The following is a 53,783-nucleotide window of genomic DNA, read 5'->3' on the forward strand; positions in this document are numbered from 1 at the left end:
ATGTAAAAAGTGGCCCGTGACGGAAGTCACGCACACCCGGATGAGGAGCCACCCATGTCGCAGTTCGTCCGCGCCGGTGCCGCCCTGGCGGCGGCGACCGTCCTGATGACCGCCTGCACCGCCCGTGAGAGCCAAACCGCCGCGGGCGGCAGCGCGGGCCCCGCCGCGTCGGCCGCGGCGACGCGGTCGGCCGGACCTGGGTGCTCGCGCGAGCAGCTGGGCTACCCGAGGATCGACGTCAAGGACGCGGTCATCGGGTTCTCCCAGTCCGAGAAGGAGGCCAACCCGTTCCGCACCGCCGAGACGGCGTCCATCAGGGACGAGGCGGCCAAGCTCGGCGTGCCCGAGGACAAGCTGCTGGTCACCAACGCGCAGAGCGACCTGAACAAGCAGGTCGGCGACATCAAGTCGCTGCTGGACCGGGGCGCGCAGCTGCTGGTCGTCGCACCGCTGAACTCCGACGGCCTCCAGCCGGCGCTGGACGCGGCCAGGGCCAAGAAGGTCCCCGTCATCACGATCGACCGCAAGGTGAACTCCGAGCCCTGCGCCGACTACCTGACCTTCATCGGCTCGGACTTCGTCGAGCAGGGCAAGCGCGCGGCCGAGGCGATGGCGGAGGTGACCGGCGGCGCCGGCAAGGTCGCGATCCTGCTCGGCTCCTCCGGCAACAACGTCACCACCGACCGCACCAAGGGCTTCAAGGACAACCTGCCGGCGGGCCTGGAGGTCGTGGCCGAGCAGACCGGCGAGTTCGACCGCTCCAAGGGCCAGGCCGTGATGGAGCAGCTCATCCAGAGCAACCCCGACATCACCGCCGTCTACGCGGAGAACGACGAGATGGGCATCGGCGCGGTCACCGCGCTGCGCGCCGCGGGCAGGAACCCCGGCCAGGACGTCAAGATCGTCTCCGTGGACGGCACGCGCAACGCCGTGCAGCTCGTCGCCGACGGCGCCTACAACGCGGTGATCGAGTCCAACCCGCGCTTCGGCCCGCTGGCGTTCCAGACCCTCCAGGACTTCGCCGACGGCAAGGCCATCCCGGAGACCGTGATCATCTCCGACGACCAGTACGACGGGTCCAACGCCGCCGCCAAGCTCGGGAACGCGTACTGATGGTGCTGGAGGTCGTCGACGTCACCAAGGAGTTCACGGGCGTGCGCGCCCTGGACCGGGTGTCGTTCGAGCTGGAACCGGGGGAGGTGCACGCCCTGGTCGGCGAGAACGGCGCCGGCAAGTCCACCCTCATCAAGGTGCTCACGGGCGTGCACCGCCCCACCTCCGGCACGGTGCTGCACCGCGGCGAGGCCGTGGAGTTCGCCCGGCCCGCGGACGCGCAGCGGGCCGGGATCTCCACGATCTACCAGGAGGTCAACCTCGTCCCGCTCATGAGCGTGGCGGACAACCTGTTCCTCGGCCGCGAGCCGCGTCGCCGCGGGCTCGTCGACCGGAAGAGGGCGCACGCCGACGCGGCCGAGCTGCTGGCCGGCTACGGCATCCGCGCCGACGTCCGCCGTCCCCTCGGGACGCTGGGCGTCGGCGCGCAGCAGATGGTCGCGCTGGCGCGGGCGGTGGCCGCCGACGCGCACGTGGTGATCATGGACGAGCCGACGTCGTCGCTGGAGCCGCGCGAGGTCGAGACGCTGTTCTCGGTCGTCGAGCGGCTGCACGAGCGCGGCATCGCGATCGTCTACGTCAGCCACCGCCTGGACGAGCTGTACCGGATCTGCGACCGGGTGACCGTGCTGCGGGACGGCAGGCGCGTGCACACCGGACCGCTGGCCGACCTGTCGCGCCTGGAGCTGGTGTCGATGATGCTGGGCCGCAGCGTCGGCGACCTCCGCGAGCACGGCGCCACCGCGTTCGGCGAGGACCACCAGGCGGGCCGCGAACCCGTGCTGGAGGCGAGGGGCCTGTCCAGCGGGCAGCGGCTGCGCGACGTGTCGCTGTCGATCCGGCCCGGCGAGGTCGTCGGCCTGGCCGGGCTGCTCGGCTCGGGCCGCTCGGAGACCGCGCGGGCGATCGTCGGCGCGCTGCCGCTGGACTCCGGCACCGTCCTGGTGGGCGGCGTCGAGGTCGGCTCGGGCGTGCCGGGCGCGATGCGCGCGGGCGTCACCATGCTCGCGGAGGACCGCAAGGCCGAGGGCATCATCCCGAACCTGTCCGTGCGGGAGAACATCGTGCTCGCCGCCCTGCCTCGGCTGTCGCGCTTCGGCGTGGTCAGCCGCGCCAGGCAGGACCGGATCGTGAACACCTTCATCGAGCGCCTGCGCATCAAGGTGTCCGGCCCCGAGCAGAAGGTCGCCGAGCTGTCCGGCGGCAACCAGCAGAAGGTGCTGCTCGCCCGGTGGCTGTGCACGCGGCCCAAGGTGCTGCTGCTCGACGAGCCCACGCGCGGCATCGACGTGGGCGCCAAGGCGGAGGTGCAGGCCCTGGTCGACGAGCTGGCGCGGGAGGGCTTGGCGGTGCTGCTGATCTCCTCGGAGCTGGAGGAGCTGCTGGACGGCGCGGACCGGCTGCTGGTGCTCAAGGACGGCGCGGTCGTGGATGAGCTGGCCGGGGACCGGCTCACCCGGGACGACGTGCTCGCGGCGATCGCGGCGGATGAGTCGTGACCGCCCTCGCGCTCGACCGCCGGCGCGCCGCGCGGTGGCTCCAGGAGTACGGCGTGTACGTCGCCGTCGCGGCGCTGCTGCTGTTCAACGTCGCGTTCACGGCGAACTTCCTGTCCGTCGGCAACTTCCGCACCCAGCTGGTCCAGGCCGCGCCGGTGTGCATCGTCGCGCTGGGCATGGCCCTGGTCATCGGCACCGAGGGGGTGGACCTGTCGGTCGGCGCGGTGATGGCGCTGTCCGCCGCCCTCGTCCCGCTCTACCTCGGCTACGGCCCGCTGCCCGCGGTGGCGATCGCGCTGGCCGCCGGGCTCCTGGCGGGCGCGTTCAACGGCGTGCTCGTCGCCCACCTCGGCATCCAGCCGATCGTGGCGACGCTGGCGCTGCTCGTCGGCGGTCGCGGGCTCGCGCTGGTGATCGCCGACGGGCAGCTCGTGCAGGTCCACGACCCGACCTTCCTGTGGCTGGGCACCGGCGACGTGCTCGGCGTCCCCGTCAGCGTCCTGGCGGCGGGGGTGTTCGCCGCGGTCGTCGCCCTGCTGGTGAGTCGGACGACGTTCGGCAGGCAGGTCGTGGCGATCGGCGGCAACCGGGCGGCGAGCACCCTGGCCGGCCTGCCGGTGAAGCGCACGCTGGTCGGCGTGTACGCGATCTGCGCGGTGCTGGCGGCCGTGGCGGGCGTCCTGTCCACCGCGCGCCTGTCGGCGTCGGACCCGGCGGACGTCGGCCTGCTCATGGAGCTGTCCGCGATCACCGCCGTGGTGGTCGGCGGCACCCCGCTGACCGGCGGGCGCGTCCGCGTCCTGGGCACCGTGACGGGCGCGTTGCTCATGCAGCTCGTGGCGGCCACCCTGATCAAGCACGACCTGCCCTACTCGTCCGCGCAGATGGCGCAGGCCGCCATCATCGTCGGCGCGGTCTACGTGGCGCGTGAGCGGAGCAGCCGATGACCGTCGAGACCCGTGTGCGCCGGGCGTCCTGGGTGAGCGCGCTCCAGCGCCAGGGCGCCGCCGTGGCGCTGGTGCTGGTGGTGGTGGTCGCCTGGATCGGCTTCCCGCGGTTCGGCAGCCCGGACAACCTGCGCGACATCGCGTTGCAGAGCTCGTTCCTGGCGATCATCGCGCTGGGCATGACGTTCGTGATCATCACCGGCGGCATCGACCTGTCGGTGGGATCGGTGTACGCGCTGGGCGGCGTGCTCGCGGCCTACGGCTCGCAGTGGGGCTTCCTGGCCGCCCTGCTGCTGCCGCTGGTGGTGTGCGGGCTCATCGGCCTGGTCAACGGCCTGCTGGTGGCGCGGACGGGCATGGCGCCGTTCATCGTCACGCTCGCCACGCTGCTGTTCGCCCGCGGCCTGCTGCTGGCGATCACCTCCGAGGGCGCCACGACCTACCGGGTCGACGACGGCTCGCCGTTCCTGGAGCTGGGCCGGGGCACGGTCCTCGGGTTCGGCTACCCGGTGTTCGTCGCGCTCGCGCTGTGCGCGGCGGGCGGGGTCCTGCTCCGCCGCACCGCGTTCGGCCGGTCGGTGTTCGCCGTGGGCGGCGCGGAGCACTCCGCGCTGCTGATGGGCCTGCCGGTGGCCCGGACCAAGGTCCTGGTGTACGTGATGTCCGGCCTGCTGTCCGGCCTCGCGGGCGCGCTGACCGCCTCCTACCTCCAGTCCGGCGTCACGGTGATCGGCGTCGGCCTGGAACTCGACGCCATCGCCGCGGTCGTCATCGGCGGCACCCTGCTGACCGGCGGCATGGGCACGGTGCTGGGGACGGTGATCGGCGTGGCGCTGCGCACCGTGATCCAGAACGTCATCAACCAGGTCGGCACCCTCGACAGCAACTACCAATCCGTGGTCAGCGGCGCGTTCCTGCTGGTGGTGGTCGTGCTCCAGCGCTCGCTGGCCAAGTCGCCCGACCGAAGATGACCGCGCGGCGGACCCCGGTCCGCCGCGCGGGGCTCCCCGCTGTGCCCCCTGACCTGTTCCCCCGTCACCCGGAGCAGCCCATGATGACCGCTCTCCTGAAATCAGCCCTGGCCGCGCTGCTGGCCGGCGGCGCGCTCACGACACCCGCGCCGGCGGCGGCCGCCGCGCCCGACCTCCCGACCGCCGTGGCGGGCAACCCGTTCGTCGACGGCTGGTACGCCGACCCGGACGTCGCGGTGTACGGCGGCCGGTACTGGGTGTACCCGACGACGTCGAAGCGCTACGCCGAGCAGACCTACCTCGACGCGTTCTCCTCGACCGACCTGGTGCACTGGACCAAGCACCCGAACGTGCTCACCACGGCGGACGTGTCGTGGGCCGAGTACGCGGTGTGGGCGCCCGCGCCCGTCGCCCGCAACGGCCGGTACTACCTGTACTTCGCCGCCAACGACATCCAGGGCGACTCCCAGCTCGGCGGCATCGGCGTGGCCGTGGCCGACCGCCCCGAGGGCCCGTACCGCGACGCCATCGGCACACCGCTGATCCCGGCGTTCCACAACGGCGCGCAGCCCATCGACCAGGACGTCTTCATCGACGACGACGGCCAGGCGTACGTGTACTACGGCGGGTGGGGCCACGCGAACGTGGCGAAGCTCAACCCCGACATGGTCAGCCTGGGCGCGTTCGCCGACGGCAGCACGTTCAAGGAGATCACGCCGTCGGGCTACGTCGAGGGCGCGCAGATGTTCAAGCGGAACGGCCGGTACTACCTGATGTGGTCCGAGGGCGGTTGGACCGGCCCGGACTACTCGGTGTCCTACGCCATCGCCGACTCGCCGACCGGGCCGTTCGCCAAGCTGGACGAGGTGCTCGCGCAGGACCCCGCGGTCGCCCGCGGCTCGGGCCACAACTCGGTGCTCAACGTGCCGGGCACCGACACCTGGTACGTCGTGTACCACCGCCGGCCGCTCAGCGAGACCGACGGCAACCACCGCCAGCTCGCCTACGACCGGATGAACTTCAACGCCGACGGCACCATCCAGCGGGTCACCATGCGGGTCCAGGACAACTTCGCCGACGACAACACCTACGGCTGGCGGACCCACGGCGGCTCGTGGACGGCGTCGGGCGGGCGGTTGCAGGCGGGCGGCTCCGCCGGCGGCAAGGCGTTGCTGGACACCAACTCCCGCGACTTCACCCAGGACACCTCCGTGTCGATCGCCTCGGGCCGGGGCGACGCGGGCGTGGTGTTCCGGGCGACCAGGCCCGCGGTGGGCGTGGACGCCTACTCGGGCTACTACGCGGGCATCAGCCCGGCCGGCCGGGTCGTGCTGGGCCGCGCCGACAACTCCTGGACCCAGCTGGGCGCGGCGGCGCTGACCGTCCGCCCCGGCGCGACCCACCGGCTGCGGGTCACCGCGGTCGGCGCGTCGATCAAGGTCTACGTGGACGACATGACCACGCCGAGGATCAGCGTCACCGACACGACCTTCGCGTCCGGCGCGAACGGCGTGCGCGTGTTCAACACCGCGGCGGCCTTCGACGACGTCGTGGTGCGCCCCGCCGGCTGACCGCAGCCCCCCGCACCGCCGCCGCCGCACCGCCGCCGCCCGTGAAGCCCGCCCGTACCGCACCCGAAGGAGCCCCATGCGCAGTCTCGTCGCCTCGGCGGCGGCCGTGCTGGCACTGGCCGCCGGCCTCGCCGCCGCGCCCGTCGCCACCCCCGTCGCGTCCGCGGCCGTCGTGCCCAAGGCACCGCCGCTGACCACACCGTGGACCGGCCAGGTGTCCACGACCAACCCCCTGCCCGAGTACCCGCGCCCGCAGATGACCCGACCGGACTGGCAGTCGCTCAACGGCGAGTGGCAGTTCCTCAACCCGGCCACCGACGGCGCGGGCAACGTCAACCGGTACGCCGCGCCGCCGCTCGGCCAGACCCTGCCCGAGCGCATCCTGGTGCCCTACCCGGTGGAGTCGGCGCTGTCGGGCATCATGCGCAACGACAACCGCGACCTGATGTTCTACCGCCGCACCTTCACCGTCCCGCAGGCCTGGAGCGGCCGGCGCGTGCAACTGCACTTCGGCGCGGTCGACTACGAGGCCACCGTCTGGGTCAACGGCACGCAGGTCACCACCCACAAGGGCGGTTACGACCGGTTCGAGGTCGACATCACCCCGCAGCTCAACGGCGGCACGAACGAAATCGTCGTGCGCGTCTACGACCCGACCGACGGCCGCGGTGAGAAGCAGCCGGTCGGCAAGCAGGTCAACAACCCCAGCGGCATCTTCTACACGCCGTCGTCGGGCATCTGGCAGACCGTCTGGCTGGAACCCACGCCCACCTCGTCGGTCTACTCGGTCGACATCTACCCGAACCTGGCGAACAACACCGCCCGGGTCCGCGTCTTCACCCGCGGCGACGTCTCCGGGCACACCGTGCTGGCGGAGGCGATGGCCGGGTCCACCGTCGTCGGCACCGCGACGGGCGGCTTCACCGAGTTCTCCGTGCCCGTCCCGAACGCCCGCCGCTGGTCGCCCGACGACCCGTACCTCTACGACCTGCGGGTCTCGCTGCGCAACGCCTCCGGCGGCGTCGTGGACCGGGTCGTGGGCTACTTCGGCATGCGCGAGGTGGGCAAGAAGGTGCTCAACGGCGTCATGCGGCCCACGCTCAACGGCGAGTTCGTCTTCCAGGTCGGCACCCTGGACCAGGGCTTCTGGCCCGACGGCCTCTACACCGCGCCCACCGACGCGGCCCTCGCCTTCGACCTCCAGAAGCACAAGGACCTGGGCTTCAACATGGTGCGCAAGCACATCAAGGTCGAACCCGCCCGCTGGTACCACCACGCCGACCGGCTCGGCCTGCTGGTGTGGCAGGACGTCCCCTCCACGCCGACGTCCGACGCCAACCGGACCCCGGCGCAGATCGCGCAGTTCGAGACCGAGGCCCGCGAGATCGTCGACGAGCACCGGTTCTCCCCGGCGGTCGTCGCCTACGTGCCGTTCAACGAGGGCTGGGGCGAGTGGAACCTCGCCGACACCCGGCGCGTCACCACCGACCTGGAGAACCACGACCCCACCCGGCTGATGAACGCGCACAGCGGCTACAACTGCTGCGCCTCCAAGGGCGACCCCGGCACCGGCGACATGGTCGACTGGCACGCCTACACCGGACCGGACGCGCCGAACCCGTCGACGACCCGGTTCTCCGTGCTGGGCGAGTTCGGCGGCATCGGCCTGCGCAACCCCGGCCACGAGTACAGCCCCAACGGCCAGTTCTTCGCCTACGAGCAGGTCTTCAGCACCGCGCAGCTCAACGACCGCTACACCGGCATGGTCCGCGACGTGCGGCAGCTGATGACCACCAAGGGCCTCTCCGCCTCCGTCTACACCGAGATCACCGACCTGGAGGGCGAGTACAACGGCCTGTTCACCTACGACCGGCGCGTGCAGAAGGTCGACACCAACCAGGTGCGCGCCGCGCACACCGACCTGATCAACGCGTCGCGCAACCTCAACTCGCCGGTCGCCCTGACCCTCGGCCACGTCCGCTCGTTCCGCGTGACCACGACCGGCTACACGGACAGGTACCTGCGGCACTCGAACTCCGCGGCCCGCACGGACGTCATCACCGTCGCGAGCGCCGACGGGGCGCGCCAGGACGCGTCCTACCGGACGGTCGCCGGCCTGGCCGACCCGCGCTGCCACTCGTTCGAGTCGGTCAACTCCCCGGGCCGCTACCTGCGGCACGCCGACAGCCGGGTGCGGGTGGACGGCGACACCGGCGGCTCGTTCCGCGCGGACGCCACCTGGTGCGCCCGGCCCGGCCTGGCGGCGGGCGGCACGTCGTTCGAGGCGCTCAACCACGCCGGCGCCTACCTGCGGCACTACGCGGAGGGGGTGTACCTGGCGCGCAGCGGCGGCCCGAACCCGTGGGACACCGCGACCGGCTTCGCCGCCGACGCCACCTGGAACGCGGCCGACCCGGCGCTGTGGCGCAGCTCGGTGTCGCTGCCCACGGACGTGCGCCGGTCGCTCCAGGTCACCACGTGGGGCCACACCGACCGCTACCTGCGCCACGCCGACAGCCTCGCCTACACGGAGGTCGTCAACGCGGGCAGCAGCGCCCTGCTCAAGGCCGACGCGACCTACACCGTCCGGCGCGGGCTCGCCGACTCGTCCTGCTACTCGTTCGAGTCGGTGAACTTCCCCGGCCAGTTCCTCCGCCACACCTCGGGCCGGGTGCGCAACTCGCCCGACGACGGGACGGCGCTGCTCCGCGCGGACGCGACGTTCTGCGCCCGACCCGGCGTCGGCGGCACCGGCGTGACGTTGGAGTCGATCAACCTCCCCGGCTCCTTCCTGCGCCACTACGAGTCCCAGGTCTACATCGCCTCCGGCGGCGGCGCCGGCGCCGACCGACCGCAGACCCTCACCGCCGACAGCAGCTGGAACCTCGCGGCGCCCTGGGCGCCGTGACCGACCCGCCGGTCCCATCCGACCGGCCGCGCGGCCCCGCCGCGACCCCCGTGGTCGCGGCGGGGCCGTCGTCGATTCGCGGTGCGCCTCCGGGAAGGTTTTCCGGAGCTTCGTGGAACCGCAGTGCGGATAAGACCTTCAAATTTTCACCCGTAAGGGCGAGCGGGGATGTGCGAAGTGTCGCCGCAGTACTGCGGAAGTAATCCTCGCATTTCACGCGATCGTGAGGGCCCGGATAACCCGTTCCGCCCATTGCCCGATCGGATTGGCACACGCTAAGTTGGTTTTGCGCCCTGGTGGGGGTGATTCTGGTCCGGGGGGAATTGGAACGGCATTGTTCGGAATCGGCCGGAATGCGCGTCCGCGTCGTCGCGTGGGAGGTTCCTGTCCATGGATTTCGATGTCGTGCTCGGCATCGACTCGGCGAGTTTTTCGGCCGGCGTCGACCAGCTCAACAAAGATCCGAAATCGCACGACGAATTCTTCAAGGGGGAATACGAGGGCAACAACGCGCAGGGCACCTGGGAGGTCGTCGACCAGTCGCCCGCCTTCGAGTTCCGGCCGCCCACCGCCGACAAGTGGCAGGGGTCCATCGGCCCGGACGGCAGGCACCCGACCGGCGACCCGCCGACCGACAACGTCTTCCTCCTGTCGATCCCCAGCCTGCGGCTCGACGCCACGATCGGCGGCCAGGCGCTGCCCGAGGTGTCCCCGGCCGTCGAGTTCTACGCGCGGGCCGTGCTCGACTCCGGCACCGCGTCGCTGACGCCGCTGGCCATCTGGGCGGACGAGTCGCAGCTGTCGGCCGCGGAGAAGGCGATCGTCAACGGCATCGTGCTGCCCCAGGTGTTCCAGAAGCTCAGCACCGTCCTGAGCGGCCACGCCGTGCCGCCCCAGAAGATCACCTTCGGCGGCTCCACCCTCGAACTCACCCTCGCCGCCGTCCTCGTCACCGACTCGCACCTGGTCGTCGTGGCCACGGCCGACACCTCGACGGCCACGACCCTGCCCTCCGCGTGGCCGGACCAGCCGGTGTTCGCGATCGTCAACCACGACTTCGCCCAGCACCTGGCGGCGAGCGCGGCGGAGGCGCACAAGGGCGTGACGCTGCTCGACGAGCAGTCCTCGAACGCCGCGGCGTCGCTCTCGGCCAAGGCGGTCCTCAACAGCGTGGACGACATCGCGATCAACCAGGGCGACGCCACGTCGTGGTCGGCCGCCCTCGACGTGTCGTTCGACGTGTCGGCCTCCGTGCTCGGCGCCAAATGCGCCCTCAAGAAGTCCAGCGACAGCCTCTGAACCCGGCACCCAGGACGGTGAGCGCGATGCAGTACAAGGTGACCCTGACACCGCCGAAGCCGGTGTTGACCGTGACGGTGGCGGTGGCGCCCGACTCGGCCCAGAAGTTCTCCGCCAAGGTCACCGCCCTGGACCTGACCAAGGCGGACCTGCAACCCGACGGCAACCCCATCGACAAGGCCCTGGCGGCCGCGGCCAAACCACTCGTCCAGGCCCTGGTCGACAAGGTCCCGCCGATCATCGTCGACGCCGTGAAGGACAAGAGCGTCTCCTTCGACCTCGACCAGCCCATCGGCTACAAGGTCACCGCCGGGGACGTGCCGATCACCCTCACCGCGACCAACCTCGTCCTCGGCACCCACGAGGGCCACCTGCTGGTCACCGGTGGGATCGAGGTGGCCCCGTGACCGCGCCCGGCCCGCTGTCCGTGCCCACCCCGCCCGACTTGCCGCTGGCGCGCACGGTCGAGATGCCCGAGCACGTCGGCTACCCGTCGGGCGCGCTGTCCCTGCGGTTCGCGGAACTGACCGTCGAGGCGGAGGAGCCGCCGAGCGCCGTGCCGGTGTCGGACGGCGACCGCACGATCGTCGCGCTGCCGCCGCTGGTCGTGCGGGCGCGGTACGCGATCGACGCCAGGCCGGACCCCGTCGCGACCGTCGACGCCGGCGGCGACCTGTCGGTGCTGCCGGACCAGGCCACCGCGCCCCGGTCCGCGGACGAGCCGGACGCGCACCCGGAGTGGCTGGAGAACGCCCGGAACCAGCACATGGAGCTGGCGCAGACGAGCAACGGCCGCAGCCTGCTCAGCACCTACGACCAGCACAAGGACGTGTACGCGGAGCTGTTCGACCAGAGCCAGAGCACGTTCACCGACGACATCTGGACCGCCAACGGCGGCACGGCGCAGATGGCGGCCGACACCCACGAGGCCGTCGGCACGGGCGAGGGCGTGATCAACGACTCCGCGAAGACCTACCCGGACCCCTACAGCGGAGACCTGAACAGCTACAACGTCAACGCGTTCGTCCGGCAGAACGCCGTCGCCGTCTACACCCTCGCCCTCGATCCGGAGGACAACCCCACCCAGGGCAAGTACTACGACGCCGTCCAGGCCGTCTACGGCTTCGCGATCGCGGTGAACGACACCAGGAACGACAAGACCAGCACCACCCCGATGACCAGGGACGACGTCTACCAGGCGGTGGCCGACCACTCGGGCGAGGTGTCGGCCGAGGCCGTCCGCAGCCGGATGGCCGCGCTGCTGAACCCGTTCTCCGACGACGTCTGGGAGGGCTGGGACGACGACGAGCGCGACCTGATCCGGGAGTTCCACCGCCGGGCGCGGGCGGGCCGCGAGGCGCTGCGCGCCGCCGCCGTGCCGACCGCCCTGTTCGAGGGCGCGGGCAGCGGCCGGGTCGCCGGCGCGTCCGCCGTGACCGACGCCTCCGGCGCGGTGCGGGTCGAACTGCCGCACTTCGAGGTCGTCCTGGACGACACGGCGTGGACCGGCGCCGCCGCCGGCGTCGCGCGGGACCGGCTCAACGCGGCCGGGTTCCTCGCGGACCTGGTGCGCGACGCCGTCGCGGAACGGCTGCGCGCCGCGGTCGCCGAAGGGGACCCGACCCTGCTCGCGGACCCCGGGCGGTGACCGCCGCCGGGGCAGGTCCGCCGGTGACCGCCGCCGGGGAGGCGCCGCCGGTCACCGCGCTGCGGCCGGGTCCGCGGACCGACCCGGTCGCGGAGGCCTGGCGGACGCTGCTGCCCGCCGACCTCGACCGGTACCACGCGCTGCTCGACGAGGCGCTCGCGCCGCAGCGCGACTACCTCACCGACGCCGAACGCGCCCTCTACCAGGGCGGCAAGAAACTGCGCCCGCTGCTGCTGGCCCTGTCCGCGCACCTGGTGCACGGGCCGGGCGAGCTGCCGGACAAGGTCGCCCGCGGCGCGGTGTCGCTGGAGATGCTGCACGTCGCCACCCTCATCCACGACGACGTGGTGGACGAGTCCGCGGTCCGGCGCGGCGTGCCGTCGGTCAACTCCGCGCGCGGACCCGGCCAGGCGATCATCGTCGGGGACATGCAGTTCGTGCAGGCCGTGCGCGGGTTCGTGGAGTGCATCGACACCGAGCGCGACCTCGGCCTGGTGAAGTCCGTGCTGGACGTGGCCTACCGGATCTGCTGCGGCGAGCTGGACGAGCTGCGCGTCGACCCGTCGTGGAGCACCGAGGTGCTCCTGGAGCGCTACTGGCGCACGATCGACCGCAAGACCGCCGTGCTGTTCGCGCTCGCCTGCGAGTCCGGCGTCGCGCTGGTCGACGGCCGCACCCGGGACGTGCGGCGCATCGGCTACTACGGCCGCCGCGTCGGGCGCGCGTTCCAGGTCATGGACGACCTGTTCGACCTGACCCAGGACGAGTCGGCCTCCGGCAAGCCGCGCGGTGTCGACCTGGCGCGCCGCCGGTTGTCCCTGCCGATCGTGTACGCGATGGAGGAGTTGGGCGACGGGCACCGGCTGAGCCGGTTCCTGCGCGGCGGAGCGCCCGCACCCGACGACCTGACCCCGCTGGTGGACGACGTCCGCGCCACGGCGGGGTTCGCCCGCGCGTACGCCGACGCCCGCACGCAGGCGCTGGACGCGCTGGAGTACCTGCGCCCCTTCCCCCGCAACCCCTACCGCGACGCGCTGGAGCGGATCGCGCTGCACGTGGTCGACCGAGGCCGCTGACCGCCACACACCACCGGGAGCAGACCGTGGGCGAAGGCTTGTTCCGATTCGTGTTCAACACCCTCCAACCCAGGATGGCGCAGGCGGGCACCAGGTTCTACCTGCCCACCGTGCTCACCGACCTCACCGACGACGGCGGCGACAGGGTGCTGCCGCCGCACGCCGACCGGTGGCAGCTCGGGACCCTGACCGGCGACACCGGCACGAGCGTCACCGGCCTGCTCGTCTCCGGGTTCAACGCCACCTTCGGCCGCGAGATCAAGAAGGGTCAGATCGACCCGCCCGTCACGCTCGGGCAGTTCAAGGGCATCCCGACACCGGGGCAGGAGGAGCCGACCCTGGACGTCTCGGACGCCACCGTCGACGGCCTCCAGAACGCCCGCCTGGAGCCCGAGCTGACGGTGACCCGCGAGGGCGCCGGCTACCGCTCCCGGGTGACCATCGCGTTCGGGACCTTCCCGGACCTGCCGCAGGCGGTCACGCTCACCGGCACCTACCGCCTCGCCCAGTCCATCAGCATCGAGGACACCAAGACGAAGCAGGTCACGACCGAGCACCACACCGCGCCCTTCGACTGGCCCACCTTCGTGGCCGCCGGCTCCGGCACGTTCCAGGTGTCCGTCACCGACCTGTGGGCCGACGTCGACTGGACCCTCACCCTGGACGGCGAGGGGCAACCCGCCGTCGGGATCGACGCGCTGACCGTGCGCGGCGCGGCGGAGGACGGGCACCCGACCCTGACGCTCGACCAGCTCACCCCTGAGCCGAACAACCCCTACGCCGACCCGAGCATCTGGAAGAACGCCGCCACGGAGGCGTTCACCAGCGCCCAGGGGCAGGCCGAACTCGTCGCGCGCATCCAGGACACGCTCAACCAACCCGACAACCGCGACGACCTGGCCCGCGGGCTGACCACGAACCTCCGCTCGGTGCTGGACCGGACCGTCGGCACGGCCTCCGGGTCGGCCTCCGTGGACGACAACCTGTTCGACCGCTTCCGCGCCGCGGTCAACGACCCGGGCAGCGACTACTACCTGCCCGCCGCCGTCTTCGGGATCACCTCGCCGACGCTCGACCCGTACTCCCCGGACGAGATCGACTTCCAGGTGGACGTGCTGGGCACGCCGACCTCCGTCACCCTGACGGACAACCGGATGGTCGGCGCGGCCAACGCGCTGACCCCGGCCGGGAACCTGGCGTTCGACCCGGGCGTCACGGCCACCGCGCTGCTGTCGACCCTGCCGGACGGCACCGAGGTGGAGGTCCGCGACCCCGAGGGGCGGCAGGAGGACCGGACCCTGACCGCGCCGCTGACGCTGACCGGGACCGCGACCGTCACCATCAGCGACCAGGACCCCTTCGACGGGCCCTACACCGTCACGGTCTCCCACGCCTCGGTCGACATCACCCTCCCGACCAGCGGCGGCTCGCACAACGCCCTCGACACCCTGACCATCACGTGCACGGCCCTCGCCGTCAGCGCCGACACCGACGACATCACCGTCGACGCGGACATCGGTGACGGCTTCAAGCAGGTCATCAACGACCAGCTGAACCAGCCGGAGAACAAGCGGGAGGTGCTGGACCGGGTCAACGAGGAGATCGGCGACCGGGACTTCCTGACCCGGTTGGGCGCGACGATCACCACCAACGTCCGCGCGATGCTCACCGAGCGCCTGGACGGGTGAGCCGTGGCGACCTCGCTGGACGAGCTGGAGCGCGCCGTCGATGCCCTCGTCACCGGCAGCGGTCCCGGGCGCACCTTCGCGATGGCGCCCGACGCGCTGGGCTCGGAGGGCATCCGAGCCCTCGTCGCCGACTCGTTCCCGCTGACCGGCGGCGAGTGGGTGCTGACCGCCGTGGACGGGCCGGACCGGCGGGGCGACGCGGTCGTGCTGACCGGCACGTCCACGGCGCTGCTCGGCCTCGACGCGCCCCGCCTGGAGCTGACGTTCGACCTGGCGGACCAGGGGAGGGCCGCGCTGCTGGTCGTGCTGACCCCGGACGACTGGAACCCGGGCGTGTCCTTCCCGTCGTGGCGGCAGACCGCGCCGGCGCTGGTCGACCTGGTGTTCGACCGACCCCGGCTGGAGTGGTCGAGCACCGCCCGGCCGACCGCCGAGGCGGGGCTGAACCTGGTCGCGGACGAGGTGCTGAAACAGGGGTCGCTGGCCTCGCTCGCCACGTTCCGGGACCTGCGGCTGCTCGGCCCGCGCGGCCCGGTCGGCGGCGGTGACGCGCCGACCGCCCTGATCGCCACCCGGCCGCCCGCGGCGCTGTCGGTCGGCGGGCTCTCGCTGCCGCTGACGTTCACGGCGATCGCGGCGGCGGAACCCGGCCCGTGCCTGGGGTTCGACAGCGACATCGCCATCGGGCACGGCGTGCCGGACGTGCCGGTGTCGGCGCGCACCGGCGACCTGCGCGCCTACCTCGTCCTGGACGCCGACCTCACCGACCCGTCCCGGCACGCGCTGTCGGCGTTCACGGACTTCCTGCACGGGGCGCAGGTCGCCGACCTGGTCCGGGACGTGCTGACCGTGCCGGAGCTGATCGTGCTGCGCCACCTGAGCGCGGTCGCCGGGCTCGCACCGGCCCGGCTGGCGTCGGTCGCGCTCACCGTCGGCACCGGCCAGGCCCTGGAGATCATCCCCGGCCAGGTGTCCGTCCCGGACGTCGAACTCACCTTCACCGTCGAGGACCCGGCCGGGAGCAGGGACGTCTCGGCGCTGCTGGCCGGCACGTTCCGGTTCCTCGACGCCTACGACGTCGACGTCTCGGCCTACTACTCGGCGTCCAGCATCGCGTTCACCGGCGCGCTCGACCCGGACACCCCCGTGCCGCTGTCGGAGGTCGTGCGCGAGTTCCTGCCGAACTCGACCTGGCTGCCCGACCTCACCCTGAACCGGCTGGAGCTGTCGGCCGACCTGCGCAGCGGGCAGTACTCGTTCGGGCTCGCGGTGGCCGACGACTGGCCGGTGCCGGTCGGTGCGGCGACGTTCCACCTCACCGGGGCCTCGCTGGACCTCGCCTACCGGTCGAGCGCGGGTTTCGACGGCGCGATCACCGGGCAGGCCGCGCTCACCGGTCGCGGTGGCGAACCGGTCGCGACGTTCGCCGCGTCGCTCGCGGTGCGCTCGACCGGGTTCGAGCTGAAGGGCGAGGTGGCGGAGGTGTCGCTGACCGCGCTCGCCGCCGCGTTCGCCGACGCGGGCGTGCTCTCCACCTCCGGCCTGCCCGGGATCACCCTCGACCGGGCCGCCGTCGTCGTGCGGCAAGGCAAGGAGTCCGGGCGCGAGGCCCGCCTCACCGGCGCGGCGAGCTACGAGTTCTCGGCCACCGCCTCGATCGACGTCGCGCAGTTCGGGCAGGCCCACCTGGTGCTCGCGGCCCGTCGCGCCGGTGCCTCGGCGGTGCGGCTCGCCTACGCGGGCATCGCGGCGGACGGCACGGGCCAGGCCGGGTTCCTCGTGGGCGTCGTCGTCGCGCCCGACTGGAACCCGGGCTCGATCTGGTCCGACCTCGGCGGGGTGTTCGACCACCTGGCCGTCCGCGAAGCCTCGCTGCTGCTGTCCACCGACCGGTGGACCGAACCGCTCCCCGACCTGCCCGACCTGCCGTACCCGGTCGAGAAGGGCGTGACGTTCGCCGGCTCGCTGCTCCTCCAGGACGCGCTGGGCGACCTGGCGGAGGTGCTGCCGCAGGGCGTCGAACTCGACCTGGCCGCGCGCATCGACACCACCACCCCGCTCGACTCCGACCTCCGCGCCACCCTCCCGCACCCCGGCGCCATCGGGTCGGTCGAGTTCACCGCGCTCGTGGTGACCCTGGCGCCGAAGGCGTTCACCCTCGAAGCGGACGTGAAGTTCACCGTGCACGGCGAGACCCTCCACCTCGCCGGCCGGGGCGTGATCACCCTGGAGCCGCCGGCGCTCACCCTGTCCATCACCGTCGAGCACTGGAAGAACCCGTTCGGCATCGGCGGGCTCACCGTCGACGAGTTCGGCCTGAGCCTCGCCGTCGACTCCGCCGGCCTCACGATCGGCCTGCTCGGCAGGTTCCTCATCGGCGCCGGGCCGGACGCCTTCGCGCTCACCGTCGGCGGCGAGGTGACGGACTTCGAGGAACCCAGCGCGTTCGTGTTCAGCCTCGACCCGACGAGTCCCGCTGGGCTGACGCTGGCCCAGGTCGTCGGCCAGTTCACCGGGACGGACCTCGACGGCGTGCCGCTGCTCGGGGACATCACCATCCGCCGGCTGCACTGCTACGTGGTGGCCGACCCCAACGGCTGGACCGCGCCCGACCGGCACGTCTACCCCGAGGGCCTCGGGCTCGACGCGGACCTGACGTTCTTCGACTGGACGGTCGAGATCCACGCCGTGGTCGGGGCCAAGGGCATCGTCGCGTCCGGCTCGATCGTCCCGGCCGTGCGGTTCGGCGACCTGGTCGAGCTGTCCGACGCCACCGGCACGACCGGACCGCACGTCGACATCGACACCACGGTGATCGGGCAGCCCCACCGCACCTACTTCGACGCCTCCGGCCGGATCAAGCTCCTCGGCCTGACCGAGTCGTTCAGCGGTCACGCCGACCCCTCCGGCTTCACCTTCTCCTTCAGCACGAACCTGGTCGGCATCTTCCACACCGACGTGTCGGCCTCGCTGTCCACGGAGGACGGTTTCACCGGGAGCTTCAGCGGCTCCTACGAGTTCGACCTCACGCTCCAGGGCGATGTCACCGTGGCCGGGATCACGATCATCCCCAAGGGCGTCCACGTCGAGGGACCCGGCGCGAGCCTGTCGGTCTCGTGCGCGGTGTCGGACCGGGCGGCGAGCCTGACCGCCCGCCTCCACCTCACCTGGTCGGGTGTCGATCTCGGCGCGGACATGGACCTCGCGGTCTCCGCCGACGTGTTCACCGACCTGGGCCGGGCGATCGCCACGTGGATCTCCGGGCACGCGGCGGAGTTCTTCAAGGCCCTCCTCGACGACGTGGAGAAGTGGTTCGAGCTGCTCCTGAAGGGCGTCCTCTGGGTCGGGCAGAGCGCGGTCGAGGTCGTCGAGGTGCTCTTCACGCACTTCGGCCGATCGGTGGTCGACGTCGCGGAGGACCTGCTCAAGCTCGGCAAGCACAGCGTCGAGGCCATGGCGCAGGCCCTCGTCGACGTCTGCGGCATCACGATGGCCGAAGCGCTGAAGCTGCTGGAGAAGAACTGCGCCATCACCAAGGCGGCCAACGCCCTCTGAGGGGAGAAAACACATGAGCGACGTCGCCTTCGGGCTCTCGTCCGGCACTCTCGACGACATCGCCACCGCGATCTACGAGCGGCAGTACCCGGACCACTTCAAGGACCGCGCCTCGTTCTCGGAGGACGGCACGGACTACACCCTGGACTGGGACGTCTCGCAGGCCCCGACGTTCGACCTGTCGTCCGACGACGGCAGCACGTTCCACGTCGACCTGCCGCGGATGGACCTCACCCTGACCGTCGACGGGACACCGGCCGACGACACCGCCTCCGTGCGGATCGCCGCCACCGTCGACGCGTCCGGTTCCGACCTCGTCGCCACGCCGCTGAGCGCGACCGTCTCGACCGGGCGGCGGTTCGACGACTGGGTCTACAACGACAAGGTGGTGCCGATCGCGCTGGAGGTCGGGCGGCAGCTGCTGGCCGGCATCCCGCTGCCGGTGCCGGACGTCGAGGGGATCTCGCTCACCCAGCCGGTCGTCTGGGTGGGCGACGACCACCTGGTGCTCACCGCCGACGTCGAGGGGGAGTCGCCGGGCCGGGACCCCGACCGGTGGCCCGACGAGCCGGTCTTCGCCGTCCTCGGCCCCAACGCGGTGCGGGCGGCCACCGACGTCGCGACCGGGGCCCTCGACGGCCAGAGCGACAGCCCGCACGACGAGACGAACATCGGCGTCGGCACCGCGTACTACAAGGCGACCGTCACCGTGGACGACGTCCGGGGCGACGGCTGGGTGTCCGACGACCTCACCACCGACGTCACGGCCTCGGTGTCCGGCAGCGGGTCCGCCGGGATCGAGTGGATCATCGGCGGGTCGACCGACGGCTTCTTCGACCTGTCGCTGGACCCGGACCCGGTCGCCACCGTGCGGCTGGCCCTGGACGACGCCGTGCTGTCCGCGAGCACCGCCGCCGTGGGCGGTTTCGAGCTGGTGCTCACCCCGACGGACGGCGACCTCGTCAGCGAGGTGCTGTCGTGGATCGTGGACGCGCTGTCGGGGTTCATCAGCCCGTACGTCAGCGGTGCCCTGGAAGGGATCTCCTTCGAGGTCTACCGGGTGCCCACCCTGCACGTGGACCTCGACGGCGTGGACTTCGACGCGATGCCGGTGGACCTGGACCTGTCGGCGGACGACGGCACGATCACCGTCCGCGGCCGACTGGACATCACCGGCTGACCGCTCACCCGGCCTGTTCGGGGCCGTCGACCCGCCACTTGTTCTTGTACGTGCCGGGCATCGGCCCCGTCCACGGGGTGGCGCGGTAGGTCTCCCGGCCGAACTTGAACTCGAAGTGCTCCACCGGGACGAGCGCGTAGCCGTCGTCGGTCCTGGTCTCGACGAGCCTCGCCGCGGCCCTGGCGGCGTTGCCGTAGAACTTGCCCTTCTCGTTCTTGTCGTTGTACTTCGCGTAGTCGTGCGGGTTGGGGTCGAACCTGTAGGTGCCGCGCAGCTCCTGCGTGTCCGGTTTCCCCTTGACCCGCTCGACCTTGACCCGCACGACGACCTTCACGCCGCGCTCGTTCCCGTCGCTCAGCTCGACCCCTTGCGGCACCTGGGCCTTCACGCTCTTGATCTGCTCCGGCATGGTGGACGCGTCCCCTCGGTCGGTGGTCCCAGCCTTCGCGGTCGGACCACCGACCATCAATCGCCCCGTCCGGGGAACCCGGTGCTCCCCGGCCGCGGCGCCGGCGTCAGCTCCCGATACCCGTCATGCTGTTGATCCAGCCGCGGAACGCCGTGACGTCGAGGTAGGTGGACGGCGCGCTGCCGCAAGTCGGGAAGCTGGGCCTGAGCGCCGTGCCGACCAGTTCCCAGGACGAGGTGGAACCCTGGACCTGGGGACTGCCGTCGTCGCCGACGCAGTTGCCGCCGCCGTACGGGTTGTCGGTGCAGATCGTGGTGACGTCGGCGGCGCAGGCGCCGTCCGACAGGACCGAGGTCGGCAGCTCGTGGACCACAGCCGACGCGCACCAGGTGTTCACGCACGTCGAACCCCAACCCAGGATGAGGGTGCGGGTGCCGACGGGCGGCGACGCGGCGGCGATCGGCACGGGCCGTCCGCTCGACGTCCCGCCCAGGCGGACCAGCGCCAGGTCGGCCGAGGGGTGATGGCGGATCAGGACGGGGACGTGCAGGGTCCCGCCGGAATTGTGGTGCGGGGTGCCGGTGCGCAGCTGCACCGTTTCGATCGCCCTGCCCTGGAGGCAGTGCTTGGCGGTCAGGACCCACGAGGGATCGATGAGCGAGCCGCCGCAGAAGTGGCCCCCGGCGCGGTCCTGCACCGAGGCGGCGAAGTAGATCTGGCTCCCCGGCTGCCCGCGGACGATGGCGTGCGCCCCCGGCGCGGTCGGGCCGGCGAGGGCCGCGACGAGCGCCACGACGAGCGCCGCGGCTGCTGCGGCGCGAGTGGACGAACCCCTCATGGTGCTTCCTCCTGTTCCCGCGTGCCCGCCGATCCGGTCGTCCCGGCCTCCGGCACGCCGAGGTCGGTGTAGAGCGCCAGCGCCCGGTCCCGGTGGTCGTGGGCCTCCGGGGTGTCGCCGAGGGCGTCCCCGAGGCCGTCGTGGGCGAGGGCCTGCTGGTACCGGTCGCCCGTCTCCGAGGCGAGCGCGAGCGCCCGCCGGTGGTAGGCGACCGCCCGCGCCGGTCGGTCGTCGGCGCGGGCGGCGTCGCCGAGCCCGTTGAGGGCTTCGGCCTCCAGGCCGCGGTTCCCGGTGTCCCGACCCAGGTCCAGGGCACGTCGGAAGTGGTCGGCGGACTCGGCGCGGCGGCCCAGTCCGAGGTGGACGTACCCCAGGCCCTGCGCCGCGTAGCCCTCCAGGCTGCGGTTCCCGGTGCTCCTGGCCAGGTCGAGCGCCTGGCCGAGGTGCGCCAGCGCCTCGTCGTGGCGCCCCAGCCGCTGGTAGGCGTTCCCGAGGCTGTGGAGCGCGTAACCGCGCCCGGCCACGTCGTCGACCTCGGTGGCCAGGTCGAGGGCTTCCCGGTGGCGGGCGACGGCCGCGTCGTAGTGGCCCAGCCGTTCGTGCACGATGCCCGCGTTGTTCGCCGACCGGCTCTGCCCGGTCCGGTCGCCGGTCTCGCGGGCCAGGTCCAGGGCCCGCAGGTAGTGCGCCAGCGCCTCCCGGTGGTCGGCGACGGCGAGGTGGACGTTGCCGAGGTTGTTGTGCGTGCGGCCGGTCAGGGCCGGGTCGTCGAGCTGCTCCGCCAGGGCGAGGGCGCGCAGGTGGTGGTCGGCCGCCGTGCCGTAGTGGCCCAGCCGCTCGTACACCGTGCCGAGGTTGCCCAGGGCCTGGCCCTCCAGCCGGCGGTCGCCGCCGGCGCGGGCGGTGAGCAGGGCGTGGCCGTGCACGGCGAGCGCGTCCTCGTGGTGGCCGCGCAGGTCCAGGTAGCGCAGGAGGATCGCCGACAGGTCGCCGGCCCGCCCGTCGGACCCGTCCGGGCCGGCGTGCGTGGCCACGGCCACCAGGTTGGCCCGTTCGAGCTCCAACCACGCCATGGCCCCGTCGTAGTCGGTCATCGCCGGCACGGTCGTGGTGGCGGCGCCGACATCGGGACGCCTGCTCTTCTCCCGGGGCGCGATGACGTCCATCGCGCGGGCGGCCGCGTGCAGGTACAGGTCGAACAGGCGGGTCAGCGCCGCACGCCGGTCGTCGTCGGTGTCGAGGTCGGCGGCGAGCCGCGCGGCGAACGCCCGCACGAGGTCGTGGCAGCGGTACCGGCCGGGTGCGGGCTGGTGCAGCAGGTGCAGGTCGACCAGGTCCTCCAGCAGGCGGTCGGCGGTCGCCACGCCGAGGTCGCCGAGCGCGGCGGCCGCGTGCGCGCCGACCTCGGTGCCCGGGTGCAGACCGAGCGACCGGAACAACCGCTGCCGGTCGGGCGGGAGGTCCTGGTACGACAACGTCAGCGCCGCCGCGACGCTCCGGTCCCCGGTGGCCAGCTCGGCCAGCGGCGACCCGGCCCGGATCCGCTCGGCCAGGTGCGCGACGGTCCACGCCGGGCGGGTCCGCAGCCGCGCGGCGGCGATCCTGATCGCCAGGGGCAGGCGACCGCACCGCCGGACGACCTCGGCCACGGCGTCGGGTTCGGCCGCGGCGCGGTCCTCGCCCAGGACGCGGGCGAACAGCCCGGCGGCGTCGTCGTGCGGCAGCACCTCCAGCGACACGCCCCGCGCGGATTCCAGGTCGGTGAGCCGCCGCCTGCTGGTGATCAGCACCCGGCAGCCGGGTCCGCCGGGCAGCAGCGGCCGGACCTGGGCCGAACCGGACGCGTTGTCCAGGACCAGCAGGGCCCTCCGGCCGGCGAGCGCGGCCCGCCACAGCGCGGCCCGCTCCTCCACCCCGGTGGGGACCCGCTCCGCCGGAGTGCCGAGGGACCGCAGCAGGACGCCCAGCGCCGTGGCCGGGTCGGTGGGCTCGCGGTCGGCCGTGTGGGCGTGCAGGTCGATGAACAGCTGCGCGTCGGGGTAGCGGTCGGCGAGGAGGTGCGCGACGTGGACGGCGAGGGTGGTCTTCCCGATGCCCGCCATGCCGTCGATCGTGGTCAGCGCCGCGGACGTGCCGAGGAGCCGGTCGCGTTCGAGGTCGCGCCCGGTGAAGTCCTCGACGTCGCGCGGGAGGGTGTGCACCCGGACGGGCGGGAGCGTGCCGGTGCCGGTGTCGCTGTCGGTGGTCAGGATCAGCTGGTGCAGCCGCTGGAGCGCGGGACCGGGGTCGACGCCCAGCTCCTCGGCCAGGCGCCGTCGGATCCGCTGGTACTGGTCGAGCGCCTGGGCCGATCTCCCGGCGTGGTGCAGGGCGAGCACCACCTGCCCGGCGAGGCGTTCGTCCAGCGGGTGTTCGGCGGAGCGCGCGGACAGGGCGGGCAGCAGCTCGGCGTGCCCGCCGAACCGCAGGACCAGGTCGTTGCGGTCCAGCTCGGCATCGAGCCGCTCCCGGTCGAGGGTGTCGCGGAGGCGGTTGAGCCACGGTGCGTCCAGCAGCGCGAAGGCCTGGTCGCGCCACAGGCCGAGGGCCTGCTCCAGCAGGGGCAGGGCCTGCTCGTCGCCCACCTCCCGGGCGCGCGCGACCAGGCGGCGGAACCGGTGGAGGTCCACGGCGCCGGGGTCGACCGCGAGCACGTAGCCGGGCCGCCGGGCGGTGAGGAGGTCGGGCTCCGCGAGGATCCGCCGCAGGCGGGACAGGTAGCTGTGCAGGGTGGCGCGGGCGCGCAGCGGCGGGTCGTCGCCCCAGACCCGCGCGACCAGGCGGTCCACCGGCACGACCCGGTTGGCGTCGACCAGCAGGGCCGCCAGGACGCAGCGCTGCCGGGCGGGACCCGGGTCCACCGGTCGGGAGTCGACCAGGACCTCGATGTCGCCGAGGAGCCGGAACTCCAGCCGGGACGTCGTCGCCATCTGCCCACCCCCAGCACTGGGGTAGCGCATCCGACCACGGGAATCAAGGGTTGTGCAAGGTTCGCGCACGCCGGTCGGGCCAGGATGGTCCGCGGTGGCCCGTCCCGGGGGGAGCAGTGCTGGGGGACGGGCCACCATCACCCCGGGGACCCCGTCCCATTGGGACCGATCGGGCGATTTCCCGCCGCCGCCACCCCACTAACGTGAAAAGAAATCACGCTTTTTGAGGGGTTCACCATGATCCGTCGTTCGTTCAGCGTGCTCGCGGCCGCCTCGGCGATGGCGGCCACCGTCCTGTCCGCCGCACCCGCGCAGGCGATCCCGGTCTGCAAGGCCGGCTACCAGTGCACCAGGACCTACTACGCCGACAGCGCGTGGACCGTGTCGGTGGGCGGGTTCACCCGGTTCTGCGACGGCACCACCGACCAGTGGGGCCAGACGTCCCGGTACGTGGAGACCACGCAGGCGCAGTGCCCGCCCTGGTGACGGGTCCGGGGCTCCGGACCGGCAATCGGACCGAACAGCCGCAACCGGGCACTTCGGGCCACTTCGGCGCAACGGCGTGCGCCGACCCGCCCAGTCCACCCGACTGCGAATGGCGCGTCCTGCCGCCGTTCGAGTGACTTCTGTAATGCGTCGCCCACCGACCGCGAAAGACCAGCGCAATGCCCCTGCCTCGCACTGAACGACCCCCGTAGTCCCGACCGGCCGCCACCTCGGCCGGGGTTGTGCCCCTGCTCGCGACCCGGTTTCGAGGAGACGACGTGCCGCGCTCCGCCAGACGTCTGTCCACCCTGCTCCTGGCCTTCCTGACCGTCGCCGGTTCGGCGGTCGGCCACTCCGACGCCCAACCCCGGCCCGCCGCACCGCAACCGGTCGCCCGGCAAGCCGCGCAGCAGGCGCCCGAGCCGCCGCCCGGTCCCGCCTCCTACGCCTACGACGCCCTCGGGCGGCTCACCGGCGTGGTGGCCGCCGACGGCTCGGTCGCCCGCTACCGCTACGACGCCGCGGGCAACGTGACCGGTGTCGAACGGCTCGGCACCCCCGCGGTCGCGGTGCTGTCGGCGGTGCCGAGCCGGGTGCGCCCCGGCGACTCGATCACCGTCACCGGCAAGGGTTTCGCGGCCACGGGCACCACCGCCCGGATCAACGGCGCGACGGCCGGCGTCACCTCCGCGGAGGAGGGCCGGCTCGTCGTGACCGTCCCGGAGGGCGCCACGAGCGGCCCGCTGGAGGTCACCTCGCCGAACGGCGCCGCCGCCCTCGACGGCATCGTGGTCATCGGCGACGACCGGCCCGCGCTGACCGACTTCACGCCCAAGATCGCCGTCACGGGCGCCGCCATCACGCTCGACGTCGCCAACACCGACCCCGAGTTCGCCAACAACCTGGTGCGGGTCAACGGCGTCCTCGCCCCGGTCACCGCGCGCACCGGCACCAGCCTCGCGGTCACCGTGCCGCCCGGCACGGCCTCCGGCCGGATCTCGTTCAGCACCCCCGCCGGCACCGCCACCGGCTCCGCCGTCCTCGTCGTGCCGCCGTCCGGCGTCGCGCCGGAGAACATCGACTCGGCCGCCGCGATCCCCGTGGACACCGCCACCCAGGTCGCGATCCCCGCCGGGAAGCACGCGCTGCGCCACTTCCCGGCCGCCGACGGCGAGCGCTTCGCCGTCACGCTGAGCGGCGGCACGTTCGGCTCCTGCAACCTCGAAGCCCGCTCCTACGACGAGCGCAACCGGCAGACCGGCTCGGCGTCGTGCCCCGGCACCACCGGCTGGATCGAGACCGGCCCCGCGACCGGAGCGGGCCTGCGCACGATCGTCCTGCGCAACACCTCGGCCAACGCGGGCACAACCTCGGTGACCGTGCACAAGGTGCCCGCCGACCTCGACGCCGGCACGCAGGCACTGGACGGCGCCACCAAGACCGTCACCATCGCCAACCCGGGCCGCAACGGCTTCACCACGTTCCACGGGACCGCGGGTCAGCGGGTCCTCGTCCAGACCAGCGCCACGTCCTCGTCCTTCGGCTGCTGCGACCTGGACTGGTGGCTGGTCGCGCCGGACGGGACCCGCGTCGGCGCCGCCAAGTACGGCAACAGCACCCTCGACACCACAACCCTGCCGCAGACCGGCACCTACCGCGTGCACGTCGACCCGGCCCGCGGGCTCACCGGCTCCACCACGATCGCCGCGTGGGACGTGCCCGCCGACCTCGACGCCGGCGCGCTGGCCCTCGACGGAACCCCGACCGCGGTCGCCATCGCCAACCCGGGTCGCAACGCCTTCACCACGTTCCAGGGCGCCGCGGGTCAGCGGGTGCTCGTCCAGACCAGCGGCACGTCGTCGTCCTTCGGTTGCTGTGACCTGGACTGGTGGCTGGCGGCCCCGGACGGCACGCGAGTGGGTTCGTCCAAGTACGGCAACAGCACGTTGGACACGATCGCGTTGCCGCAGGACGGCACGTACCGGGTGATCTTCAACCCGGCCGCGGCCCTCACCGGCTCCACGTCGGTGAAGGCGTGGAACGTGCCCGCCGATTTCGATGCGGGCGTGCAGGGGTTGGACGGCACGGCGAAGGCGGTCACCTTCACCAACCCCGGTCAGAACGGCTACACCACGTTCCAGGGGACCGCGAACCAGCGGGTGCTGATCCAGACCGGCGGCACGTCGTCGAGCTTCGGTTGCTGTGACCTGGACTGGCAGCTCACCGCGCCGGACGGCACGCGAGTGGGTTCGTCGAAGTACGGCAACAGCACGTTGGACACGATCGCGTTGCCGCAGGACGGCACGTATCGGGTGATCTTCAACCCGGCGGCCGCGCTGATCGGCTCCACGTCGGTGAAGGCGTGGAACGTGCCCGCCGATTTCGATGCGGGCGTGCAGGGGTTGGACGGCACGGCGAAGACCGTCACCTTCGCCAACCCCGGTCAGAACGGTCACACGACGTTCCAGGGCGCCGCGGGTCAGCGGGTGCTGATCCAGACCAGTGGCACGTCGTCGTCCTTCGGTTGCTGTGACCTGGACTGGCAGCTCACCGCGCCGGACGGGACCCGGGTGGGTTCGTCGAAGTACGGCAACAGCACCCTCGACACCATCGCGCTGCCGCAGGACGGCACGTATCGGGTGATCATCAACCCGGCCGCCGCGCTGATCGGCTCGATCACGGTCAAGGCGTGGAACGTGCCCGCGGACTTCGATGCGGGCGTGCAGGGGTTGGACGGCACGGCGAAGACCGTCACCTTCGCCAACCCCGGTCAGAACGGTCACACGACGTTCCAGGGCGCCGCGGGTCAGCGGGTGCTGATCCAGACCAGTGGCACGTCGTCGTCCTTCGGTTGCTGTGACCTGGACTGGCAGCTCACCGCGCCGGACGGCACGCGAGTGGGTTCGTCCAAGTACGGCAACAGCACGTTGGACACGATCGCGTTGCCGCAGGACGGCACGTATCGGGTGATCTTCAACCCGGCCGCCGCGCTGATCGGCTCGATCACGGTCAAGGCGTGGAACGTGCCCGCCGATTTCGATGCGGGCGTGCAGGCGTTGGACGGCACGGCGAAGGCGGTCACCTTCGCCAACCCGGGCCAGAACGGTCACACGACGTTCCAGGGGACCGCGAACCAGCGGGTGCTGATCCAGACCGGCGGCACGTCGTCGAGCTTCGGTTGCTGTGACCTGGACTGGCAGCTCACCGCGCCCAACGGCGCCCGCGTCGGCACGTCGAAGTACGGCAACAGCACCCTCGACACGATCGCGTTGCCGCAGGACGGCACGTACCGGATCGACTTCAACCCGGCCGCGGCCCTCACCGGCAGCACGTCGGTGAAGGCCTGGAACGTCCCCGCCGACCTCGACCTCGGCCCGCTGCCCCTCGACGGCACGGCGAAGCCGGTCACCTTCACCAACCCCGGCCAGGACGCCTTCGCGACGTTCACCGGCGCCGCCAACCAGCGCGTCGTCATCACCTCCACCGGCACGTCGTCGGCGTTCGGCTGCTGCGACCTGGACTGGCAGCTCAACGCGCCCAACGGCAGCCGCGTCGGCGCGGCCAAGTACGGCAACGGCACGCTGGACGTCACGCTGCCCTCGGCCGGCACCTACAGGCTGGTCGTGATGCCCACGGCCGCCCTGGTCGGGTCCGTCACGTTCACCGCGACCCGCCCCGCCGGCGCCGCGTCCGCCAGGACCGAGATCACCCCGGTCGAACCGCAGGCCGAACCGCGGGTCGAGACCCGGGCCGCGTTCCCGGCCGCCCGCAAGCCGGACGCCGCCCGGAACGCCGACGACCTCAGGCCCGCCGCTCGACCCGCCCCCGGACGGGTGCCCGCCGACCTGCGCTCGCCGAACGCGGCCACCCCCGACCCCACCGCGGAACCCGACCTCGCCCCGGCGTGGTCGCCCGACCAGGGCAACATCGACGGCGTCGACTGGGCCACCCGCCGCGCCGACCCCGAGCCGGTGGCCGACCTGGTCGCCGAGCCCGGCAAGACGGCCGTCAGCGGTCACGTGCGCGATCTCGACGGCGCGCCGCTGCGGGGCATCCCGGTGCGCGTCGACGACGTCCGCTCCACCACCGACGACCAGGGCCGGTTCCTGCTCGCCGGCGTCCGGCCCAACGCCACCACGCTCGTCGTGGACGGCTACGCCGCCGAGACCGGTCCGGCCCGCTACGGCACGTTCCGCCTGCGCGCCAAGGTCCGCGAGGGCGCGACCACGCCGCTGGACGCCACGGTCTGGCTGCCGCGCCTGGACATGCGCAACACGGTCGAGATCGGCGCGCCGACCACCCGCGAGACGGTGCTGACCACCCCGGACGTGCCGGGCCTGGAGGTCCGCGTCCCGGCCGGGTCCGTGGTGCGCGACCAGGACGGCGACGTGGTGCGGGAGCTGGGCATCACCGCCATCCCGGTCGACCGGCCGCCATTCCCGCTGCCGCGCAACGGCATCGTGCCCACGTACTTCACCGTTCAGCCGGGCGGCACGTCGATCTTCCCGGACGGCGCGTCGGTGGTGTACCCGAACTACACCGACCTGCCGCCCGGCGCCGAGGTCGACTTCTGGAACTACGACCCGGCGGACAAGGGCTGGTACGTCTACGGCAAGGGCCGGGTCGACGACGACGGCACGCGCGTGGTGCCGGACGAGAAGACCCGGCTGTGGACCCTCGACGGGGCCATGTTCAACACGCCCGGCAACCCGAAGCCGGACAAGCCGTGGTGGCAGGACCTGATCGACAAGCTGTCCGGCGACCCGGTGGACCTGTCCACGGGCCTGCTCACCGACGCCCACACCGACCTCGGCCTCGCCGACACCGTGCCGATCGCGCTCAACCGCATGTACTGGCAGGGCGACGGCAAGGTCCGCGAGTTCGGCCTGAACTCCGGCGCCGACTTCAACATGTTCCTGGCCTCCGAGCGGCAGTACCAGGAGGTCGACCTCTACACGCCCGGCGGCGGCCGGGCGCACTACGTGCGCACCTCGCCCGGCACCGGCTACAGCGACGCGGTGTTCGGCGCGGTCGGCTCACCCGGCCGCTTCACCGGCTCCACCATCGCCCAGGCCAACGGCGACTGGGTGCTGACCCTGCGCGACGGCACCAAGTACTTCTTCCCCTGGTACGCCCGACCGCGCGCGATGCAGGACCGCAACGGCAACCAGGTCACGTTCGTCCGGCCGAGCGGCGCCAACGGCGAGGTCACCCAGATCATCTCGCCCAACGGCCGCTGGATCGCCCTGGAGTACGACTCGACCAACCGCGTCGTCGCGGCGCGCGACAACATCGGCCGGGCCACCTCCTACACCTACGACGGCGCGGGCAGGCTGGCCACCGTCACCGATGTCGCGGGCAAGGTCACCACCTACGCCTACGACAGCGCCAACCGCATCACCCGCATCACCGACGCGCGCGGCGTGGCGTACCTGGACGTCACCTACGACGCCAACGGCCGCGTGCAGCGCCAGGACCTCGCCGACGGGGGCAACTACCAGTTCGCCTACACGCTCGACGGGACCGGCGCGATCACCGAGACGCGCGTGACCCAGCCCAACGGGGCGGTCCGGCGCGTCGCGTTCGACGCCAACCACATGGTCGCGACCGACACCGCGGCCCATGGCACGCCCCTGGCCCGCACCACCACCTACGTGCGCGGGCCGGACAACCGGGTGGACGCCGTCGTCGACCCCTACGGCAGGCGGACCGAGTACACCTACGACGCGGCCCAGCGGATCACCGCGACCACCGGGCTGGCCGGCACCGCGGACGCGTTCGTCAGCGGCACGGTCGCCTACGGGCCGTTCGACCGACCGCTGAGCAGCACCGACGCTGCCGGCCGGACCAGCACCTACACGTACGACGCCAAGGGCAACCCGCTCACCGCCACCGACCCGGCGGGCCGGGTCACCACCACGACGTGGACCTCGACGGGGCAGGTCGCGAAGGTCGCCGACCCCGGCGGCGGCGTCACCTCGTTCACCTACGAGGCGGGCGGCGCGGTCGAGGCGCGGGACCCGCTGGGCCGCACGGCGAAGCACTTCGTCGACGCGGCCGGGCGGCTCGTGCAGGAGACCGACCCGTCCGGCGCGGCGACCCTGACCGCCTACGACGTGTTCAACCAGCCGGTCACCGTCACCGACGCGCTGGGCGGCGTCAGCCGCTTCGGCTACGACGACAACGGCAACCTCACCTCGCACACCGACCAGCGCGGCAAGACCACGCGGTGGACCTACGACGGCCAGGACCGGCCGCTGTCGACCACCGACCCGCTCGGCCGCACCGCCACCACGACCTACGACGCGGCGGGCCGCGCCACGGCGTCGGTCAACCGCTCCGGCACCCGCTCGGAGACCGCGCACGACCTGCTCGACCGGCCGACCTCGACGCGCTTCGGCGTCACCGGGCCGAACGCGCAGGAGTCCCGGCTCACCTACACCTACGACCAGTTCGACCGCCTGACCCAGCTGCACGACACCTCCGGCGGCACGCTCGGCCACACCTACGACGCGCGGGACCGCCTCGTCACCACGACCGGCCCGAACGGCACCGTCGGGTACGGCTACGACGAGGTGGGCAGGCAGACGTCCACCAGCCTGCCCGGCCTGCCCGCCACCACCTACACCTACGACGACTCGGGCGCGTTCACCGGCGTGGCGCGGGGCGGCGAGACCGCCTCGGCGACCCGCGACGCCGCGGGCCGGGTCGAGACCCTCACCCTGCCGGGCGGCTGGACGCAGACCTACGCGTACAACGCCGCGAGCCAGGTCACGGGCATCTCCTACGCGCACGCGGGCACGCCGAAGGGCGCTCTCGGCTACACCTACGACCCGAGCGGCCGGCGCACGTCCGTGACCGGGAGCCTCGCCGGGGTCGTGCTCCCGGCGGCCCGCGCGGACCTGGTGCACGACGACGCCAACCGCCTGGTCTCGGCGGGCGGCGTCGAGCTGGCCTACGACGCCGACGGCAACCTGCTCGGCGACGGGACCACCACCTACTCGTGGAACGCGCGCGGCCAGCTCACCGGCACCAGCCGCGCCGGGCTCGCCTCCACCCACTCCTACGACGCGGCGGGCGCCCGCACCGCCCGCGTGGTCGGCGGCGTCACCACGAGGTTCGTCCACGACGGCGCGAACGCGGTCGCCGAGCTGGACGCCGCCGGCGCGGTCACCGCCGCGCACCTGGCCGGGGGAGTGGACCGGTGGTTCGCCCGCACCGCGGCCGGGGTCACCGACACGACCCTCACCGACGTGCTCGGCTCGCCGATCGCCCTGGGCCGAGGCGACGGGGCGGTGGCCGCGACGACCGCTTACGACCCGTTCGGCGCGCCCGCGGTCACCGGCGACCGCCGCGGTTCGGACCTGGCGTTCACCGGCCGCCAGGACGACGGCACGGGCCTGATGCACTACCGGGCCCGCTACTACAGCCCGGCGTTGCAGCGGTTCGTGTCCGAGGACCCGATCGGCATCGCCGGCGGCACCAACCTCTACGCCTACGCGGCGAACTCGCCGACCAACCTCACCGACCCGTCCGGCCACAACCCGATGCTGGTGGGCTGCCTGGTCGGCGGCCTGCTCGACGGCGGGCTGGACTACGCGGGCCAGCGCCTGTCCGGCCGCAAGGTCGACTGGGGCAGCGTGGGCGCCTCGGCGGCGGCCGGCTGCGCCATGGGCGCCCTCGGCGGGCTCGGCGGGCTGGGCCGGGCGGGCAAGGCGCTCGACGCGATGCCGCCGTTCCCCAAGGCGCTGACCCAGGGCCGCAACGCCGAGGCGGGCGTCGACGTCTACCAGGGCGTCCGCAACGGCGAGTCCGTGTACTCGGGCATCACCAACAACCCGGCCCGCCGGGCGGCCGAGCACACCGGCCGCGACTTCGACCTCAGCCCGGTCACCAGGAACGGCTCGGTGACCCGCGGCGAGGCCCGTGCCATCGAGCAGGCCCTCATCAACCGCAACCGCGGGGAGAACAAGATCAACAGCATCAGCCCGAAGCACCCGTACTACGATCAGGCCGTGAAATGGGGTGAGGCGTGGCTGAACCGCAACGGGTTTCCCCGGTGAACCTCGTCGCGGGTCCGGGCTCGCGCAAGGCCGTGCGACCGGGCGACGTGTTCACCCTGGAGCTGGTCGACGGCAGGCACCTGTTCGGCCGGGTCGTGGCCGCCGACCTGCCCCGTGAGCGGGCGCCCATGCCCGGCGCGAACCTGATCTACCTCTACGAGGCGGTGTCCGGCTCGCCCGAGCCGGACCCGGCCCGCCTGCGCCCGGACGCCCTGCTCGTGCCGCCCCTGTTCATCAACCGCCTGCCGTGGTCCAAGGGCTACTTCCGCACCGTCGCCCACCACGGACCCGCACCGTCCGACCTGCTGGCGGAGCACTGCTTCCGCACCACCACCGGGCAGCACGTCGACCTGGACGGCGAGCCGACCACCCACTCCGAGCCGTGCGGCACCTGGAGCCTGGCCGGGTACCTCTCGGTGGACCGCGAGATCGGCCGCGCCCTCGGCCTGCCGGTCGTGGGCCACGCGCGGTGAGCCCCACGCGCCGCGCCTTCCTGGCCGGGGCCACCGCGACCGCGCTGACCGCGCTGACCGGGTGCGCGGACCCGCCGCCCACCGGGCACCCGGCCCTGCGCCGCCCCCGGGCGGCGGGCGCGGTGGCGTTCCTGGACGTCGGGGACGCCGGTGGCGCCGCGCCGCTGCGGGAGCTGCGGGGCGAGCCCGACGTCCTGGTGGGCCTGGGCGCCCGCCTGGCGCCGGGCACGCCCGGCCTGACCGCCATGCCCGCGTTCCCCGGCGAGGTGCTGCTGCCGGAGCGCAGCAACACCGACGCCTTCCTCCAGGTCGAGGGCGACGACGAGGAGGACTGCCGGGAACGCCTGGACGAACTCCTGGCCGCCCTGCCCGGCGCGCGCGCCACCTGGCGGACCGCCGTCCGCCGCGACACCGTCGACGAACGCCTCCAGCGCAACCCCTTCGGCTTCGTGGAGGGGCAGACCAACAGCGACTCGATCCTCCTGCCCACCGGCGAAACCCTCCTCGCGGTGCGCGTCATCCGCCTGGCGCACCGGCTCTGGGACGCCGACACCCCCGAGCACCAGCGGCGCGTCATCGGCCGCCACCCGGACGGCACCTGGCTCGACGGCGCGCCCGCCCACGCCGGACCCGGCTACGCCGCCGACCCGACCGGCGCGGTCATCCCGCTGGACTCGCACGTGCGCGCCATGAACCCCCGCACCCCGGGCGCGCCCGCGCCCCGGATGCTGCGCCGCTCCTGGACCTACCAGGCGCCGCCGACGCCGCAGGGCGCCCCCGACGGGGGCGTGCTGTTCATGGCCTTCCAGGACGACTTCGACGCGGGCTTCGCCCTGGCCCAGTCCCGGATGCCGGGCGACGCGCTCCACCCCTACCTGCTCGCCGTCGGCGGCGGCTACTACGCGGTGCCGTCGGCCGGCTGAACCCCTGGTCACCGGGCCCGCGCCGGAATTGTCGGTGCCGCTCGGTAGCGTGCGCGCAGTTGACCTTGAAGGGGGAGGCGAGCGGATGTCTGCCACGACGTACCTGGAGCTGTCCGAGGCGGGCGGCGGCGCGCACAAGTTCTACGAGGTGCGGGTCGACGACACCGAGGTCACCATCACCTACGGGCGCATCGGGGAGCAGGGTCAGGTCAGGAGCGCGACCTTCGCCGACCACGCCAAGGCGCTCAAGGCGGCCGAGAAGAAGATCGGCGAGAAGGTGCGCAAGGGCTACGCCCCCGCCGTCAAGGGCGTGCGGCAGCGCCGCGAGGTGAGCCGGCGGCAGATCGTCAGCACCCGCTCCACCGCCCACCAGGCGCCGGTGCTGTGGCGGTTCTCCTCCGGCGCGCCCGCGTTCGGCATCTTCGTCGGCGAGGACCACGCCTGGGTCGGCAACGAGAAGGGCGACGTCTACACCCTCACCCACGACGGCCGGGTGACCGGCCGGTTCGGCCTGCCCGACGCCGTCAAGTGCATCGTGGCCGACGACTTCTGGATCTACGCGGGGTGCGACGACGGCCAGGTGTACGACCTGGGCGCGAAGGTGCCCCGGGTGGCCTACGAGATCGCCGAGGACGTCGACATCTACTGGCTCGACATCCACGACGGCGTGCTCGGCGTGTCCGACCGGCAGGGCCGGGTCACGGTGGTGGACCACGAGGACGAGTTCCAGTGGTCGTGCCCGGCCACCGGCGACCACGCCTGGATGGTCCGCTGCTCGCCGGAGGGCGTCTTCCACGGCCACTCCCGGGGCGTCACCCACTACACCGGCCGCGGCCACCGGGCGTGGCACGCCGACACCGTGGGGGAGGTGCTGTTCGGCTGGCAGGAGCGCGACGAGGTCTTCGCGGGCACCAGCCGGGGCCGGGTGCACCGGTTCGCGAAGTCGGACGGGCGCGAGACGGGTTCCTACCGCTGCGACGCGCCCGTGTTCTCCTGCGCGACCTCGCCCGGCGGCGAGTTCGTCTTCGCGGGCGACAACCAGTCCTCCGTGTACTGCTTCGCCGCCGACGGGACCCGGCTGTGGAAGCTGGCCACCGGGTGCGGCTCGGCGTACTCCATGCAGTACCGCGACGAGCGGCTCTACCTGGTGACCACGGACGGCTCGCTCGCCTGCCTCGACGCGAGCCCGGCCGCCGTGGGCGCGGCCGAGCAGGGGCGGCTGCCGCAGCGCCAGGACATCAAGGCGGGCAGCATCGACCGCGTCGAGGCGACCGCGGAGGTCGAGGTCGTCTCGCACGTCGCCCCGGGCGAGGGCGTGGTCGTCGAGTGCGTGCAGGAAGGCGGCCGGATGAGGGTGCACGTCGTCTCGGACGGGTACGACCGCTCGTGGGGCGTGCAGTTCCCCAAGCACATCCGCGTGCCCGGCGCCCGGTACCTGGTCACCGAGGTGCTGACCTCGGCGAGCGGGTCGTTCTACCGCACCCGAGGGGAGATCAAGCGCCTTCGCTGAGCGCCGGGGGCGAGGTCGGGGCAGGCTGCTGCGGGCTCGGACTCGACGCACTCGTCGCGCGCCGGACCGGGCGATCCGCCGGCCGCTGCGGGCTCGGGCCTGGCCTGGTGCTGGCGTGGGCCTGGGCTGGTGCTGGTGCTGGTCTGGGGCCTTGTCTGGGTCTGGGCCTGGGCGTGGTGGCTGTGCGGGTGTTCCGGCTGTGCGGGCGTGGCGGCGCGGTCAGGCCCAGCTCTCCAGCAGCGCGTCCTGGACCCGCCCCGACCGCTGGTACAGCGTGATCAGCAGCGCGCGAACCCCCTCCAGCTCCCGCGACAACGCGATCGTCGTGCCGGGGTGGTCCCGGGCGCGTTCGAGGTGCCCGATGGCCTCGGCGACCCGACCGGCGTCCGCGAGGCAGCGGGCCGGCCAGTAGCGCGCGCCGATCAGGTCGGGATCACCCGGGCCGAGCAGGCGTTCACGCTCGCGGAGCGAGTCGCGCAGCAACTTCAGCGCCACCGCGCCGCGCCCTGCCGCGTGGTGCGCCAGGGCGAGGTTGCGCCGACTGCCCAGCGCCTCGCGGTCGTCGCCCGCCGATCACCGTCCCGCCGGGTGACGGCGGCGAGCGCCTGCCACGTGCGTGCCGAGAACGGCGAGTCCACGACCTCCCGCTCGGCCCGGGGATCCTCCAACCCGATCAGCAGTCCGTGCGGGTTGAGCTCCCGCACCCGGTCGAGCGCGGCCCGGTCCGGCGCGGCGGTGGACCAGACCAGGCGGCCCTCCACGAACACGGCGTCGTCCAGCCGTTCAGCCTCGCCCCGCAGTACCGCGTGGGGCAGGTCCTCCAACCACTCCCGCAACCGTGCGCGACCGCCTGGTCGCCCTCCTCGTGGTCGCAGTCGTCGGGGGAGTGCGGCGGGTCCTCCCGCTCCTGGTCCTCGATCGCCGCCGCGTGTTCGAGGTCGCCGTGACCGGACGGACCCGCCGGTGGGCCACGCCGAGGTGGAAGGTGCCGAGGTGGAAGGTGCCGAGGTGGAAGGTGGCGTCGCCGCCGACCTGGATGATCGAGCTGTTGCCCTCCGCGCGGGCGTCCTGCGCGGAATCGCCGAACCCGGTCATCGCCCCCACCGCACACTCGGCACGCCGATCCGGCACGAGCTACCGGGTCGCGGCGCGCCGGTGGGCGCAGGATCGCGGTTGTCGGCGGGCCGGGGCGGCGGTCCCGCTACCAGGTCAGCGGCAGGCCGGCGAGGAACGCGCCGAGCCGTTCGGAGATGACCCGGTGGTCGTTGGCGGAGGGGTGCCAGTGGCAGCCGAGGTAGTCCAGGCCGGTGTTGTCGTAGTACCAGTGGCGGACGCGGTCGTCGCCCCTGCCGTTGCGCTCGGCCACGACCTGGCGCGTGGCGTCGGCCAACGCGGTGGTGTTGGACATGTGGGTGGCGCTGACGACGATCACGGTGTCGTCGCCGTAGCGGGCGCGGAGCTTGTCGAGGAAACCGTGGTAAGCGGTCCGGTAGTCGGCGACCAGGCTCTCGGGGGTCCACGGCTCGCCCGGGTTGAGGGCGGTCGAGAAGTCGTTGATGCCGAGGCCGACCACGACCAGTTGCGGTCGCCAGCTCGCCGGTTTCCGCCACACGTCGCCGTCGACGGCCAGCAGGGCGCGGTCGTAGTAGGTGCGGTAGCTCGTGCCGGGTTCGCCGCCGTTGTAGTTGCGCACCATGCCCCGGCCGGAGAAGGCGTTGACCTGGTAGTCCGCGCCCAGCCGGCGGGCGGTGAGCGGGCCGAAGGCCAGGTCGGCGTTCGTGGTGCGGTTGACCTCGTCGCCGGTGCAGTCCCGGCCGGCGGACGTGTTGCCGTAGCCGGCGGTGTAGGAGTCGCCGATGAACTCGGCCTGCCTGGCGCGGGCGGCGGGCTTGGCGAGGACCTCGCCGCCGGGCGCGGCGACGAAGCCGCCGAACGCGCTGGTGGCCCACTGGCTCTCGCTGCGCTTGACCAGCCGGACGGTGTGCTCGCCGTCACGGAGGCCGGTGACCCAGTGCGTGCCGGCGGCCGGGGTCACCAGGGTCGCGGCGGTGGTCCCGTCGACCTGGACCTCATAGTCGGCCGCGGTGTCCTGGAGGACGACGCCGACGCCGGTGCCGCGGAAGCGTCCCTCGAAGTAGACGCCGGGCCAGCTGAAGCGCGCGGAGCCGCCGTCGTCCTGCACCCGCCCCGCCGTGTGGAACCGGTCGAGGACGCCGGTCCCGGCGCAGGCGACGCCGTCGAGGGCGAAGTTCGCCGGGCCCGGGTTGGCCGAGGTGAACGTGCCGGAGAACCCGATCGAGGTGGACGCGCCCGTGGCCAGGGAGCCGTTCCAGACCTGGTTCGCGGCCGTGACGTGGTCGCCGCTCTGGCGCCAGAGCGCGCCCCAGCCCTGCACGACCCTCTGCCCGGGGTCGCGGAAGTCGAAGCCGAGCGACCACCTGGTGACGGGGTCGCCCAGGTTGGTGATCTTGAGGATGCCGTGGAAACCGCCTGGCCACTGGCTCGCCACCGCGTAGTCGACCCGGCAGCCCGGTGCGGCGGCCACGGCTTGGGGCAGCAGCGGTCCCGTGAGGCCGAGGACCGTAGCGCACGCCGTGAGCACAGCTGTGGAACGCTTCACCGAGCTCCTCCTCGTCATGGCCCCACCCTGTCCTGGGAGCGCTCCCAGGACAGGGTGGGGAGCTCCGCAGTCTCGGACCGTACAAGGGTCGCGACGGCGCGTACAGGGCGTGGACGGGCAGGGCGCGGGAAAGGGTGCGGCGAACCGCAGGTGGCTGCCGGCGGCAGCCCGGACACCACCGGGCGCGAACTCGTTCACCCGTGCCCGGAGGTTTAACCGGCGTCCCCCATGGAACGCCTCGGACCAGACCCCGGCCGCACCCGGTGGAGGGTCGTCGAGGAACGAAGGAGGACCACCGTGCGCGGTGTTGTGCTGCACGCCCCCGGCGACGTCCGGGTGGAGGAACGCGACGACCCGGTGATCGTCGCGCCGACCGACGCGGTCATCCGCCTGTCCGCGACCTGCGTCTGCGGGTCGGACCTGTGGCCGTACCGGGGGGTCGAGGAGGTCGACGGGCCCTCCCCGATGGGGCACGAGTACGTCGGCGTCGTGGCGGAGGTGGGCGGCGAGGTCCGGGACGTGCGGCCGGGGCAGTTCGTGGTCGGCTCGTTCTTCGCCTCGGACAACACCTGCGAGCTCTGCCGGGCCGGCTACCAGAGCTCCTGCGTCCACCGGGTGCCCATCGGCGGCATCGGCGCCCAGGCGGAGTACCTGCGCGTCCCGCTGGCCGACGGCACCCTCGTGGCCACTCCGGGCACGCCACCCGACGACCTGGTCCCGAGCCTGCTCGCGGCCTCCGACGTGCTGGGCACCGGCTGGTTCGCCGCCGTGGCCGCCGAGGTCGGTCCGGGCAAGACCGTCGCGGTCGTCGGCGACGGCGCGGTGGGCCTGCTCGGCGTGCTCGCGGCCAGGCAGCTCGGCGCGGCGCGGATCATCGCGATGAGCAGGCACGAGTCGCGCCAGGCGCTGGCCCTGGAGTACGGGGCCACCGACATCGTCACCGAGCGCGGCGACGAGGGCGTGGCCCGGGTCAAGGACCTCACGGACGGGCTCGGCGCGCACTCGGTCATCGAGGCCGTGGGCACCCAGGAGTCGATGATGCAGGCCATCCGCTCCACCCGGCCCGGCGGGCACGTCGGCTACGTCGGCGTCACCCACGACGTCGCCCTGCCCGGCATGGACCTGTTCTTCTCCCACGTCCACCTGCACGGCGGGCCCGCCCCCGTGCGCCGCTTCCTGCCCGAGCTGGTCGACCTGATCTGCGACCGGCGGATCGACCCCGGCAAGGTCTTCGACCTCACCCTGCCGCTGGACCGGGCGCCCGAGGGCTACGAGGCGATGGACGAGCGCCGCGCCATCAAGACCCTCCTGACCGTCTGACCGGCCGCGGTCGTGGACCCGCGCCACCACTCCTCCCGCGGCCCCGAGCCCACCGGCCGGTGAGGCGACGTGCGTGCGGGCGACCGCACGCACGTGCCCGCCGGCCGCGGGAACTTCGCCCGCGATGTTGACCGGTGCTCGCGAACCTCGGCACACTCGCGCGGTGATCGGTGCCGGCACGGCCGTCGGAGCCCCGCGGCGCGGCCGATCACCGACGGCCTTGGCGGCACCTCTGAGGAGAGCCTCTCGTGGGTAGCTCATTGCGTTGCACGGTGGTCATCCCGACCTACAACAGGAGGCGGTTGCTGGAGCTGACGCTCGACGCGCTCGCCAAGCAGGACCTGCCCCGCGACCAGTTCGAGGTGCTGGTCGTCGACGACGGTTCCAGCGACGACACGGCGGCCGCGGCGCGGGGGTTCGCGGACCGGCTCGACCTGCGGTACTTCCACCAGCCCGACGAGGGCTACCGGGTCGCCCGGGCGCGGAACATCGGCCTCCGGCACGCCAGGGGCGAGATCAGCGTCTTCGTCGACTCCGGGGTGCTGCTGCACTCCGCGAGCCTGCGCGCGCACGTGACCGCCCACGAGGCCTCCCCGGAACCATTGGCGCTCAACGGGTACGTGTACTGCTTCAACCTCGACAACGAGGACGCCCGGCTCATCCGCAAGTCCGTCGACGTCGACGACGTCGACTCGACCATCGCGTCCATGGAGCGGACGGGGTCGTGGCTGGACGTGCGGGAACCGTTCTACGCCCGGCACTCCGACGACTTCGGCCACTTGCCCGCGCCGTGGCTGATGTACTGGACCTGCCACGCGTCGGCGCGGACGGAGCAGGTGCGCTCGATCGGCATGTACGACGAGGCGTTGCGGCAGTGGGGCGGTGAGGACCTCGACCTCGCCTACCGGCTGCACCGCGACGGCGCCCGGTTGCGGGTGCTCCGGGAGGCGAGCTCCATCCACTACCCGCACGAGAAGGACCACGAGGACAACAGCAGGGCCGCCCGAGAGAACTACCGCTACATCGCGGACAAGTACGGCACGCCGATCATCCGGTTGCTGACCGAGACGCCCGCGATCCGCTTCTCGGCGTTCAACGACGTCATCGAGGAACGCGGGCTGCCGGGCTGCGCCGAGTACCTGGCGCGGAACAACGCCGCCGGGTAGGCGACCGGCATGGGGAACGGCTCCTGGGTCGCCACCGCGCGACAGCAGCTCGCCGCCCGACGGGACATCGCCCGGTTGCTGCCCCGCGCCGGTCGGGGGCTGGTCGTCGCCCTGGCGGCGGTCAACCTGCTGCTCGGGTGCCTCCCGGTCGTGTTCACCGTGGCGACGGCGGTGGTGCTCGGGCGGGTGCCCGCGGCCGTCGAAGCGGGGCCGGCGTCCGGCGAGTGGGACTCCCTGGTCGCGGTGTTCGGCGTCGCGGCGGGCGCGTTCGTCGCCAGGCAGCTGCTGTCCCCGGTGGAGCGGGCCATGGGGGAGCTGGTGGCGCGACGGGTCGACGGCCGGGTGTTCGACGAGCTGATGGCCGCGTCGCTGCGCAGCCCCGGCCTCGGCCCGCTGGAGGACCAGCAGGCGCTCGACGCGCTCCGGACCGCCGCGCGGGAGGTGGAGTTCGGCGTGCAGAGCCCCGGCCGGGCCGCCACCGGCCTGCTCGCGCTGATCGCCCGGTACACCGAGCTGGCCGGCAGCGCGGTCGCGGTGGGGGTGGTGTTCTCGTGGCCCGCGGCGACGGCCCTGGTCGTCACCGTGCTGCTGTTCCGCCACGGTCAGCGCGGCGGGCTGCGCCGGTACGCCAGGACCCGGTCCCTGCTCGCCGCGGACCAGCGCGAGGTCGACTACCTGCGCGAGCTGGCCGGCGGGGCCGCCGCCGGCAAGGAGATCCGGGTCTTCGGCCTGGCCGGCTGGCTGCGGCAACGCCTGCGGGACACCCACCTCCGCTTCCTCGAACCCCTCTGGGCCGAGCGCCGCGCCGTCTACCTGTGGCCGTTCGTCCGGTTCTCGGTCGTGGGCCTCGCGGTCACGGGCGCGGTCTTCGCGGCGCTCGGCGCGACGGCGCACGAGATGACGCTCACCGGGTTCGTCCTCGTCGCGACGGCGACGCTCGGCCTGCTGCGGCTGGCCGACCACTACCCGGAGGCGGACCTGCCGACCGCGATCGGCATGAGGGCGCACGACGCGGTGCGGCGGTTCGCCGAGCACGTCGACGCCCACGAGGGCGGCCCCGGTCCCGCGCGGCGGCCCGCGGCGCCCACGCCGGTCCGCGCCATCCGGTTCGAGCAGGTCGGCTTCTGCTACCCCGGGCAGCGGCGGGCGGTCTTCGACGGCCTGGACCTGACGATCCCCGTCGGCCGCTGCACGGCCGTCGTCGGCGTGAACGGCGCGGGCAAGACCACCCTGGTCAAGCTGCTCGCCAGGCTCTACGAGCCGACCTCCGGCAGGATCACGCTGGACGGCGTCGACATCCGCGAGTTCCCGCTCGACGAGTGGCGCGCCGCGCTCGGCGTGATCTTCCAGGACTTCGTGCGGTACGAGGCGTCCGTCGCGGACAACGTCGGGCTCGGCGCGGTCGGCTCCCTGGACGACCGGGCGACGATCCGCGAGGTCGTCGACTCGGTCGGCCTGTCGGAGGCCGTCGCCCGCCTGCCCCTGGGGCTGGACACGCCGCTGGCGCGGCACCTCACCGGCGGTGCGGAGCTGTCCGGCGGCCAGTGGCAGCGCGTCGCGCTGGCCAGGGCGTTGTTCGCGCTGCGCCACGGGTCCTCGGTCGTGGTGCTGGACGAGCCGACGGCGAGCCTGGACGTGCGCGCGGAGGCCGGCTTCTTCGCCGAGTTCGCCCGCCTCGCCGAGGGCGCGACCACCCTGCTGATCTCCCACCGGTTCTCGACCGTGCGGCACGCCGACCTCATCGTCGTCCTGGAGCACGGCCGGGTCACCGAGCAGGGCGGCCACGCGGACCTGCTGGCCCGCGACGGGCGCTACGCGGAGCTGTTCCGGCTCCAGGCGGACCGGTTCACCGGCGCGGTCGAGGGGGTGGCCGGGTGAAGGTCCTCCTGTCCGGCGCGTGGACCATGATCGCCACGGCGTGGCGGTTGAACCCGCGCAAGACGGCGCTGGCGGTGGTCCTGGTGACGGCCGGGGCCGTCGCCGCGCCGCTGCTGGCGGCCGCGCTCGGTTGGATGACCCGGGAGGTCGTCGCGGGCGCCGCGGCGCCCGCGGTGCTCGCCGGCGCGGGCGTCGCCGTGCTGGCGGTGCTGGCGCTGGTCCTCTCGCACTTCGCCCACCTGGCCTACTACGAGCTGGCCGAACTGGCCGAGCTGGACTTCGACGAGCGCGTGATCGAGGTGTCGAACGGTTCGGCGGGCATCGAGCACCACGAGCGGGCCGAGCACGCCGACACGTGGACGGTGCTGCGGCAGGAGGGCAGGCGGTTCCGCAGCGGCCTGGAGGCGCTGCTCGGCGGTGTCGGCCTCGTCCTGGCCATGGCGCTCACCGCGGTCCTGCTGGCCGCGCAGAACCCGCTGCTGTTGCTGCTGCCCGCCGCCGCGGCGCCGCCCCTGCTCGCCGGCCGCGCGGCCGAGCGGGTGCTCGACCGCGCCAGGACCGCGACCGCCGAGCCGACCAGGACCGCGCTCAACCTGTTCCACCTGGCGACCTCCGCCCGCCTGGCCGGTGAGCTGCGGGTGTCCCGGGTCCAGGGAGAGCTGCGCGCCCGGCACGACCGGTTGTGGGAGGAGGCGACGCGGGGCCTGTGGCGCGCGCACCTGACCGCCACGGTGATCCGCGCGGCGGGCCAGGTCGTCTTCGCGCTCGCCTACGTCGCCGGCGTGCTGCTGGTGGTGCGCGACGCGATGGCCGGGCGGCGCGGTGTCGGCGACGTCGTGCTGGTGGTCGTGCTCGCCGCCCAGGTCAACCAGCAGGTCGCCACGGCCGTCACGCTCCTGGGCGACCTCCAGCGGATGGCGGGCGCGTACCGGCGCCTCACCGAGGTCGCCGAGTCGGTGGCCGGTGCCGCTCCGGCGCTCCCCGCCGGTTCGCCGCCGCGCCGGCTGTGCGACGGGATCGAGCTGTCCGGGGTGGCCTTCACCTACCCGGGCACCGCGGCGCCCGTGCTGCGCGAGGTCGACCTCCACCTCCCGGCCGGCTCCACCGTCGCGATCGTCGGCGAGAACGGCGCGGGCAAGTCGACGCTGGTCAAGTTGCTCTGCGGGTTCTACCGGCCGTCCGCGGGCCGGATCCTGGTCGACGGCGCCGACCTGCGCGACGTGCCGGTCGACGAGTGGCGCGCGCGGATCGCGGCCGGGTTCCAGGACTTCGTCCGCTACGAGTTCCCGGCCCAGCACGTGGTCGGCCTCGGCGACCTGCCGAGGGCGTCGTCGGAACCGGCCGTCCGCGCGGCCCTGGACCGCGCCGACGCCGCCGACGTGCTCGACGACCTGCCCGACGGCCTGCGCACCCACCTCGGCAAGAGCTACGCCGACGGCGCGGAGCCGTCCGGCGGCCAGTGGCAGAAGTTGGCGCTGGGCCGGGCCATGATGCGCGAGGCGCCCCTGCTCCTGGTGCTCGACGAGCCGACGTCGGCGCTGGACCCGGAGGCGGAGCACGCCCTGTTCCAGCGGTACGCCGACCACGCGAAGCGGGTCGCCGGCCGGACCGGGGGCGTCACCGTCTTCGTGTCACACCGGTTCTCCACGGTGCGCACGGCCGACCTGATCGTGGTGGTCGGGGACGGCCGCGTGGTGGAGGCCGGTGACCACGCCGCGCTCATCGCCGCGGCGGGCACCTACGCGGAGTTGTTCGCGCTCCAGGCGAAGGCGTACAGCTGAGCGCTTGACGACGGGGCGCCCACCCCGCGTCCACCGCCCTGTCCGACCCGCGCACAGATCTTGTTAGCGCTAACAGCCACTGGTTCGACACTCGCCGGGCACCGGTGGGGCCGACCGCGCGGATCGCCGGTCCGGCCACGTCCCCGGGCTTGACCGCCGGTGTGACCGGGGTTACCTTTTTGAAAGCGTTTTCGGGAACGTCTTCGGTGATCTGGCGGCTCAGGTCGACCGAAATATCCTGACTGGCAGCCCTCTTCAGAAGACCGCGCGTGAACCGCGCCAGGTGTACGCGCCCTAGATCCGAAAGTGCTTTCGGAAGGTTCCGCGGACAGCCGACACATCGGGAGATCACCCCATGACCAGGACGCGAACGCGCGGCCGACACCGACGTCTCGTCGCCGTCGCGACGGCCGTCGCCACCACGGCCGCGCTCACCGCCTGCGGCGGCTCGGACGGCGACGCCGCCACCGACGTCGCCGCGGGCGGCGTGGAGGGGGTCGACGACGGCTCCACGCTGACCTTGTGGACCCGGGCCCCGCTGGAGTTCCAGGCCAACCTGTTGGTCGAGGCGTACAACAAGACGCACGAGAACAAGGTCGAGCTGACCATCACCCCCAACGACGACTACGTCTCGCGGGTCGGCGCCGCCGCGGGCAGCGGTGACCTGCCCGACCTGTTCGCCGCCGACATCGTCTACGTCCCCAACTGGACCGAGGCCGGCCTCTTCGCCGACATCAGCGGGCAGGTCGAGCGGCTGCCCCACGTCGACGAGATCAACAAGGGGCACCTGGACGCGGGCACGCGGGACGACGCGAGGCACGTCCTGCCGTTCGTGCTCGACCTGTCGATGATGTTCTGGAACAAGGCGCTCTACCAGGAGGCCGGGCTCGACCCCGAGCAGGGCCCGACGACCCTGGCGGAGTTCGCCGAGCACGCCAAGGCCGTGCAGGGGCTCGGCAAGGAAGGCGTCCACGGCACGTCCTTCGGCGGCAACTGCGGCGGCTGCAACGTCTTCACCTGGTTCCCCGTGATGTGGGCCTCCGGTGACGACCCGCTGCCCGACGGCGGCGCCAGGAGCGGTCTGGACAGCCCGTCGGCCCAGGAGGTCTACCGCACCTGGCGCGACCTGTGGGCCTCGGGCGCGGTCGACCCGGCCAGCCGGGACGAGACCGGCGCCAGCTGGGTCGCGGCCTTCCAGCAGGGCGAGGTCGGCGTCATGCCGTACCCGGCGACCCTGCTGGCCACGGCCGACAAGACCGTCGACGTCGGCGTGGCGCCCATCCCGGGCGTCGACGGCGGCGCGTCGACCTTCGTCGGCGGCGACGGGATCGGCATCTCCAAGGACTCCCGGCAGGCCGCGCAGGCGTGGAACTTCCTGTCCTGGCTGATGTCCGAGGAGGCCCAGGTGGGCGTCCTGGCGGCCAACAACAGCACGGTCGCCCGGTCCGACCTGGTCGACAACGAGTTCACCCGGGAGGACCCCCGCCTGCTGGCGATCAACCAGGTCGCCGCGGCGCCCGACAGCAGGACCCCGGTGGCGGTGAACTTCCAGCAGGCGTTCAACGCGCCGGGCAGCCCCTGGGTGACGCTGCTGCGCAACCAGGTGTTCGAGGGCGGTGCCGACCTGGCGGCGGACAACACCGCGGTCTCGGAGGTCCTGGGCCGGTAGGCCGCGCACGTGGCGCCTGGACCCGGCAGGCGCCCTCCCGCCGTCCCTCCCTCGAACCGAGGATGCGATGACCACCTCCCTCAAGCGCGCACCCGACGTCCCGGACGAAGCCGTTCCCCCGCCACCGCGCCACCGCGCCAGGACCCGCCGCCGCCTGACCGGCTGGGCCTACGCCGCGCCGACCGCGCTGTTCGTCACCCTGTTCTTCGTCGTGCCCGTCCTGCTCGTCGGCCGGATGTCGGTGTCGGACTGGGGCCTGTTCGCGGGCGACCGGGGGATCAACCTCCCGGACAACTTCACCGACGCCGTCGACCTGCGGCTGTTCTGGCCCGCGGTCCGGTTCACCGTCAAGTACACGGTGATCACGACCGCCATCCTGGTCGGCCTGTCCCTGGGCCTGGCGCTGCTGGTGCAGGAGTCCACGCGGTGGACGGGGTTCCTGCGCACCGCCATCCTGGTGCCGAGCGCGCTGGGGCTGGCCTCCGCGTCGCTGCTGTTCTACGCGCTGTACTCCCCGCAGAGCGGCCCGTTCGGGGAGGTGCTGCGCGACGTCGGCCTGGCCGACGGCCCGGTGTCGTTCCTGGGCACCCCCGACGCCGCGCTGTGGTCGACGGTCGCCCTGATCGTCTGGCGCTTCGCGGGCTTCTACACGCTGCTGCTGCTCGTGGCGCTCCAGGGCATCTCCGCCGAGCTGTACGAGGCCGCCGAGCTGGACGGCTGCAACCGGCTCCAGCGGTTCACCAGGATCACCCTGCCGCTGCTGCGGCCGTCGCTGGCGATGTGCACGATCCTGTGCGTCACCGGGTCGCTGCTGGCGTTCGACCAGTTCTACATCCTCACCAAGGGCGGACCGGACAACGGCACGATGACGATCGTCCAGCTGATCTACAACGCCGCGTTCCAGGGCGGCAACGACCTCGGCCTCGCCGCCGCCCTCTCGATCATCGTGCTGGTGGCGCTGCTGGTCCTCAACGCCGGGCAGTTCCGCTGGTTGCGCAAGGGGGACGGCTGACATGGCGACCACACCCGACACCCGCGCCGCGCGGCGCGCGCCCGACGGCCGGGGCTCCTCGCTCGCGGGCATCGCCGTGCGCACGCCCTACTACGTCCTGACCGGCGGCCTGGCGCTGCTGTTCCTGTTCCCGATGGCGTGGGCGGCGGTCGCGTCCGTCGCACCGCAGGCGGGCACGGCGCAGACCGACGGCTGGGGCTTCGCCAACTACGGCACGCTCGCGGACTACCAGGCCGGCATCGGGCAGTACCTGCTCAACAGCGTGATCGTCGCCGGGCTCGCGGTCGTGTTCACCACCACGATCGCCCTGCTGGGCGGCTACGCGTTCGCGCGGTTCGACTTCCCGGGCAAGGACCTGCTGTTCCTGGTGACGCTGGCGATCCTCACGGTCCCCTACGCCACCCTGCTCATCCCGCTCTACGTGCTGCTCAACGAGCTGGGCCTCCAGAACTCGCTGCTCGGCCTGGCGCTGGTGCTGACGATGTTCCAGCTGCCGTTCGCCACGTTCATGATGCGCATCTCGTTCGAGTCGGTGCCCAAGGAGCTGGAGGAAGCGGCCTACGTCGACGGCTGCGGCACCTTCACGGCCCTGCGCCGCGTGCTCCTGCCCGCCGTCCAACCGGGGCTGGTCACGGTCGGCCTGTTCGCCTTCCTGGCGGCGTGGAACGACTTCATCACCCCGCTGGTGCTGATCAGCGACTCGGACAAGGCGCCGCTGCCGCTGGCGGTCGCCAACCTCCGCCAGCAGGTCATGGGCGTCATCGACTACGGGGCGACGGAGGCCGGCGTGGTCGTGCTGGCCGTGCCCTGCGTCTTCCTGTTCCTCGTGCTCCAGCGGCAGTACGTCCGCGGGTTCATGTCCGGCGCGCTCAAAGGCTGATGATGACTCCTGAAGCAGTTCACCTCGGCGAGGGGCCCACGCACACCACCCCGACGCCCGCCACCCCCGTGCCCGAACTCTCGGTTTCCGATCCCTCTGCGTTCGATCCCTCGGCTTCGGGTCGCCCGGTGGTCCCGAGCCGCGCGCGGCTGCGGCCGCTGGGCACCGGGGACGTGCGGCTCGTCGGCGGGCACTGGGGCGAGTTCCAGGAGCGCAACCGGTCGGCGGTCCTGCCGCACGTCGAGCACTGGGTCGAGCGGACCGGGTGGCTGGGCAACTTCGACGCCGCCCGCGCGGGCGGGCTGCCCGCCGACCGGCGCGGTCGGGAGTTCTCCGACAGCGAGGTCTACAAGCTGCTGGAGGCGATGGCCTGGGAACTGGGCCGGGCGCCGGACCCGGAGCTGGAGGCCCGCTTCCACGCGATCGTGGCCCGGGTCGCCGCCGCCCAGGAACCCGACGGCTACCTCAACACCCGGTTCGGCAGGCCGGGCCAGGGGCCGCGCTGGTCGGACCTGGAGATGGGGCACGAGCTGTACTGCGTCGGGCACCTGCTCCAGGCCGCGGTCGCCCGCGCCCGCACCGGCCACCCCGACGACCCGCTGGTGCGGGTCGCGCGGCGGGCGGCCGACCTGGTGTGCGCGGAGTTCGGGCCGGACGGCAGGGCGGGCGTGGACGGGCACCCGGAGGTCGAGTCCGCCCTGGTCGAGCTCTACCGGGTGACGGGGGAGCGGCGGTACCTGGAGCAGGCCGGTCTCTTCGTCGAGCGCCGCGGCCACCACGTGCTCGACGAGGTCGAGTTCGGCCGCGAGTACTTCCAGGACGACGTCCCGGCCCGCGAGGCGCCCGCCTTCCGCGGGCACGCTGTGCGGTCGGTGTACCTGGCCGCGGGCCAGGTGGACCTGGCCGACGAGACCGGCGACGACGGCCTGCTGGCCGCGGTGGTCCGGCAGTGGCGGCACACGGTGTCCGCGCGCACGTACCTCACCGGCGGCATGGGGTCGCGGCACCAGGACGAGGCGTTCGCCGAGGACTTCGCGCTGCCGCCGGACCGCGCCTACTCGGAGACCTGCGCGGGCGTCGGCTCGGTGATGCTCGCCTGGCGGCTGCTGCTGGCCGAGGGCGACCCGGTGTACGCCGACCTCATCGAGCGCACGCTGTTCAACGTGGTCTCGACCTCGCCGGCCGCGGACGGGCGGGCGTTCTTCTACGCCAACACCCTGCACCGCCGCGAGCTGGGCGCGGTCCCCGACGCGGACGAGCCCAGCCCCCGGGCCTCGTCGTCGCTGCGGGCGCCGTGGTTCGAGGTCTCCTGCTGCCCGACCAACCTCGCCCGGACCCTCGCCTCCCTGGCGGCCTACGTGGCCACGGCGGACGACGAGGGCGTCCAACTGCACCAGTACGCCGGCGGCACCGTCGAGCAGGAGCTGCCCGGCGGCCGGGCGGTCCGCCTGGTCGTGGCCACGGGGTACCCGGCCGACGGCGAGGTCCGGGTGCGCGTCGACAGCGACGACGAGCGGCCCTGGACCCTGACGCTGCGGGTCCCGGGCTGGGCGGTCGACGGCGCGACGCTGACCGTCGGCGGGACGACCAGGCCGGTCGGCCCCGGCGCGGTCGCCGAGCGGCGGTCGTGGCGGCGCGGCGACGAGGTCGTGCTGCGGCTGCCGGTGGCACCGAGGTTCACCCACCCGGACCCGAGGATCGACGCGGTGCGCGGGTGCGTGGCGGTGGAGCAGGGGCCGCTGGTGCTCGCGGTGGAGTCCGTGGACGTGCCCGGCCTCGACACCGTCGACCACCTGCGCGTGGACCCGTCGGCGCCGCCGCGCGCCGTCGACGGGCGGGTCGTGGTGCGCTGCGCCCGGGTGACGCCCCCGGAGCCGGGGTGGCCGTACCGGGCCGCTCCGCCGCCGGTCGAGGCGCGCGGGTTCGAGGACGTGCCGCTGGTGCCCTACTACACGTGGGCGAACCGGGGGCCGTCGACCATGCGGGTCTGGTTGCCCGTGGTCTGACCGACCGCGCCGCCGCCGCGCCTCGCGGCGGGGTCCCCGTTCGCCAAGTGGGGCGCGGTGGCGTGCGCGTATGCTTTCGAAAACGGTTTCAGGAGAGGGGACGTCGGTGGCTCGACAGCGCGTTGGCGCCACGCTCGCGGACGTGGCGCAGCTGGCGGGTGTGTCCCTCGCGACGGCCTCCAAGGCGCTCAACGCCCGCGCCGAGGTCGCCGCGCGCACCCGCGAGCGGGTGCGGAAGGCGGCCGAGGAGCTGTCGTTCCAGCCGAACGTCCTGGCGCAGGGCCTGATCTCCGGCCAGACCCGCACCGTCGGCCTGCTCACCGACGAGCTGCTGGTCGCCCGGTTCGCCATCCCGGTCCTGCTGGGCGCGGAGAACGCCCTGGGCAGCGAGCAGATGAGCGTGCTGCTGTGCGACGCGCGCGGTGACGCGATCCGGCGCAGGCACTACATCCGGACGCTGATCGCCCGGCGGGTGGACGGCTTCATCGTGCTGGGCGACGGCAACGAGGTCCGGCCCTCGCTGTCCCAGGAGATCCCGGTGCCGGTGGTCTACGTCTACTGCGAGTCCGACGACCCGGACGACGTGTCGATCCTCGCCGACGACGCGGGCGGCGCCCGCCTGGCCGCCGAGCACCTGCTGTCGCTGGGCAGGCGCCGGATCGCGCACATCAGCGGCGACCCGTCCTACCGGGCGGCCCAGGACCGGGCCGCCGCGTTCGAGCAGGCCCTGGGCGAGGCCGGGCTGCCGCTGGTGGGCGGCGCGCGGTTCGGGCAGTGGTCGCAGCGGTGGGGCAGGCAGGGCGTGGGCAGCCTGCTGGCCGCCCACCCCGACGTGGACGCCGTCTTCTGCGGCAGCGACCAGATCGCCTACGGCGTCACCGAGGCCCTGCGCGAACTCGGCCGGGACATCCCGGACGACATCGCGGTGGTGGGGTACGACAACTGGGAGACCTTCGCCGCGGAGAGCCGCCCGCCGCTGACCACGGTGGACGTCAACCTGGAGCGCCTCGGCGCCGCCGCCGTCGGCCACCTGTTCGCCGCCCTGGACGGCAACCCGTCGCGCGGTGTCGTGCGCCAGCCGTGCCGCCTGGTCCTGCGCGAGTCCACCGGGGTCGCCCGGCCGCGCTGATCCCGCCTCCTCGCCGATGCCCGCGCCGACGCCCCCGCCGGTCAGCGGCCGTCGACGAAGGTGACGGTCTCGTCGAGCGGCGCCCGACCCGTGCGGGGGTCGCTCACGGCCGGGTCCTCGAACCCGATCGACAGGCCGCAGAACAGCAGGAGGTCGTCCGGGGGCGAGAGGACCCGCGCGACGGTCCCGTGGAACTTCGCCCAGGCCATCTGCGGGCAGCTGTGCAGCCCTTCGGCGCGGAGCAGCAGCATGACGGTCTGGAGGTACATGCCGAGGTCGGACCACTGGGGCAGGCCCAGGTCGCGGTCGACGTAGCAGAACAGGGCGGCGGGCGCGCCGAAGCAGTCCCAGTTCGCGACCGCGGCCCGCTGCCGGGCCTCCAGGTCCTCGCGGGCGATGCCGAGCGCGCCGTAGCGCTGCCCGCCGAAGGCGGACCGGCGGTCGCGGTAGGGGGACTTCAGCGCGGACGGGTACTGCTCGTACCGGGCCTCGTCCCAGGGGTCGCCGGCGGCGATGCGCTCGCCGGTGAGCTCCTTGAGCCGGGCCAGCGGCGCGCCGGTCACCACGTAGGCGTGCCAGGGCTGGATGTTCGACCCGGACGGCGCCCAGGCCGCGGCGGCCAGCACGCGCCCCAGCGCCTCCTCCGGCACGGGCCGGTCGGTGAAACCGCGCACCGCGCGTCGACTGGTGACCGCCTCGTAGACGTCCATGGGCCTCTCCCCGCTCGGCGCGCACAACTTCGTCACACTTGAGATAGTAACGATCGATACGATCTCAAGTGTGACGAAGTGCGGGGTGTCACCCTTCCGGTCCACCGCCGTCGGGGTAGGAGAACCTGGTCAGCAGTTCCCCCAGCTGTTCGGCCTCGCCGGGCCCCAGGTGGGCGACCAGGTGCTCGGCTTGCGGCTCCGCCGCCGCGTGGGCCGCGTCGACCAGCTCGGCGCCCCGGGGCGTGATCTCCACCGCCCGCGCCCGCCGGTCGCCCGGGACGGCCTTCCGGACGGCCAGCCCCCTGCGCTCCAGGTCGTCCACGACGCGCATGATCCCGGCCTTGTCCGACCCCGTCGCCGCCACCAGGTCCCGCTGCACCGTGGCGCCGCGCTCGACCAGCACGATCAGCACGGCGAAGTGCCGCAGCTCGACGCCCAGCGGCCGCAGGGCCTCCGACATCACCGAGGCCGCGCGCCAGTGCGCCTGGCGCAGCAGCAGGCCGAGCGCGAAGGGCGAGGACCCCGCGGGGCGGTCGGCCGCGCGCGCGGCAACGGCTCCGGCGGGAACGGTGCCGGCAGGCGTGGTGCCGGCAGGCGTGGTGTCAGGGGGGACGTCGGCGGCCATGGCGGAATGGTACGGCGGTCGGCTCACCCGATACCGTTTCACTTGAAACCGGACGCGGTCGTGCCCCGGCACGCCGGGGCACGACCGCGGTTCACGCCCCCCGGGCCACCCCGCCGGTGACGGGGACGGGTGGCGCTCCGGGGTCAGGGCGTGGTCAGGTCGAACTCGCGGACGGTCACTGCGCCACCGAGGGACTGCGTGGCGAAGTTGAAGATGCCGAAGCGGTAGCCCATGAAGAACTGCCAGGCGTTGTTGAGCGTGAACGCCGGTCCGAGCGAGGTGAAGTTCACCCCGTCGGTGCTGTAGGAGAAGCGGGCGACGCGGTTGGCGCCGGGTTGGATGTCGGCGTTGACCCGCAGCCAGACCCGGCTGCCGCCGAGCGCGGCGCTCGCCGCCTCGGTGCCGGTGCTGGTGGTGCGCCAGCTGCCGTCCATGGCCAGGCCGGTGGTCATGGACAGTCGGTTGACGCCGTTGTCGCGCTTGACCCCGATCCAGGCCGAGGACTGGCGCAGCATCGCCAGGCCGGTCCGGTCGCCGTCGCGCATCGCGCCGAGGTCCAGCTCGACGGTGGCGGTGGAGGTCGGTCCCTGGATGCGGTGGGTGAGGGTGTTGCGGGCGGCGTACAGGTCGTTGGTGACGGTGGCCGTCTGCAACCTCAGCCCGTTGTCCACCGAGTACCGGGACGTGTCCGGGTCGTGGTTCCACTCCCACTGCGGGCCGAGCGCCGGGCCCGCGAAGGTGTCGGACCCGGTGAGGGGCTTGACCGGCCTGGTCGGCAGCGGCGAGGGGTAGTTCACGCCCCACCTGCCGTTGACCGTCTGCAAGGTCGGCCACCCGTCCGCGGTCCAGCTGATCGGGGCGAGGGCCGGGACGCGGCCGCCGGGGTAGGCGTCGACGAACGACATGTAGTGCCAGGACCCGTTCTGGGTCTGGACCAGGCTGCCCTGGTGCGGCACGCCGCCGCCGGGGATCGGACCCGGCAGGTCGAGCAGCACCTGCCGCACGGTGTACGGGCCGAACGGCCCGTTGTCGGACTTGAGCACGTACTGGCCGTTGGCGGGTCGGGTCAGCCAGATGTAGTAGCTGCCGTTGCGCTTGTAGAACCTCGCACCCTCCAGCGTGCCGATGTTCGAGGGGGTCTGGAACACCTGCTGGGCGCGGACCTGGCTGCGCCCGTCGGCGGACAGCTGGGCGACGCTGATGGTGCCGTTGCCGTAGGCGACGTACATCGTGTCGTTGTCGTCGATGAGCATGCCCGCGTCGTAGTAGCAGTTGTCGATCTGGGCGTGCCGGTTCCACGGCCCTTCCACGCTGGTCGCGGTGTAGATGTAGGTGTCGTTGAAGTCGATGCACCCGGCCCAGTAGTAGGTGCGGTTGCTGGGCCGGTACTGGAGCGTCGAGGCCCAGATGCCGTTGACGTAGGCCCGCTGCCCGGTGGTCAGGTCGTACTTGGCGCCGAAGTCCAGGGACGGCACCGAGTGGCCGGCGAACTCCCAGTTGACCAGGTCGTACGAGCGCAGGACCGGCGCGCCGGGCGAGTAGTGCATCGTCGACGCGGTCATGTAGTAGGTGTCCCCGACGCGGATGACCTCGACGTCGGCGAAGTCCTGCCACACGACCGGGTTGGTGTACTGGCCGCCGGGTTGCTGCGGGGTCGTGCTGGTCGGGCCGGAGCCGACGCGGACGAGCTGCCACTGCTGGTTGGCGCCGCCCCAGTCGCTGTACTGCACGACGTTGGCGCCGTCGTTGGTGGCGGCGTTCTGCACCTCGACGGCCTTGTTGCTGTTGCGGTTGATCAGCCGCACGTGGCCGCCGTCGGAGTCGGCGAGGCGGAACTGCTGGTTGGTGGTGTTGTTGTCGG

The 53,783-nt window shown here is 73.0% G+C and carries 36 protein-coding genes; 27 read left to right on the forward strand and 9 right to left on the reverse strand.

Annotated elements, in window-relative coordinates; translation table 11 throughout:
- Positions 1–54: 54 nt before the first annotated feature.
- From ABD223_RS32050 to ABD223_RS32110, 13 genes are all read left to right on the forward strand, one after another.
- Complete coding sequence (locus ABD223_RS32050) at positions 55–1,113, forward strand: ABC transporter substrate-binding protein (protein WP_344040395.1); 1,059 nt, start codon at positions 55–57, stop codon at positions 1,111–1,113.
- Complete coding sequence (locus ABD223_RS32055) at positions 1,113–2,612, forward strand: sugar ABC transporter ATP-binding protein (RefSeq protein ID WP_344040397.1); 1,500 nt, start codon at positions 1,113–1,115, stop codon at positions 2,610–2,612. Before ABD223_RS32050 ends, ABD223_RS32055 begins: the two co-directional genes overlap by 1 nt.
- On the forward strand, positions 2,609–3,559 hold the full coding sequence (locus ABD223_RS32060; protein WP_344040398.1) for an ABC transporter permease: 951 nt from the start codon (positions 2,609–2,611) through the stop codon (positions 3,557–3,559). The genes ABD223_RS32055 and ABD223_RS32060 overlap by 4 nt, the downstream gene beginning before the upstream one ends.
- Positions 3,556–4,530 (forward strand): ABC transporter permease, encoded by a 975-nt coding sequence (locus ABD223_RS32065; protein WP_344040399.1) that lies wholly within the window; start codon positions 3,556–3,558, stop codon positions 4,528–4,530. Before ABD223_RS32060 ends, ABD223_RS32065 begins: the two co-directional genes overlap by 4 nt.
- A gap of 83 nt (positions 4,531–4,613) precedes the next feature.
- On the forward strand, positions 4,614–6,101 hold the full coding sequence (locus ABD223_RS32070; RefSeq protein ID WP_344040400.1) for a glycoside hydrolase family 43 protein: 1,488 nt from the start codon (positions 4,614–4,616) through the stop codon (positions 6,099–6,101).
- A 76-nt stretch (positions 6,102–6,177) separates the two neighbouring features.
- The gene (locus tag ABD223_RS32075) at positions 6,178–9,009 is read left to right on the forward strand and encodes an AbfB domain-containing protein (RefSeq protein WP_344040402.1); all 2,832 of its coding nucleotides are present in this window, start codon (positions 6,178–6,180) and stop codon (positions 9,007–9,009) included.
- A 390-nt stretch (positions 9,010–9,399) separates the two neighbouring features.
- Positions 9,400–10,308, forward strand: a complete 909-nt coding sequence (locus ABD223_RS32080) for a hypothetical protein (protein ID WP_344040403.1) — start codon at positions 9,400–9,402, stop codon at positions 10,306–10,308.
- Positions 10,309–10,334: 26 nt separating this feature from the next.
- Positions 10,335–10,715 carry a hypothetical protein gene (locus ABD223_RS32085; protein ID WP_344040404.1) on the forward strand — a complete coding sequence of 127 codons (381 nt, stop codon included), beginning with the start codon at positions 10,335–10,337 and terminating at the stop codon, positions 10,713–10,715.
- Positions 10,712–11,956, forward strand: coding sequence for a hypothetical protein (locus tag ABD223_RS32090; RefSeq protein WP_344040405.1), 1,245 nt, complete (start codon positions 10,712–10,714; stop codon positions 11,954–11,956). Before ABD223_RS32085 ends, ABD223_RS32090 begins: the two co-directional genes overlap by 4 nt.
- A 23-nt stretch (positions 11,957–11,979) precedes the next feature.
- Complete coding sequence (locus tag ABD223_RS32095) at positions 11,980–13,032, forward strand: polyprenyl synthetase family protein (RefSeq protein WP_344040406.1); 1,053 nt, start codon at positions 11,980–11,982, stop codon at positions 13,030–13,032.
- A gap of 26 nt (positions 13,033–13,058) precedes the next feature.
- Complete coding sequence (locus ABD223_RS32100) at positions 13,059–14,720, forward strand: hypothetical protein (RefSeq protein ID WP_344040407.1); 1,662 nt, start codon at positions 13,059–13,061, stop codon at positions 14,718–14,720.
- 3 nt (positions 14,721–14,723) lie between these two features.
- On the forward strand, positions 14,724–18,275 hold the full coding sequence (locus tag ABD223_RS32105; RefSeq protein ID WP_344040408.1) for a hypothetical protein: 3,552 nt from the start codon (positions 14,724–14,726) through the stop codon (positions 18,273–18,275).
- 13 nt (positions 18,276–18,288) lie between these two features.
- Positions 18,289–19,455 carry a hypothetical protein gene (locus tag ABD223_RS32110; protein WP_344040409.1) on the forward strand — a complete coding sequence of 389 codons (1,167 nt, stop codon included), beginning with the start codon at positions 18,289–18,291 and terminating at the stop codon, positions 19,453–19,455.
- A 4-nt stretch (positions 19,456–19,459) separates the two neighbouring features.
- Here ABD223_RS32110 and ABD223_RS32115 read toward each other — a convergent pair whose 3' ends face one another.
- The 3 genes from ABD223_RS32115 to ABD223_RS32125 all read right to left on the reverse strand — a co-directional run bounded on the left by ABD223_RS32115 (position 19,460) and on the right by ABD223_RS32125 (position 23,671).
- A complete protein-coding gene (locus ABD223_RS32115) occupies positions 19,460–19,864 on the reverse strand; it encodes a hypothetical protein (protein WP_344040410.1) in 405 nt (134 codons plus the stop codon).
- A 106-nt stretch (positions 19,865–19,970) separates the two neighbouring features.
- Positions 19,971–20,702 (reverse strand): S1 family peptidase, encoded by a 732-nt coding sequence (locus ABD223_RS32120; RefSeq protein ID WP_344040411.1) that lies wholly within the window; start codon positions 20,700–20,702, stop codon positions 19,971–19,973.
- Positions 20,699–23,671: an AfsR/SARP family transcriptional regulator gene (locus tag ABD223_RS32125; protein ID WP_344040412.1), complete on the reverse strand. Its 2,973-nt coding sequence runs from the start codon at positions 23,669–23,671 to the stop codon at positions 20,699–20,701. Before ABD223_RS32125 ends, ABD223_RS32120 begins: the two co-directional genes overlap by 4 nt.
- 237 nt (positions 23,672–23,908) lie before the next feature.
- On the opposite strand from ABD223_RS32125, the gene ABD223_RS32130 reads away from it, so the two are divergent.
- The 5 genes from ABD223_RS32130 (at position 23,909) to ABD223_RS32150 (ending at position 35,126) form a co-directional block, all read left to right on the forward strand.
- On the forward strand, positions 23,909–24,157 hold the full coding sequence (locus tag ABD223_RS32130) for a DUF6289 family protein (protein ID WP_344040413.1): 249 nt from the start codon (positions 23,909–23,911) through the stop codon (positions 24,155–24,157).
- A gap of 278 nt (positions 24,158–24,435) precedes the next feature.
- Positions 24,436–32,220 (forward strand): RHS repeat-associated core domain-containing protein, encoded by a 7,785-nt coding sequence (locus ABD223_RS32135; RefSeq protein WP_344040414.1) that lies wholly within the window; start codon positions 24,436–24,438, stop codon positions 32,218–32,220.
- Positions 32,217–32,693, forward strand: a complete 477-nt coding sequence (locus ABD223_RS32140; RefSeq protein ID WP_344040415.1) for an immunity 26/phosphotriesterase HocA family protein — start codon at positions 32,217–32,219, stop codon at positions 32,691–32,693. Before ABD223_RS32135 ends, ABD223_RS32140 begins: the two co-directional genes overlap by 4 nt.
- Positions 32,690–33,616: a Dyp-type peroxidase gene (locus tag ABD223_RS32145; protein ID WP_344040416.1), complete on the forward strand. Its 927-nt coding sequence runs from the start codon at positions 32,690–32,692 to the stop codon at positions 33,614–33,616. Before ABD223_RS32140 ends, ABD223_RS32145 begins: the two co-directional genes overlap by 4 nt.
- A gap of 85 nt (positions 33,617–33,701) precedes the next feature.
- Positions 33,702–35,126, forward strand: a complete 1,425-nt coding sequence (locus tag ABD223_RS32150) for a WGR domain-containing protein (RefSeq protein WP_344040417.1) — start codon at positions 33,702–33,704, stop codon at positions 35,124–35,126.
- A gap of 219 nt (positions 35,127–35,345) precedes the next feature.
- On the opposite strand, the gene ABD223_RS32155 is transcribed toward ABD223_RS32150, so the two are convergent.
- From ABD223_RS32155 to ABD223_RS32165, 3 genes are all read right to left on the reverse strand, one after another.
- The gene (locus tag ABD223_RS32155) at positions 35,346–35,621 is read right to left on the reverse strand and encodes a hypothetical protein (protein ID WP_344040418.1); all 276 of its coding nucleotides are present in this window, start codon (positions 35,619–35,621) and stop codon (positions 35,346–35,348) included.
- Positions 35,612–35,962: a hypothetical protein gene (locus ABD223_RS32160; RefSeq protein ID WP_344040419.1), complete on the reverse strand. Its 351-nt coding sequence runs from the start codon at positions 35,960–35,962 to the stop codon at positions 35,612–35,614. The genes ABD223_RS32155 and ABD223_RS32160 overlap by 10 nt, the downstream gene beginning before the upstream one ends.
- Before the next feature lie 365 nt (positions 35,963–36,327).
- The gene (locus tag ABD223_RS32165; RefSeq protein ID WP_344040420.1) at positions 36,328–37,746 is read right to left on the reverse strand and encodes a cellulose binding domain-containing protein; all 1,419 of its coding nucleotides are present in this window, start codon (positions 37,744–37,746) and stop codon (positions 36,328–36,330) included.
- A 297-nt stretch (positions 37,747–38,043) separates the two neighbouring features.
- Between ABD223_RS32165 and ABD223_RS32170 the strand changes: the two genes are divergently transcribed.
- The 9 genes from ABD223_RS32170 (at position 38,044) to ABD223_RS32210 (ending at position 50,587) form a co-directional block, all read left to right on the forward strand.
- The gene (locus ABD223_RS32170) at positions 38,044–39,066 is read left to right on the forward strand and encodes a zinc-dependent alcohol dehydrogenase family protein (RefSeq protein WP_344040421.1); all 1,023 of its coding nucleotides are present in this window, start codon (positions 38,044–38,046) and stop codon (positions 39,064–39,066) included.
- A gap of 248 nt (positions 39,067–39,314) precedes the next feature.
- Entirely contained in the window at positions 39,315–40,232 is a 918-nt protein-coding gene (locus ABD223_RS32175) for a glycosyltransferase family 2 protein (protein ID WP_344040422.1), read from the forward strand.
- 9 nt (positions 40,233–40,241) lie between these two features.
- Positions 40,242–42,110 carry an ABC transporter ATP-binding protein gene (locus ABD223_RS32180; RefSeq protein WP_344040423.1) on the forward strand — a complete coding sequence of 623 codons (1,869 nt, stop codon included), beginning with the start codon at positions 40,242–40,244 and terminating at the stop codon, positions 42,108–42,110.
- Positions 42,107–43,891, forward strand: a complete 1,785-nt coding sequence (locus ABD223_RS32185) for an ATP-binding cassette domain-containing protein (RefSeq protein WP_344040424.1) — start codon at positions 42,107–42,109, stop codon at positions 43,889–43,891. Before ABD223_RS32180 ends, ABD223_RS32185 begins: the two co-directional genes overlap by 4 nt.
- 355 nt (positions 43,892–44,246) lie before the next feature.
- A complete protein-coding gene (locus tag ABD223_RS32190) occupies positions 44,247–45,560 on the forward strand; it encodes an ABC transporter substrate-binding protein (protein WP_344040426.1) in 1,314 nt (437 codons plus the stop codon).
- 67 nt (positions 45,561–45,627) lie between these two features.
- Complete coding sequence (locus ABD223_RS32195; RefSeq protein WP_344040427.1) at positions 45,628–46,572, forward strand: carbohydrate ABC transporter permease; 945 nt, start codon at positions 45,628–45,630, stop codon at positions 46,570–46,572.
- A 1-nt stretch (position 46,573) separates the two neighbouring features.
- Complete coding sequence (locus tag ABD223_RS32200) at positions 46,574–47,452, forward strand: carbohydrate ABC transporter permease (RefSeq protein ID WP_344040428.1); 879 nt, start codon at positions 46,574–46,576, stop codon at positions 47,450–47,452.
- A 128-nt stretch (positions 47,453–47,580) separates the two neighbouring features.
- On the forward strand, positions 47,581–49,458 hold the full coding sequence (locus ABD223_RS32205; RefSeq protein ID WP_344040429.1) for a glycoside hydrolase family 127 protein: 1,878 nt from the start codon (positions 47,581–47,583) through the stop codon (positions 49,456–49,458).
- A gap of 142 nt (positions 49,459–49,600) precedes the next feature.
- Positions 49,601–50,587, forward strand: a complete 987-nt coding sequence (locus ABD223_RS32210; RefSeq protein ID WP_344040430.1) for a LacI family DNA-binding transcriptional regulator — start codon at positions 49,601–49,603, stop codon at positions 50,585–50,587.
- A 41-nt stretch (positions 50,588–50,628) separates the two neighbouring features.
- Here the strand turns inward: ABD223_RS32210 and ABD223_RS32215 are convergent, their stop codons facing one another.
- From ABD223_RS32215 to ABD223_RS32225, 3 genes are all read right to left on the reverse strand, one after another.
- Complete coding sequence (locus tag ABD223_RS32215; RefSeq protein ID WP_344040431.1) at positions 50,629–51,297, reverse strand: nitroreductase; 669 nt, start codon at positions 51,295–51,297, stop codon at positions 50,629–50,631.
- A gap of 88 nt (positions 51,298–51,385) precedes the next feature.
- Positions 51,386–51,922 carry a MarR family winged helix-turn-helix transcriptional regulator gene (locus ABD223_RS32220; RefSeq protein WP_344040432.1) on the reverse strand — a complete coding sequence of 179 codons (537 nt, stop codon included), beginning with the start codon at positions 51,920–51,922 and terminating at the stop codon, positions 51,386–51,388.
- A 143-nt stretch (positions 51,923–52,065) separates the two neighbouring features.
- On the reverse strand, positions 52,066–53,783 hold a 1,718-nt coding region (locus tag ABD223_RS32225), incomplete at its 5' end, for a family 43 glycosylhydrolase (protein ID WP_425564047.1).

Source organism: Saccharothrix xinjiangensis, from assembly GCF_039527585.1.
Taxonomy (GTDB): Bacteria; Actinomycetota; Actinomycetes; order Mycobacteriales; family Pseudonocardiaceae; genus Actinosynnema; species Actinosynnema xinjiangensis.

Excerpts from the sequence above, each read along its gene's own strand:
- ABD223_RS32220 (WP_344040432.1), bottom strand. The coding sequence starts at position 51,922 with ATGGCCGCCGACGTCCCCCCTGACACCACGCCTGCCGGCACCACGCCT.
- ABD223_RS32190 (WP_344040426.1), top strand. The coding sequence starts at position 44,247 with ATGACCAGGACGCGAACGCGCGGCCGACACCGACGTCTCGTCGCCGTC.
- ABD223_RS32055 (WP_344040397.1), top strand. The coding sequence starts at position 1,113 with ATGGTGCTGGAGGTCGTCGACGTCACCAAGGAGTTCACGGGCGTGCGC.
- ABD223_RS32130 (WP_344040413.1), top strand. The coding sequence starts at position 23,909 with ATGATCCGTCGTTCGTTCAGCGTGCTCGCGGCCGCCTCGGCGATGGCG.
- ABD223_RS32125 (WP_344040412.1), bottom strand. The coding sequence starts at position 23,671 with ATGGCGACGACGTCCCGGCTGGAGTTCCGGCTCCTCGGCGACATCGAG.
- ABD223_RS32195 (WP_344040427.1), top strand. The coding sequence starts at position 45,628 with ATGACCACCTCCCTCAAGCGCGCACCCGACGTCCCGGACGAAGCCGTT.
- ABD223_RS32215 (WP_344040431.1), bottom strand. The coding sequence starts at position 51,297 with ATGGACGTCTACGAGGCGGTCACCAGTCGACGCGCGGTGCGCGGTTTC.
- ABD223_RS32120 (WP_344040411.1), bottom strand. The coding sequence starts at position 20,702 with ATGAGGGGTTCGTCCACTCGCGCCGCAGCAGCCGCGGCGCTCGTCGTG.
- ABD223_RS32150 (WP_344040417.1), top strand. The coding sequence starts at position 33,702 with ATGTCTGCCACGACGTACCTGGAGCTGTCCGAGGCGGGCGGCGGCGCG.
- ABD223_RS32075 (WP_344040402.1), top strand. The coding sequence starts at position 6,178 with ATGCGCAGTCTCGTCGCCTCGGCGGCGGCCGTGCTGGCACTGGCCGCC.
- ABD223_RS32110 (WP_344040409.1), top strand. The coding sequence starts at position 18,289 with ATGAGCGACGTCGCCTTCGGGCTCTCGTCCGGCACTCTCGACGACATC.
- ABD223_RS32065 (WP_344040399.1), top strand. The coding sequence starts at position 3,556 with ATGACCGTCGAGACCCGTGTGCGCCGGGCGTCCTGGGTGAGCGCGCTC.
- ABD223_RS32200 (WP_344040428.1), top strand. The coding sequence starts at position 46,574 with ATGGCGACCACACCCGACACCCGCGCCGCGCGGCGCGCGCCCGACGGC.
- ABD223_RS32115 (WP_344040410.1), bottom strand. The coding sequence starts at position 19,864 with ATGCCGGAGCAGATCAAGAGCGTGAAGGCCCAGGTGCCGCAAGGGGTC.
- ABD223_RS32180 (WP_344040423.1), top strand. The coding sequence starts at position 40,242 with ATGGGGAACGGCTCCTGGGTCGCCACCGCGCGACAGCAGCTCGCCGCC.
- ABD223_RS32080 (WP_344040403.1), top strand. The coding sequence starts at position 9,400 with ATGGATTTCGATGTCGTGCTCGGCATCGACTCGGCGAGTTTTTCGGCC.
- ABD223_RS32085 (WP_344040404.1), top strand. The coding sequence starts at position 10,335 with ATGCAGTACAAGGTGACCCTGACACCGCCGAAGCCGGTGTTGACCGTG.
- ABD223_RS32050 (WP_344040395.1), top strand. The coding sequence starts at position 55 with ATGTCGCAGTTCGTCCGCGCCGGTGCCGCCCTGGCGGCGGCGACCGTC.
- ABD223_RS32070 (WP_344040400.1), top strand. The coding sequence starts at position 4,614 with ATGACCGCTCTCCTGAAATCAGCCCTGGCCGCGCTGCTGGCCGGCGGC.